General features: G+C 43.9%; 40 protein-coding genes (2 of these 40 only partly in view). 15 read left to right on the forward strand and 25 right to left on the reverse strand.

Annotated features, from left to right (window positions below; genetic code table 11):
- The 4 genes from Q1A18_RS04070 to Q1A18_RS04085 all read right to left on the reverse strand — a co-directional run.
- Positions 1-366, reverse strand: the beginning of a protein-coding gene (locus Q1A18_RS04070; RefSeq protein WP_299577645.1) for a phosphoglycerate dehydrogenase. It extends 804 nt beyond the left edge of the window; 366 of the gene's 1,170 nt are visible here — the first part of the coding sequence; the start codon lies at positions 364-366; its stop codon lies off the left edge, out of view.
- A gap of 176 nt (positions 367-542) precedes the next feature.
- Positions 543-1,124: a DUF2179 domain-containing protein gene (locus Q1A18_RS04075; protein WP_299577646.1), complete on the reverse strand. Its 582-nt coding sequence runs from the start codon at positions 1,122-1,124 to the stop codon at positions 543-545.
- Between the two features lie 77 nt (positions 1,125-1,201).
- Complete coding sequence (locus tag Q1A18_RS04080) at positions 1,202-2,776, reverse strand: peptide chain release factor 3 (RefSeq protein ID WP_299577647.1); 1,575 nt, start codon at positions 2,774-2,776, stop codon at positions 1,202-1,204.
- Positions 2,777-2,831: 55 nt separating this feature from the next.
- Positions 2,832-3,935, reverse strand: coding sequence for a gamma-glutamyl-gamma-aminobutyrate hydrolase family protein (locus tag Q1A18_RS04085; protein WP_299577648.1), 1,104 nt, complete (start codon positions 3,933-3,935; stop codon positions 2,832-2,834).
- 123 nt (positions 3,936-4,058) lie between these two features.
- On the opposite strand from Q1A18_RS04085, the gene Q1A18_RS04090 reads away from it, so the two are divergent.
- Positions 4,059-5,471, forward strand: a complete 1,413-nt coding sequence (locus tag Q1A18_RS04090) for a glycoside hydrolase family 16 protein (RefSeq protein ID WP_299577649.1) — start codon at positions 4,059-4,061, stop codon at positions 5,469-5,471.
- Positions 5,472-5,536: 65 nt separating this feature from the next.
- Here the strand turns inward: Q1A18_RS04090 and Q1A18_RS04095 are convergent, their stop codons facing one another.
- The 9 genes from Q1A18_RS04095 to Q1A18_RS04135 form a co-directional block, all read right to left on the reverse strand.
- Positions 5,537-7,825 (reverse strand): patatin-like phospholipase family protein, encoded by a 2,289-nt coding sequence (locus Q1A18_RS04095; RefSeq protein WP_299577650.1) that lies wholly within the window; start codon positions 7,823-7,825, stop codon positions 5,537-5,539.
- An 87-nt stretch (positions 7,826-7,912) separates the two neighbouring features.
- Complete coding sequence (locus Q1A18_RS04100; protein ID WP_299577651.1) at positions 7,913-8,836, reverse strand: YitT family protein; 924 nt, start codon at positions 8,834-8,836, stop codon at positions 7,913-7,915.
- Positions 8,837-9,067: 231 nt separating this feature from the next.
- Entirely contained in the window at positions 9,068-10,390 is a 1,323-nt protein-coding gene (locus tag Q1A18_RS04105) for a citrate (Si)-synthase (RefSeq protein ID WP_299577652.1), read from the reverse strand.
- 35 nt (positions 10,391-10,425) lie between these two features.
- Positions 10,426-11,694: an NADP-dependent isocitrate dehydrogenase gene (gene icd, locus Q1A18_RS04110; RefSeq protein WP_299577653.1), complete on the reverse strand. Its 1,269-nt coding sequence runs from the start codon at positions 11,692-11,694 to the stop codon at positions 10,426-10,428.
- Entirely contained in the window at positions 11,678-12,928 is a 1,251-nt protein-coding gene (locus Q1A18_RS04115; RefSeq protein ID WP_299577654.1) for an isocitrate dehydrogenase (NADP(+)), read from the reverse strand. The genes icd and Q1A18_RS04115 overlap by 17 nt, the downstream gene beginning before the upstream one ends.
- Before the next feature lie 19 nt (positions 12,929-12,947).
- The gene (locus Q1A18_RS04120; RefSeq protein WP_299577655.1) at positions 12,948-15,209 is read right to left on the reverse strand and encodes an aconitate hydratase; all 2,262 of its coding nucleotides are present in this window, start codon (positions 15,207-15,209) and stop codon (positions 12,948-12,950) included.
- Between the two features lie 337 nt (positions 15,210-15,546).
- Positions 15,547-16,305, reverse strand: coding sequence for a phosphosulfolactate synthase (locus Q1A18_RS04125; protein WP_299577656.1), 759 nt, complete (start codon positions 16,303-16,305; stop codon positions 15,547-15,549).
- Between the two features lie 2 nt (positions 16,306-16,307).
- On the reverse strand, positions 16,308-17,726 hold the full coding sequence (locus tag Q1A18_RS04130) for a tetratricopeptide repeat protein (protein WP_299577657.1): 1,419 nt from the start codon (positions 17,724-17,726) through the stop codon (positions 16,308-16,310).
- Positions 17,727-17,777: 51 nt separating this feature from the next.
- Entirely contained in the window at positions 17,778-19,310 is a 1,533-nt protein-coding gene (locus Q1A18_RS04135; protein WP_299577658.1) for a DUF4301 family protein, read from the reverse strand.
- A 237-nt stretch (positions 19,311-19,547) separates the two neighbouring features.
- On the opposite strand from Q1A18_RS04135, the gene Q1A18_RS04140 reads away from it, so the two are divergent.
- Positions 19,548-20,492: a TIGR01212 family radical SAM protein gene (locus Q1A18_RS04140; RefSeq protein ID WP_299577659.1), complete on the forward strand. Its 945-nt coding sequence runs from the start codon at positions 19,548-19,550 to the stop codon at positions 20,490-20,492.
- A 140-nt stretch (positions 20,493-20,632) separates the two neighbouring features.
- Here Q1A18_RS04140 and Q1A18_RS04145 read toward each other — a convergent pair whose 3' ends face one another.
- Both Q1A18_RS04145 and Q1A18_RS04150 read right to left on the reverse strand, forming a co-directional pair.
- On the reverse strand, positions 20,633-21,382 hold the full coding sequence (locus Q1A18_RS04145; protein WP_299577660.1) for a DUF4197 domain-containing protein: 750 nt from the start codon (positions 21,380-21,382) through the stop codon (positions 20,633-20,635).
- 100 nt (positions 21,383-21,482) lie between these two features.
- Entirely contained in the window at positions 21,483-23,324 is a 1,842-nt protein-coding gene (locus Q1A18_RS04150) for a YgiQ family radical SAM protein (RefSeq protein ID WP_299577661.1), read from the reverse strand.
- 165 nt (positions 23,325-23,489) lie between these two features.
- Between Q1A18_RS04150 and Q1A18_RS04155 the strand changes: the two genes are divergently transcribed.
- From Q1A18_RS04155 to Q1A18_RS04170, 4 genes are all read left to right on the forward strand, one after another.
- The gene (locus Q1A18_RS04155) at positions 23,490-25,280 is read left to right on the forward strand and encodes a GNAT family N-acyltransferase (RefSeq protein WP_299577662.1); all 1,791 of its coding nucleotides are present in this window, start codon (positions 23,490-23,492) and stop codon (positions 25,278-25,280) included.
- A 189-nt stretch (positions 25,281-25,469) separates the two neighbouring features.
- Positions 25,470-26,177 carry a GW dipeptide domain-containing protein gene (locus Q1A18_RS04160; protein ID WP_299577663.1) on the forward strand — a complete coding sequence of 236 codons (708 nt, stop codon included), beginning with the start codon at positions 25,470-25,472 and terminating at the stop codon, positions 26,175-26,177.
- Between the two features lie 304 nt (positions 26,178-26,481).
- Positions 26,482-27,840, forward strand: a complete 1,359-nt coding sequence (locus Q1A18_RS04165) for an MATE family efflux transporter (RefSeq protein ID WP_299577664.1) — start codon at positions 26,482-26,484, stop codon at positions 27,838-27,840.
- Between the two features lie 138 nt (positions 27,841-27,978).
- On the forward strand, positions 27,979-28,524 hold the full coding sequence (locus Q1A18_RS04170; RefSeq protein WP_299577665.1) for a hypothetical protein: 546 nt from the start codon (positions 27,979-27,981) through the stop codon (positions 28,522-28,524).
- Between the two features lie 63 nt (positions 28,525-28,587).
- On the opposite strand, the gene Q1A18_RS04175 is transcribed toward Q1A18_RS04170, so the two are convergent.
- Positions 28,588-29,757 (reverse strand): serine hydrolase domain-containing protein, encoded by a 1,170-nt coding sequence (locus tag Q1A18_RS04175; protein ID WP_299577666.1) that lies wholly within the window; start codon positions 29,755-29,757, stop codon positions 28,588-28,590.
- Positions 29,758-29,967: 210 nt separating this feature from the next.
- Positions 29,968-31,218, reverse strand: coding sequence for a C1 family peptidase (locus tag Q1A18_RS04180; protein ID WP_299577667.1), 1,251 nt, complete (start codon positions 31,216-31,218; stop codon positions 29,968-29,970).
- A 313-nt stretch (positions 31,219-31,531) separates the two neighbouring features.
- Here Q1A18_RS04180 and hemN point away from each other — a divergent pair, with 313 nt between their 5' ends.
- The 4 genes from hemN to hemH all read left to right on the forward strand — a co-directional run bounded on the left by hemN (position 31,532) and on the right by hemH (position 36,321).
- Positions 31,532-32,908, forward strand: coding sequence for an oxygen-independent coproporphyrinogen III oxidase (gene hemN / locus Q1A18_RS04185; RefSeq protein WP_299577668.1), 1,377 nt, complete (start codon positions 31,532-31,534; stop codon positions 32,906-32,908).
- A gap of 90 nt (positions 32,909-32,998) precedes the next feature.
- A complete protein-coding gene (gene hemG / locus Q1A18_RS04190) occupies positions 32,999-34,348 on the forward strand; it encodes a protoporphyrinogen oxidase (protein ID WP_299577669.1) in 1,350 nt (449 codons plus the stop codon).
- 18 nt (positions 34,349-34,366) lie between these two features.
- Positions 34,367-35,266 carry an oxygen-dependent coproporphyrinogen oxidase gene (hemF, locus tag Q1A18_RS04195; RefSeq protein ID WP_299577670.1) on the forward strand — a complete coding sequence of 300 codons (900 nt, stop codon included), beginning with the start codon at positions 34,367-34,369 and terminating at the stop codon, positions 35,264-35,266.
- 38 nt (positions 35,267-35,304) lie between these two features.
- Complete coding sequence (gene hemH / locus Q1A18_RS04200; RefSeq protein WP_299577671.1) at positions 35,305-36,321, forward strand: ferrochelatase; 1,017 nt, start codon at positions 35,305-35,307, stop codon at positions 36,319-36,321.
- A gap of 314 nt (positions 36,322-36,635) precedes the next feature.
- On the opposite strand, the gene Q1A18_RS04205 is transcribed toward hemH, so the two are convergent.
- The 4 genes from Q1A18_RS04205 to accC all read right to left on the reverse strand — a co-directional run bounded on the left by Q1A18_RS04205 (position 36,636) and on the right by accC (position 42,914).
- The gene (locus Q1A18_RS04205) at positions 36,636-39,053 is read right to left on the reverse strand and encodes an alpha-ketoacid dehydrogenase subunit alpha/beta (RefSeq protein WP_299577672.1); all 2,418 of its coding nucleotides are present in this window, start codon (positions 39,051-39,053) and stop codon (positions 36,636-36,638) included.
- Positions 39,054-39,331: 278 nt separating this feature from the next.
- Positions 39,332-40,867, reverse strand: coding sequence for an acyl-CoA carboxylase subunit beta (locus tag Q1A18_RS04210; RefSeq protein ID WP_299577673.1), 1,536 nt, complete (start codon positions 40,865-40,867; stop codon positions 39,332-39,334).
- A gap of 11 nt (positions 40,868-40,878) precedes the next feature.
- Positions 40,879-41,388, reverse strand: coding sequence for an acetyl-CoA carboxylase biotin carboxyl carrier protein subunit (locus Q1A18_RS04215; protein ID WP_299577674.1), 510 nt, complete (start codon positions 41,386-41,388; stop codon positions 40,879-40,881).
- 11 nt (positions 41,389-41,399) lie between these two features.
- A complete protein-coding gene (accC, locus tag Q1A18_RS04220; protein WP_299577675.1) occupies positions 41,400-42,914 on the reverse strand; it encodes an acetyl-CoA carboxylase biotin carboxylase subunit in 1,515 nt (504 codons plus the stop codon).
- Positions 42,915-43,648: 734 nt separating this feature from the next.
- Here accC and Q1A18_RS04225 point away from each other — a divergent pair.
- Positions 43,649-44,983 carry an MATE family efflux transporter gene (locus Q1A18_RS04225; protein WP_299577676.1) on the forward strand — a complete coding sequence of 445 codons (1,335 nt, stop codon included), beginning with the start codon at positions 43,649-43,651 and terminating at the stop codon, positions 44,981-44,983.
- A gap of 97 nt (positions 44,984-45,080) precedes the next feature.
- Here Q1A18_RS04225 and Q1A18_RS04230 read toward each other — a convergent pair whose 3' ends face one another.
- Positions 45,081-46,649 carry a glycosyltransferase family 39 protein gene (locus Q1A18_RS04230; RefSeq protein WP_299577677.1) on the reverse strand — a complete coding sequence of 523 codons (1,569 nt, stop codon included), beginning with the start codon at positions 46,647-46,649 and terminating at the stop codon, positions 45,081-45,083.
- A 123-nt stretch (positions 46,650-46,772) separates the two neighbouring features.
- On the opposite strand from Q1A18_RS04230, the gene Q1A18_RS04235 reads away from it, so the two are divergent.
- The gene (locus tag Q1A18_RS04235) at positions 46,773-47,717 is read left to right on the forward strand and encodes a glycosyltransferase family 2 protein (protein ID WP_299577678.1); all 945 of its coding nucleotides are present in this window, start codon (positions 46,773-46,775) and stop codon (positions 47,715-47,717) included.
- Between the two features lie 145 nt (positions 47,718-47,862).
- On the opposite strand, the gene Q1A18_RS04240 is transcribed toward Q1A18_RS04235, so the two are convergent.
- Positions 47,863-52,110 (reverse strand): hypothetical protein, encoded by a 4,248-nt coding sequence (locus Q1A18_RS04240; protein WP_299577679.1) that lies wholly within the window; start codon positions 52,108-52,110, stop codon positions 47,863-47,865.
- 504 nt (positions 52,111-52,614) lie between these two features.
- On the opposite strand from Q1A18_RS04240, the gene Q1A18_RS04245 reads away from it, so the two are divergent.
- Positions 52,615-53,883 carry a PQQ-dependent sugar dehydrogenase gene (locus tag Q1A18_RS04245; protein WP_299577680.1) on the forward strand — a complete coding sequence of 423 codons (1,269 nt, stop codon included), beginning with the start codon at positions 52,615-52,617 and terminating at the stop codon, positions 53,881-53,883.
- A gap of 116 nt (positions 53,884-53,999) precedes the next feature.
- Positions 54,000-54,455 carry a cytochrome c gene (locus tag Q1A18_RS04250; RefSeq protein WP_299577681.1) on the forward strand — a complete coding sequence of 152 codons (456 nt, stop codon included), beginning with the start codon at positions 54,000-54,002 and terminating at the stop codon, positions 54,453-54,455.
- 4 nt (positions 54,456-54,459) lie between these two features.
- Here the strand turns inward: Q1A18_RS04250 and Q1A18_RS04255 are convergent, their stop codons facing one another.
- The gene (locus tag Q1A18_RS04255) at positions 54,460-56,184 is read right to left on the reverse strand and encodes a cellulase family glycosylhydrolase (RefSeq protein ID WP_299577682.1); all 1,725 of its coding nucleotides are present in this window, start codon (positions 56,182-56,184) and stop codon (positions 54,460-54,462) included.
- Positions 56,185-56,323: 139 nt separating this feature from the next.
- Positions 56,324-57,031 (reverse strand): SIMPL domain-containing protein, encoded by a 708-nt coding sequence (locus Q1A18_RS04260; RefSeq protein WP_299577683.1) that lies wholly within the window; start codon positions 57,029-57,031, stop codon positions 56,324-56,326.
- 114 nt (positions 57,032-57,145) lie between these two features.
- Between Q1A18_RS04260 and Q1A18_RS04265 the strand changes: the two genes are divergently transcribed.
- Positions 57,146-57,671, forward strand: partial view of a PD-(D/E)XK nuclease family protein gene (locus tag Q1A18_RS04265; RefSeq protein WP_299577684.1) — the start only. The gene runs 2,312 nt beyond the window's last position; the window shows 526 of its 2,838 coding nt (coding positions 1-526); it begins with the start codon at positions 57,146-57,148; the stop codon falls past the right edge of the window.

Below are 57,671 nucleotides of genomic sequence, written 5' to 3' on the forward strand. Positions count from 1 at the left end.
TAAGGCAGGAACCTCATCGCCCTTGCCAATCAATGTTTTGGCCCATTCAATAGAACCTGCAATATCGCGCGAAGCCAGCAGGAGGCCGGCAATGGTTAATTCTTTTACAGCGTGGGCATTGGCGCCGGGAGTATTAAAAACAACAACACCCTGGTTGGTGCATTTTTCAATTGGAATATTATTGACACCTGCTCCCGCACGGGCAATGGCTTTCAGGTTTGATGGCAATTCCATGTCGTGCATTTTCATGCTGCGCACAATAATTCCATCGGGATTTGAAAACTCACTGGCAATTTCGTATTGATCTAAAGGGAAGTTTTTTAAACCAACAGGATCAATCTTATTTAAGGTTTGAATCTTAAACATATTATTAAATTTTTTGATGTTATGATTTTAGCTTTGTTTGAGAAGTTTAAAAAAGTCTGACAAATATCAGAATTTTATTTAAGAATTGATCTTTTTTGTTTTTGTTTTTTAAGAATCTGAAGCTTTTGATAACGTTCCGTACACAATGCTAAAAGGAGGAACAGGAAGGAAGAAACTTATTTCCCTTTGCGCCACCGAAAACTGCCTTTTACCTGTTGGGGCATGCTCTTGCCGATCGATTTGACGTCTTCAATGGAATAAAATGCGTTGGGGTTGTAAGTGCGCATGATTTCAAGCACTTTGTTTAATTCATTACGTTTGATGATGGTATAGATGACAGCGACTTTTTCGACAGCTCCCTGGGCTTCATGGTGAGTAATGCCATAGCCACTGGCTTTTAGCTTGGCAATTAAATTCTGGGCACTCTTTCGGGTTATAATCTGAAGTTGAACAATGCCAACAGCCAACTTTTCTTCAATAATTAATCCAACATAATTTCCGGTTGCAAACCCGGCACCATAGGCAACATAAGCGACCCAATTGTCAATGTTTTGGATGATTTTACTCATGGTAATCAACCAGATAATGACCTCGAAAAATCCAAGCAGGGGAGCGATTAGTTTTTGTCCTTTGGAGACCATCACAATACGAAGGGTTCCAACGGTTACATCACTAATGCGGGCAAAGAAAATTAATAGTGGCAGAAGAATATAGGAAAACAGATCGCCATCGGTAAAATTAAGGGTTAGAATTTCCATAGTCAGTCTGTCATGTTTTTTCTAAAAGTAGAAAAATATACCTTGAAAGGCAAGCGGACTAAAAGTCCGCCTGTTACCTAAAATTCGCTGGTAAAATGGAACTTGATGTCTTTAAACTCATCCTGGGCCATTTGCAGAATGAAGCTGGAATCGGCCATGAATACGTCACGTCCGCGTTTGTCAGTTGCCATTTTCTGATGTTTCCGTTGTTTAAATTCGCGGAGACGCTTAGGATCGCTGCACTCAATCCAGCAGGCTTTGTGCATGGGCAGGTTTTCAAAGCGACATTTTGCGCCATATTCGTGCAGCAAACGATACTCAATTACTTCAAACTGAAGCTGACCTACGGTTCCAATAATTTTTCGACCGTTAAATTGGTTGGTGAACAGCTGTGCAACACCTTCGTCCATCAGCTGGTCAATTCCCTTGGCTAATTGCTTCGATTTCATTGGATCCGCATTTTCAATGTAGCGGAACAGTTCGGGCGAGAAGCTGGGCAGACCTTTAAAATGAATTTCTTCACCCCCGGTAATGGAATCGCCAATAACCAGGTTTCCGGAGTCGGGTACACCAATGATATCGCCCGGATAGGCCTCTTCAATGATTTCTTTTTGAGAAGCCATAAAAGCAGTGGGACTTGATATGCGGAGTGATTTTCCGCTGCGGATGTGTTTGTAGGGTTTGTTTCGTTCAAACTTTCCAGAGCAGATCTTTACGAAGGCAATTCGGCTGCGGTGGTTGGGGTCAATATTCGCGTGAATTTTGAAAATGAACCCACTAAACTGATCCTCTTCTGGTTTTACTTCCCGTTCTTCCGTAAAGCTAGGCCGAGGAGTAGGGGCTATTTCTACAAAAGCATCCAACAACTCCTGAACTCCGAAATTGTAAAGGGCACTACCAAAAAATACCGGAGCGAGGTTACCTTGTAAGTAGTCTTCGTGATTAAATTCGGGATAAACGCCTTCCACCAGTTCCAGTTCTTCGCGTAACTCATCGGCATCATCGCCAATGTATTTTTCAAGCTCCGGACTGTTGATGTCTTTAAAGGCGATTCCTTCTTCAATTTCCTGCACATTGGCATCGAACAGGCGAAGGCTTTGGTTGTATATGTTATATACGCCTTTAAAGTCGGGGCCACTGTTGATGGGCCAGCTTAAAGGGCGGGTTTTAATCTGAAGTTGATTTTCAATTTCATCCAACAGGTCAAATGTATCCTGAGTTGGGCGGTCGAGCTTATTGATAAAAACAATGACGGGTGTTTTCCGCATTCGGCAAACATTCATCAACTTTTCAGTTTGTGGCTCTACACCTTTGGCTGCATCAATGACAATAATAACACTGTCAACTGCAGTAAGTGTCCGGAACGTGTCTTCCTGGAAATCCTGGTGACCCGGAGTATCCAGGATATTGATTTTATAATCCCGGTATTCGAAGCCCATAACCGAAGTGGCTACCGAGATTCCCCGTTGCCGCTCAATTTCCATGAAGTCGGAAGTGGCTCCTTTTTTGATTTTATTACTTTTTACAGCTCCGGCTACGCGAATGGCGCCACCAAAGAGCAGAAGCTTTTCCGTCAGGGTTGTTTTTCCGGCATCCGGATGACTTACAATTCCAAAAGTTCTTCTGCGTTTAATCTCGTCTTTTAAGCCCATACATTTTATTTGAGCTGCAAAAATAGAATTTTTTGTAGAATAATCAGGTGTCGGTTTATTGAATGGATTTGGATATCAATCGCCATATCTTTTTATGAAATTTCACCCCTTCCGCTCCAATCCGTTCGTTGTATGTTCGGGGTTGATCAGAAGGAGAGAACAGCAAGGAGTCAGCCGGAGCAAACAAGGTTGTATCTTCAGGATGAAATTGGAATGCAAAAACATTGGGGTACTTTTTATGGCGAATGCCTTCAATGACTTTTTTGTCTTTTGACCAAGCTGTTACTTCCCAGCAGTCATTTAAGTTTTCAACGGCCTGGTGGTGAGAACTGAGTACAGGCGGAGAGGTGGTTCCACGCCACTTCACGTCATTTCTAAAAAAACCATCTTCCGGCAAATGCAGGTGATGAAAGCTGACAGACATCAACTGGTCATTTTCAAAAATTTCCTGCCAGTAGTTCCGGTGTATTTTATCCTGTTCCAATTGAACAATTTCGGCCGGCTCATCAATCCCGTATACTTCAGCCGGAATATCCTGAACCAAAGTTCCACCGGTGGCCACATTCATACTTTGCATACCCAGGCAAAATCCACCAATAAAATATTTGGGGTTCTGCTCCAGCAGCGGCACAAAGTCGGGGTTTTGAGGTCCTCCCAGAAGATGAAACAGAAAGCTAAGCTCGAACAAGTGCCTGTAAGGATCGGTAACGACTGCATAGTTATTTTCTTCCTGGTATAAAGCTGGCTGAATATCGGGACCACCAAAGAAAAAGATGCCCAGGGTTTGCTGAAAGATAATCTCAAAATTGGCCGAGAAGTCATTTTCCGTATAAATGTTTTCCGGCGTTAACATGCCTGTTAAGTGTTGAAGGTGGAAATTCTCCAGTTCATTTTCATGAATGTAATCCACCGACTGGCTGTAGTTGTAGTTTTCGAAACTATAGTAAACGCCAACAATCTCTGTTTCGCCTACAAACAGAATATTATTGTCGATCAGGTATTTCATGGTTTTTATGTTCTCTACTGTAGGATGCGCCATGAGCAGGTAAGTCTTTCCCGCTTCTCCACCATCCTTGAAATAATCCTGAGCAAAGATTGGAAAGTGGAAGATAAAGCTTAAAACAAACAGAAAGAGGAGCGTACGTTTATTCATTTTCATAGGTGCAGGATTGTTTTTCAGGTGTTGAAATTAATATTTTTCTGAGAGATGCTAAAAAATGTTACTAACTAACTTTTTTATTATTATTTTTAAATCTCATAAACCTGAAGAAAAAGGATCAACATGTCTCTAAAACTGTTTCTGCTAAATACCTTTGGCGGTATTAAAGCCACTTCAAAGATCGAATCGCAAAAAGACTCTCTTTGGAAAGATTATCATGTATTTGTACAAGTTGAACAATCGGATGAACTGAAAGAGTTTTTGCTGTTGGAAGAAAAAGTAAAGTCTGGTTCTTTCAAGAAAGCGAAGGCACAACTGAAAAAATTGAAATTTAAAGGCAGCTCTGAAGAGCGGCAATTGAAACAGTTTAACAAACTAAAACGAAACAAACGCTTGCAGCAATACTTGCAGGTGGCAGATTCGGCCGATTTGAAACGCTACGAAAATCTGAAAGAGGGAAATGACTTGGATCGTTATTTCGAACTGGAAAGAATTATCCAACAAGGAGCAGGTGCTTCCGAAGAAGAAAGCAAAGCCCTTAGGGAAGAGTTTAAGCAGCTAAAAGCATCAGCCGATGTACAGTTCTTCCTGAAATACCCCAATTCAGCAGCTTATAAGAACTATCTGCACATGCAGAAATCAGAGGAACGACGTACCTTTAATGAGCTGAAAGCTGTGATTGAGTCGGACGAATTTAAAGAGCGCAAAAACTACCTGGAAGACCCTAAGAAATGGGAGAAAAGTCAGGAGCACAAAGAAGAACAGCGTTACCTGGAATTGAAAAATAAGCCGGAAATACAGCTCTATCAAAAATACAAGAATACCAATGCTCTGGATTTTCCTAAAAACTGGGAACTGGTTTTTGAGGACCAGTTTGAGAACACGGAGTTGGATCGGTCCAAATGGAAAACCATTAATTATTGGGCCGAGAAGACCGTCGGAAAGAATTTTTCGCAACATGGCGATTTACAGGCTTTCGCCGATGGGAAAAATGTACAAATAGCCGGGGAACGCCTTCGAATTCAAGTCAAAAAGGAAAAGCGGAAAGGCTTGGTTTGGAACCCGGTTTTGGGTTTTGTTGAAAAGGAAATGGATTATTCGTCGGACAGCCTGACCACCGGTGGAATTTTTGAAGCTCAATATGGTATTTTAGAAGCCAAAATTAAGTATAACCCGGATAAGAACTTTCAGGATGTTTTTTACTTGGGAGGCGAACAAAATGGGGCACGGCTTAATTTATTCGAGTGTGGGGCCAAGAGTCAGTTTGGCTTGAGCGCTTCACCAGCAGGGCAGGCAGAAGCGAACTTTTCCTTGTCGGGCTTATCAGCCGGCAAGCTGTACATTTTCTCCATGGTTTGGGAAAAAGGCAAGCTTAGCTGGAAAATCAATGACAAGGAGTTGTTTGCAGTAAATTCCAATGTTCCGGACTATCCGATGTTTTTGAACTTAACATCGCTGGTCATTCAGGATAGCCAGTCAGTTTCCCATCAGTTTGATGTGGACTGGGTTCGGTTTTATCAAAAGAGAAAATCTTAAAAACAGAAAAAAATAATTGGTTGGGCTGTTTGGTTATTACTATAACTGAACAGCCTTTTTTTATATTAATACCCCCGTTTATTGAAAAGGACATAGCCAAAGCTGAACACCACATAAAATTTCGTATTCTCTTTGTCGAAATAATTCAGCGTTAAACTTAATGGCCCAAGTCCGGAATGATAAACAAGACCTCCCATTGCCATTAGGTTTAAGGTTGAAAAATAATCAGAGGCATAGGCTGCCTGAAAATTCTCACCAAGGATGATTTCCTGGGCCGGAGTAAATGCATAGCCTTCAAGGCGGAAGTGCATTTGGTTGCTGAGGTTAAAAATTGTTTTTAAGCCGGAAGCCAGGTATTTATTGGCCCGGTATTTCTTCATAAACAGGGTTTGACTAAAAGGAGTTGGTGAAAAAGTATTGGCTGCGAGCATGGTTGCCGTATAGTTATTCAGAAACTTTTTGTTGCTAAACACGCCATCAACTTCAAAACCCAAGCTGAAATTCCGGCTGATGGGGTAGTAGCGTTCATATTTGGCCTTTAGCGTGTAATAATCTTGCGAGCCGTTATACTCCCGGTTAAGAGGAGAATTGGTGCCTGGTTTGTGTTTCTCACTGCCAACGGTGTAAGTAAAATTCAATTCCGAAGACAAGCCTTCGGTGGCATATTGCTTGTAGTTTTGAGAATTACGCTCAAAGCTGATTTTGGTCGAAAAAGCATCGAACTTTGTTTCTTCAGAGCTATCATCTTTTTTAATCGATTCATTAAAATAATAAGCGTCTGCTGCCGATGAGAAGCTGGTGCCAAGGGTTAGCTTTCCATGGGTTTTCACCGGAAAACCAAGTTCGAAGCGAACGTTGTTTTCATCCTGAATAATATAGGGAGAACTTACATCTTCAAAGAAAAATTCGTTGCTGCTGGTGAAAAAATCCCAGCGGTTAAGGGTGAGGTAGCCCGAAAGGTAAAACGGAAGACTGGTGGGAAAATCAATGCGTCCACCGGCTTTTATTGAACTGTAAAAACGTCCAAAATAAATGTTAGTACTCAAGGTATAGGCCCGGTTATCAAAAAACAGGTAGTCCAGACTCAGGAAGCCTTGGTTGATGGGCTTGGTTGAAACATTGCCACCAAACTTGATTTCCAGCGACTTTTCTTTCGTTACTTTCAGGTGTAGGTCAAAATAGCCGGTTTCTTTGTTATAAAAGGAGACCGGGCGGATCGACCGGAGCTGAGGATCGGCCACAAGTTTAAAATATTCATGTCGAAGTTCATCCAGGTTGATCACATTGTTTTTGTGCTTCACACTCTGTATGATGTATTTGCGCTGCATGGGGTCGGTAACGCCTTCAACCTGTATGTTTTGAAACAGCAGTTCCGGTTTCCGAAGATTGAAGTTTCGTCGTTTTTGTGTCAGGGTTTCTTGAGAAACTCTTCTTTTTATGAGCATTTTGATGCTATCCATTTGAGCCAGCGTGGTTTTGTAGCCGGCCTCTTCAATGGTCAAAATTTTGTTGAAATCAAGTAAGTTGACATTGGAAAAGGAGGTTTCCAGCAAAAGCCCTTTATTTTCCGGAACTTCATAATCGGTTTTCTGCATGATCATGTTTTCCAGCTGCGCCATTACGTCATCCTGACTTGGTTGTTTTGAGTTGTTGGCAACTTTGTGTCCAATAATGATGTCGGGTTGAAAGGCTTCAATGGTATTTTTAACCGGAAAGTTATTGACAATTCCGCCGTCAAACACCAAAACACCATCAATTGTAATGGGTTTAAAATAAAGAGGAAAGGTCATGGATGCCCGGATGGCTTCTCCTAAATCGCCATTCCTCAGCTCTACCTCTGTATTCTCATAAATATCGGTAGCAATGCACAAAAAGGGAACCATCAGGTTGTTAAAATCATAGTTGCACACGGCGTTGGTGGATGAAAACATCTCCATAAAGGCAAAGTCAATTTGCTCTTCAGGGATAATATTGGTCGGCAGTAAAATCTTAAGTCTATCTTCTGTTTTCTGAAGATCAAGATTCAGCCACGCCGGGGTTTGTTCCAGTTTTCTGAAGTAATAGCGGTATTCTTCCTGTATTTTTCCGGTGGCCCAAAACATAAACTGTTCCGACTGAAAAAGCTCTTCCATTTCATCGGGGGTGTAACCGGCAGCATAAAGTCCGCCTACAATAGCCCCCATGGAAGTTCCGGAAATGTAGTCAATAGGGATGTTGTTTTCTTCCATTGCCCGAATAACACCAATGTGTGCCAGACCTTTTGCTCCGCCACCGCTAAGAACAAGTCCAACAGATTGGGCATTGGCAAAAAGGATTGAAACAGACAACAGGAGTGTAAGAAGAAAAGCTTTCATGGGAATAATAACTAGTAACAGGTTTTTGACCTACTAAATTAAGCATTTGTGCCCTAACTTTCCTTTTGCTGAAGAAATAAAATATACTTATGGATCAATTTTCACTTTTAGGTTCTGAAATCCTTCCCCCAGAATTTCGCTGGTGTCCATTACGGTAATAAAGGCATTCGGGTCAATTTGACTAATGTATTGTTCCAAAATAATCACTTCGCGACGGCTGACAACGGTATAAATAATTTCTTTCTCTTCGCCGCTAAACATTCCTTGCCCTTTCAAGTAAGTTCCTCCACGTTCCAGATCGACCAGAATTTTATTTTTGATTTCATCATGTTTGTCGGAAATGATAAACAAAGCCTTGTTGTAATTAGATCCTTCGATGGTAATGTCAATAGCACGGCCCGTGATGTAGATTACTAGCCAGGAGTAGAGGGGAATTTGCCATTCGCCAAAAGCTGCAAGCCCAATCAGAACAATGGCTGAATCAACATAAATCAGGAGTTGGCCAAGTTGGATGCCGGTGTACTTGGCAATGATCATGGCAATAATATCCGATCCGCCTGAGGTGGCACGTGACTTAAAAATGAGGCCTAAACCAAAGCCAATAAGCACGCCTCCAAACACACAGGATAGTAATACGTCTTCAACTAAAGGAGCATTGCCATCAGCACGCATGTAAGTTATCAGATCCATAAATACGGATGAAAGTACAAAGCCAATCACTGTTTTTACGCCAAAGCGGGGGCCCAGGATTTTAATTCCGGCAATGGTTAACGGAATGTTTAAGATCAAGCCAAACAGTCCGATGGGAATTCCTTCGGGCCAAAAAGAAAAAACACCTTCAGTAAGGTAGTGCACAACGATAGCAATACCGTATACGCCACCAGGAACAATCTTATGTGGTGAAATGAAATAGACAAAACCAACTGCAAGAATAAAAGCACCAATGGTGATGAAGCTATACTCCTTGAACCATTGTACTGTAAATAATTTTTCTTTTTGAAGGAAGGCCATAAGTTTCGGTTTTTATTGCAAATTAAGGTGAGCCAAGCATGACATGCTGTGATTTTTATCAGTAAATGTAACAATTGCAAGTGTTTTGCAAAAGAGAAACCGGATAGTAGTAGATGGATTTCGGTTTTTATGGATGAGCCTGTGCTTGGTTTATCGTGAAGCTAGGTTGTTGGGCAAAAAAAATGCTCTCCGGTAAAAGAGAGCATTTCAGAGCTATATAATTTTATTGAATTAGCATCCAGGAGGAGTTTGTTCTCCTGCTTTTTCATGGTACCACTTGAGCGGGAAAGATGATGGCCGTTCAATTGGAAGACCGTACAGCCGATCCATTACCAAGCTGGCCAAAACTCCGAGTGCTCTGGACACGCCAAACAGGACGGTGTAGAAGGAATGTTCTTTCACGCCATAGTAATACAACAAGGAGCCCGAGTAAGCATCAACATTAGGCCAAGGGTTTTTAACTTTGCCAGTGGCTTCCAGAATTGGAGGAACGACACGGTGAAGCGTATTCACAATGTTGATGAGCTTATCATCTTTTACATATTTCTTGGCAAATTCTTGTTGTGCCGTAAAACGGGGATCGGTTTGGCGAAGTACGGCGTGCCCATAACCTGGAATGACGCGTCCTTCATCCAATGTACGTTTGGTGTAGGCTACAATTTGCTCTTCGCTTGGGCTATCCGTGTCCAATTCCTGCATCATGCTAAAAATCCAGTTGATGACCTCCTGGTTGGCATAACCATGAAGCGGGCCTGCTAAGCCAAGCATACCAGCGGCATAAGCATAGTAGGGGTTACTAAGTGCTGATCCAACCAAATGGGTGGTATGTGCTGAAACATTTCCTCCTTCATGATCGGCATGAATAACCATGTACAAACGAAGCAAACGCTTTACTTCTTCGCTGTCGTGTCCCATCATATGTGCCAGGTTACCGGCCCAGTCCAAGCGTGGATCCGGCTCAATGTGTTCATCGTTGAAAAACTGACGACGGTAAATGTATGCGGCAATTCGTGGCAAACGGGCAATCAGGTTCATCACATCTTCATAGGTCGTGTCCCAATAGTATTTTTTATGAACGCCTGCGCGATAAGCTTTTTGAAAAATAGAATCCGTAGCCATACTGAGGATGGCCGAACTGAACTGAGTCATGGGACGTGAGTTCTTCGGAATGGCGTCAATCACGTCAAAAACATGCTGAGGTACATGTGCACGAGTGGCCCAGTCCTTGCTAATATTTAAAACATCATCGCGTTCTGGTATTTCGCCAATGAGCATCAGGTAAAACAAGCCTTCGGGAAGTGGTTCTCCGTCTGGGTTTAAGCGGGGTAGCTTTTCGCGTAGTTCCGGGATGGTATATCCGCGAAAGCGAATTCCGGTGGTTGGGTCTAACTTGGAAGTGTCAGTAATTAAGCTGGGAACGCCTTTCATCCCTGTCATTACTTGACCAATAGTAACATTGGCAATCACTTTATCACCATGCTCATTTTTGATCCGTTGGTACTCGCTAACGCATTTGCTCGCCTTTTGATAAAACCTATTCTTAATGTATTCCATTTTAAAAAGTATTTTAGTTTGATTTCTTTTTTAAGTTAGTGAATATTTCGGATTATTTCATCAGCAAACTCTGTGGTAGACAGCAAGGTTGCGCTTTCCATCATGGTGTGCAAATCTGAAGTGACCCGACGTTTGGAAAAGGTGTGCTCCATGGCATCAAACACGTGTTCAGCAGCCTCATGCCATCCGAGGTATTCCAACATCATCACTCCGGACAAAAGCAAGGAGCTGGGGTTGGCTTTACCGGTTCCGGCAATATCAGGAGCAGTTCCATGGGTAGCTTCAAAAATGGCAAACCCACTTTGGTAGTTGATGTTGGCGCCTGGTGAGATGCCTATGCCGCCGACCATGGCTGCAAGCTGATCTGAAATATAATCGCCATTTAAGTTCATGGTGGCAATCACCGAATGGTCATAGGGATGTAACAAGCTATCCTGTAAAAAGGCATCGGTTATCGTATCTTTAATGATGACTTTTCCGGATTTTTTGGCTTCTTCCAGTGCTTTGGAAGCATCAAGCTGTCCTTTTTCCGCTTGAATTTGCTGATACTGGCGCCAGGTGAAAACCTGTTTGCCAAATTCCGATTCAGCCAGGTCATATCCCCAGTTTTTAAAAGCACCTTCGGTAAACTTCATAATGTTTCCTTTATGGACCAAGGTTACAGATGGGAGATGACGAGTAATGGCATACTGAATGGCTGAGCGAACCAATCGCTCGGAGCCATCTTTGGAAATTGGCTTAACGCCATAAGCGCTGCTTTCCGGAAAACGTATTTGGGTGCTTATGCCCATTTCATTGATCAGAAAATCCTGAAACTTTTTCGTTTTCTCATCGCCAATTTCAAATTCAATACCAGCATAAATATCTTCGGTGTTTTCCCTAAAGATATGCATATCAACCATGGAGGGGTAGCGAACGGGAGAGGGGACCCCTTTAAACCAACGTACCGGGCGTAGGCAAACGTATAAGTCAAGTGTTTGCCGCAGGGCTACGTTAAGCGAGCGAATGCCGCCGCCAACAGGGGTTTCGAGCGGCCCTTTTATACCAACCAAGTGCTCTTTAAAGGAATCCAGCGTTTCTTGAGGCAGGTAATTGCCAGTTGCTTTGAATGCCTTTTGTCCGGCCAAAACTTCTTTCCAAATGAGTTTTCGGGAAGAACCATAAGCTTTCTCAACAGCGGCATCCAATACGCTTTGGGCCGGCTTGGTAATGTCCTTGCCAATCCCATCACCCTGAATAAAGGGAATGATGGGATGGTCAGGAACTATCAAACGACCATTTTCAAGTTTAATCTTTTCTCCCATGGGTTATAGCTGTTATTTTGCTTTTCAGGTTTTGATCGATGGCATTTAAGAATTCCTCGGTTGTCAGGTAATGTTCCTGCTTAAGGTCTTTCTCGTGAATAATCAGTGCCAGGTCTTTGGTCATTTTGCCACTTTCAACCGTTTCAACACATACCTGCTCCAAGGTGTTGGCAAAGTCAATCAACGCTTGGTTCTCATCCAATTTTCCACGGAAGGCCAGGCCTCTCGTCCATGCAAAAATTGACGCAATGGGGTTGGTTGACGTGGGATTTCCTTGTTGATGCTGGCGATAGTGGCGGGTTACCGTGCCGTGGGCTGCTTCAGCTTCCATGGTTTTTCCATCGGGCGTTATAAGCGTAGAGGTCATCAGTCCTAAAGAACCAAACCCTTGTGCTACGGTATCGGACTGTACATCCCCATCGTAGTTTTTACAAGCCCACACAAAGCCTCCTTCCCACTTCATAGCGGCGGCAACCATGTCATCAATCAAGCGGTGTTCATAGGTGATGCCGGCTGCCTCAAATTTTTCTTTGAATTCTTCATTGAAGACTTTTTCAAACAGATCCTTAAAGCGGCCATCGTACTTTTTCAGAATGGTATTTTTGGTGGACATGTACAGGGGCCATTTTTTGCTTAGTGCCTGATTCATACAAGCCCGGGCGAATCCAATTATTGATTCATCAGTGTTGTACATAGCCATGGCTATTCCATCGCCTTCAAAGTCATACACATCATACGATTGCACTTCGCCACCATCTTCAGGGGTGAACGTGATGGTAAGTTTGCCTTTTCCTTTAGTCAGGAAGTCGGTTGCCCGGTACTGGTCACCAAAGGCATGACGACCAATGCAAATGGGTTTTTTCCACCCGGGAACCAGGCGCGGGATGTTATTAATAATAATGGGTTCGCGGAAAACAGTTCCTCCCAAAATATTTCGGATGGTGCCATTGGGCGAGCGCCACATGTTTTTCAAATTGAACTCGGTTACACGCAATTCATCAGGAGTAATGGTGGCACACTTAATTCCCACACCATACTTTTTGATGGCGTGAGCCGCGTCCACAGTAATTTGATCATCTGTCTCATCGCGCTTTTCCATTCCCAGATCGTAGTATTTTATATCCAGATCGAGGTAAGGGAAAATGAGTTTTTCTTTAATAAATGACCAAATAACCCGGGTCATTTCATCTCCGTCCAGTTCAACAACTGGATTTGCTACTTTAATTTTATCCATTACGGGTGTCTTATTTTGATTAGTTATTTTGTTGTTTGATCAGATTTAATGCTGAGCCCGCCTTGTACCATTCAATTTGCTGGGCGTTGTAAGTATGATTTAATTCGATTGTTTCTTGTGAACCATCGGCATGAACCAACTGTAACTGCACAGGTTTGCCAGGAGCAAAGTCAGCCAGGTTGATGAAATTAAAGATGTCATCTTCCTGAATTTTATCGTAATCGGCTTCCTGGGCAAAAGTAAGTGCCAGCATTCCTTGTTTTTTCAGGTTGGTTTCATGAATCCGGGCAAAGGATTTTACAATTACCGCTTTAACTCCCAGGTGGCGAGGCTCCATGGCCGCATGTTCGCGTGAAGATCCTTCGCCATAATTGTGGTCACCAACAACAACGGTTGGAATACCTGCAGCTTTGTAGGCGCGTTGCACTTTAGGTACTTCATCATAGCCTCCTGTCAGTTGATTTTTCACCTTGTTGGTTTCGCCGTTAAAGGCATTTACAGCACCAATCAGCATGTTGTTGGAGATGTTGTTCAGGTGCCCACGGAAGCGTAACCAGGGACCAGCCATCGAGATGTGGTCGGTGGTGCATTTTCCTTCGGCTTTGATCAGCAGTTTGGCTCCATTCAGGTTTTGACCATCCCACGGTTCGAAGGCTTTGAGCAGTTGTAAACGCTCTGAATCGGGGGAAACAATGACTTCAACTGAAGAGCCATCCTCGGCAGGTGCCTGATAACCGGCATCTTCAACAGCAAAGCCTTTGCTGGGCAATTCTTCTCCTGTTGGCGGATCCAGTTTAACTTCTTTTCCATCCTCATTAAGCAACTTATCGGTGAGCGGGTTAAAGGTTAAGTCACCAGCAATAGCCAGGGCGGTAACCAGTTCCGGAGAAGCTACAAAGGCATGGGTGTTGGGGTTTCCGTCAGCCCGTTTGGAGAAGTTACGGTTGAACGAGTGCACAATTGTGTTTTTTTCTCCTTTTTCGGCTCCGGGGCGGTTCCATTGTCCGATACATGGGCCGCAAGCATTAGCAAAAACACTTGCTCCAATCTTATTGAAAATATCGATAAATCCATCACGCTCGATGGTGTAGCGCACTTGCTCAGAGCCCGGAGTAATGGTAAATTCCGATTTGGTCTTCAGCTTTTTGTCGACCGCTTGCTGTGCCAGTGATGCCGCACGCGAAATATCTTCGTAGGATGAATTGGTACAAGAACCGATCAGTCCAACTTCAATTTTGGTTGGCCATCCTTTTTCCTTCGCAACTTTGGCCACTTGTGAAATTGGGGTTGCCAAATCGGGTGTAAACGGCCCGTTTAAGTGAGGTTCCAGCTCGTCCAGATTGATTTCGATCAGTTGATCGAAGTACTTTTCAGGTTGAGCGTAAACTTCGGGGTCGGCAGTTAAATGTTCTTTAATGCCATTGGCTAAATCGGCGACTTCTGCGCGGTCGGTTGCCCGTAAGTAACGTTCCATGCTTTGGTCGTAGCCAAAGGTTGATGTGGTTGCCCCAACTTCGGCTCCCATGTTACAAATGGTTCCTTTGCCGGTTGCAGAAAGAGATTCCGCACCTTCTCCGAAATATTCAATAATAGCACCTGTTCCGCCTTTTACGGTCAGTATGCCAGCTACTTTTAGTATAATGTCTTTTGGGGCTGTCCAGCCGTTTAATTTTCCAGTGAGTTTTACACCGATTAATTTGGGAAATTTAAGTTCCCAAGCCATACCGGCCATTACGTCTACCGCATCGGCACCACCGACACCAATAGCCACCATGCCCAACCCGCCGGCATTTACTGTATGCGAATCGGTTCCGATCATCATTCCACCGGGGAATGCATAATTCTCAAGCACCACTTGGTGAATAATTCCGGCACCCGGTTTCCAAAATCCGATGCCGTATTTATTGGAGACAGACTCCAAAAAATTGAACACCTCCTTATTGCTTTCGAGGGCAAATTTCAGGTCTGTTCGTCCGCCCACACTGGCTTGGATTAAGTGATCGCAATGCACCGTAGATGGCACTGCGGTCCGGTTTTTGCCTGAGTTCATGAACTGAAGCAGAGCCATTTGAGCCGTTGCATCCTGCATGGCTACCCGGTCGGGCGCAAAATCAACGTAGTCAACGCCACGTTTGAAATCGGCTACTTCTTCAGGACTGAAAAGGTGTGTGTATAAAATCTTTTCAGAAAGTGTGAGTGGTTTTTTTAAAATGTCTCTGGCTTTGGTTATACGAGGGCCAAAATTCTCGTAGGTTTTCTTTATCAGATCTAAATCAAACATATTGTGGTTTTTAATCGGTTGTAATTTCCGGTTTAATATTTACATCTTCCTTAACAAAAACAAGGGCTAAAGGTTTCCTGTGATAGGCTTAAGATATCAATTTTTTAGTGATGAAATATGTAACTACTTAGATGTTTTAAAGCTGTTTTTCTTTATTTAGAATAAATAAAAGGAAGGTCAGGTTTGCATTCGGGAAGTGAAAATATGTTCTTTTTTGAAGAACGGAAAGGGGAGTGTTCGCTGAGCGCTGTTGTGTAAGGCGCTGGTAGCTAGTTGCAAAAAAAAACCACCAAGAAGATCTTGATGGTTTATACGGTGTGAAATATAAACTGCTTGTTTAAGGAATGAAGCTCAGCAGCGTGTCGCCGCGAAGACCTCTGCGGAGTGTTTCCAACGGAATGACTTCCGATTGGGAAATATTGCCCAGGTTGACATTGGAGCCCAACAATTTGATAAACCACACTTGCTGGCTTTTGAGTGGGGCTTCCCATAAAATATGTTCGGTGTCAATTTCTTTTTTAATGTCCATGATGAGCTGGCTGTTGGCTGAGCCATCTTCTTTGTAAATGCCCATGTTTCCGCTTTCGCGTGCTTCAGCAATGACTTTCCAGGCGCCGGCTTCCAGTTCTGTTTTCATCCAGGAGACCCACTCTTCGTTGCTAATCTCCTTGCCTTTTAACTTGGTCCCGACTTCTGAAAAAATCTGAAAATCTTTTGCCAGCAGGTTGATGTATTCACATTTTTTGTCATGCTCAATGGGAAGAACACCGTCAGAAACTTCGGCTGTTTCAACACCACTTTCAGTAATAAATTTGCGGTAGTCGTCAAACATATTGCGGGCAATAAATGCTTCAAACAGTGTACCTCCAAAGTAGGGTTTAATGCCTGCTTGCTGATACAGTTTGATTTTCTCTTTTACACCCGGAGTTAGCAGGCCGGTACCAAATCCTAGCTTGACAAAATCAGTGTATTCTGATGCGACTTCGCATAAGTCTTCGGCTTCGCGGAGGCTAAGTCCTTTGTCCATCACCATCGTAATGCCTGATGATCTTGGCTTTTCAGGACGTCCAGGAATAAAGGGTAAGTTGAAATTCATTTTTAATAATTGGTTGATTGGTATTCTTTTATGAGTTGTTTGATCGACTCGTTTTGCTGTGCTTTGGGATAATAGTCAAATAAATCGCGGTAACTATTGAAATCGGCTCTTAGGGCTATTTCAAAATAATCCGTTGCGGAGCGTTCTTCATTATTTTCAAGCAGGTAAGCTGTTAACCGGTAATTGATATTTGAATCGTCGGCAATTACTTCCAGTGCTTTTTTCAAGATATTAATGGATTGCTGCAACATACCACGCTGGTACTGCATCTCAGCATAGGCAATCCAGCTTTCGCGGTTGTCCGGATCCAGCGACGTTGCCATCTCAAAGGCTGATTCTCCTTGCTCGTAAGCCGCCAGTTCGTGATTTATTTTCCCGTACATAAGCCAGAAGTCCGGATTGGTGTCATCCAGCTTGAGGGCTTTTTTGACCAGCGTTTGACTTTCGGGCAGGTCGTTTTCAATCCATCGGATCAAGCTTGAACCATACCAGGCATTGGCATTATTTTTATTGATGCGTAATGCTTTTTTGTAATTGGCCAATGCATCGTTGTACCGATCCATGTTCAGGTAGCATTCACCTAAATAGCAGTAGGCATCATCATTGTTTTTATCGCTTTTCAAATACTCCAGGTAGCATTCAATGGCTTCTTCGTATTGGTTGTTGTTCGACAATGCATTGGCTTTGTTGAACAGGGCCTGTTCAAACTGATCGTTTAGGGCAATCGAGAAATCGTAGGCTTCAATGGCTTTGTCATGCTCACCAATTCGGTTAAAAGTGATGCCAAGGTTGTACCAAACCGAGGGATTGAATGGATCAATGTCAAGGTATTTGTTGTAATAAAGGATGCTTTTTTCATCCTGATCATCTTTGTCGCAATAATAAGCCAGCTCGTAAAGAACCTGCTCGTTTTTGGGGTTGGCAGTGTGTGCCCGCTCTAAAAACGTAACGGCTTTTTTGACTTCTCCGGCCTGTCCTAAGGTGATTCCGATATTGTAAAGCAGTTCATCTTCCTCATCGTAGTTGTACATGATGGCTTGCTCAAAAGCGGTAATGGCTTCTTCAACCAAGCCCTCCATGATTAAGGCCGAGCCTTTGATCAGGAAAATGTCGGGGTTGCTGTCTTCGATTAACTCAACAACATTAACGATGGCCAGTGATTCATCCACTTTGCCATCCACCAAAAGGAGCTGTGCTTTTTTAATTTGGAGTGAAGTGGAAGACGGATGAATTTTCAATCCATTGTCAATTGCCAGGTTGGCCATTGACATTTGGCCTTCATCCATAAAATAATCCACAATGCCTTCTACTTCAAAAACATCAAAATAGTCAACTTGGTTGGCCTTCATCATCCTTTCAAAGCGTTTAACGGCTTCTCCTATTTCCTCACTGTCGTAAAAGTCTCTTGAATCTTCTTCCATAGAATCCCAAAAAAATGCAGCTGCAAATTTAATAATACTTTTTAGAATTACTTAATCGGGCTGATGCTCTTTTCGTAATAAGTCGTTCACGGTTTTTACCGGGTTGAAAGTCAGTATCGGAACTTCAACAAACAGGGTGTTCCAATCCGCCATGGCTCCATTCCAAAGCCCCGGAAGTTCCTGCGCTTTGAGTTCTTTGCCATCTTTAGACTTGTAGGATATAAATCCGGTTCTGGGGTCTCTTAGCAATAACAAATCATAAGGTTCTTCGAGGTAGTTTTTTGTTCCACAAATTAAATCCACCGGGTTGAAGTGGGTGGCATGCTTTACAATGTCAGCCTGTTTTTTGTCCTCAAGATTGATTTGGGAGCTTTCAACTACCTGAAGCGAAATTGACTCATCGGCATTTTTTGCCCAAAAGGGGCCGCCGCCGGGTTCGCCTTCATTCTTTACCATGCCGCATACACGAATGGGGCGGTTGAACTTCGATTTCAGGTAATGATACAATTCTTCTTTTTCCGCATAATATTGATTCGTGGGTGGTTTTACGTTTAAAACATTTTCGAGGAAAGCAGATGCTTCCGCGTAAAACTTGCTATCAAGTGCTGTGTAGTGTCTTTCGTCCAGCACGCGCTGATAATTGAAAATTCGTTTCTGGTAGTTCAGCAGCAAACCTGCCAGAGCCTTTTTGTACTTGATGGTTTCGGCCTTGAGGTAATCGGGTACCACATTGTCGATGTTTTTAATAAAAATGAGGTCTGCATCCAGGTCATTCAGGTTGTCAATTAATGCACCGTGGCCTCCCGGTCGAAAAAGCAGGCTGTTGTCTCCGTTTCGGAAGGGCTTGTTGTTCAGGTCTACCGCAATCGTGTCGGTCGCCGGTTTTTGCTGGCTAAAAGATACTTCATAGTGCACACCAAACAGCTTTTCGTACTTGCTTTTGATGGCTTTCAGGTGCGCCTCAAATACCGGTTTATGCTCGGGCGAAACCGTAAAATGCATTTGTACTTTGCCCTGTTGGTCTTTGGCGTACAGCGCTCCCTCGGCGCAATGTTCTTCAAAGGAGGTTCGGGAGTGATCCTGATACTGATGAAATTTCAGTAAGCCCTTGGGAAGATTGCCGTAGTTCAGTCCTTGCTCAGTGAGCACCAAATTGAGTACTTCAAGGGCTGAAAGCTGTTCTACTGGTTTGCCGGTTAATCGTTCAAGGTCAGCATAAAAGGCAAATTTTTTAAGTCCGTTAAAGAAGCACTGCACCTCCTTGTCTTGTAGCACCTCTTTTTCAGGGGTTCCGTTTTCGAGACGGGCTTTGGCTGTAAACAGGCTTTTAAACATGCGGCTGGCTGCCCCGGAGGCCGGCACAAACTTTAGCAGGCTGATACCTTTTTCGAGTTTGTGCTCAAAAAAATCAATAAACTGTTGTGCATGATCCTCGTTTAGTTGGATGATGCCTTTGCCAATTGTGGCTGCTTGTATTATTTCAAGGTAGGGAAAACCTTGCTCGAAATTTCTTACTTGTTCTTTGACGGTTGTTAAATCACTTCCGCGCTCTTCAATGAAAACCAAATCTTCTGCATTAAACATAGGTTGCTGTTTTACGGATTACGTTAAAGGTAAAAAATAGCTTGTAGAAATAGAACCAATAAGCGATGCCAAGGTTTTAAAGTTTTCAACATTTGTTGATAAGGCCGGATTGACTTTTCATTTCCAGAGCGATAGATTATCTGGGGTATTTGGTTGACTTCTTGCGAATTGATCTTTGACGCATATATTGTCTTTTTTCTTTCAGATTTGCCTTACTTTTGTCGGACAAATTTATTTATGACGGATCAGAATTTCCCCTGGGGACATGACAAACGATTTAATGATTTTCCGACTTATTTTAAGAATAAGTTTAACGGAAGAGTGCAAAAAGTAGCTGTAGATGCTGGCTTTACCTGCCCGAACAGGGATGGGGTCAAGGCGCGAAACGGATGTTCATATTGCAACAACAAGTCTTTCCAACCCGACTATTGCGGACCGGAAAAAAGCATTGCCGTGCAGGTTCAGCAGGGCATTGATTTTTACTCCCGTAAGTATCCAACCATGCGGTTCTTAGCCTATTTCCAAGCGTATTCGAATACTTATGCTGACTTGGAGGTGTTGAAACAAAGGTATCAGGAAGCCTTGGCGCATCCTCAGGTTATTGGCTTGGTGCTTGGAACTCGTCCGGACTGTGTGACTCCGGAAATCCTGGATTATCTGGCTGAGCTTTCCAAGGACTATTATGTGATGGTGGAATATGGCGTGGAGTCGGTTCAGGACAAAACGCTGGATCGCATTAATCGCGGACATCATTTTGCGCAGGCGAAGTGGGCCATTGAGCAAACTTCCAGCCGCAACATTCATACTTGTGCGCATTTGATTTTGGGACTTCCTGGAGAAACGCGGAATGACTTGCTGAATCAGGCGCGGGAAATTTCGCAATTGCCGGTTGAGAATCTAAAACTGCATCAGTTGCAAATTCATAAAGGAACCCAAATGGCCGTTGAGTTTGCCCGACAGCCGGAGGATTTTCACTTGTTTACAGCAGAGGAGTATGTGGAGCTGATTGTGGATTACCTGGAATTGTTGAACCCTGAAATTGTGGTTGAGCGATTTGTTAGCCAAACTTCCAAAAACCTACTAATTGCTCCCAAATGGGGTTTGAAGAATTTTGAATTTGTGGTTAAGGTTGAAAAGCGGTTGGCGGAACGAAACACCTGGCAGGGTAGGCTGTTTGAATAATTTTGATAGGGAGTTTGACTGCTGATGGATGAACTCCGTACACCAGTTTGTTAAGTGCTGAAATTCATCCATCAGTAGTTTGTAAGCTTATCCAGTTGATCGTTAGTAGCTCCAGGCTAAGGACTTCTTTTCTGGTCAATTTATTGACGGGCGAATACCCTTTTCAGAAGGTCGGTTACCCGGGCAGCCGGATCTTGCCGGATGTTTTTCTCGGTTTCTCCAATTTTCAGAAACAAGCCATCCAAGGCTCGTTGGGTGAGGTAGGCACTCAGATTGGTCTCTACCGTTTCAAGTTCAGCAAGCTGCCCAACGAAGGTGCCGGCCACTTGGTTCCATTTTCCCGTCATTTCGTCCCACGACTGTTGAGCCGAATAGTTGCCAATGATTTTCTTGTTCAGCGATCCCTCAATCTTGGGTTGATAGAGTGCTACCAGTGCATCATAATTGGTGCGTTTCAAGTATTCCGTTGCAGCATAATCGCCACCGGTAAGCAGACCGGCTGCATCCTGAATGCTCATCGACTTGATGCTGTTAACCAGAATTGGCGCCGCTTCTTTGGCCGCATCTGAAGCTGCGGAGTTGATGCTGGTAATTACTTTATCAACCAGCTGTTGTCCACCGGGAAGTTTGCTCAGGTTGTTGGTGATCATATCCGCCTCAGGGGGGAGCAAAATCTTTACTGCTTCATCTTTTAAGTAACCATCAATGGCAGACAGTTCGGCAACTGAGCTGTCGGTTCCAACCACCAGCGCTTGTTTTAGTCCGGCGATAATTTCTGTTGTCGACAATGGTTTCTGCTCATCATAAATGGTTCTGGCCATTTGCTGCATCTCGGCACAACCAGACAGGGTCAGCATAAATAATCCTAAGAGTATCAGTCTTGTATTCATTGTATGTGGGTGATAAAAGGTTAGCGTTCCCAATCACAGGGCTTTTGGTCAATTCAGAAACCCTGTGATTGAAAACTCAGCAATAAGTGATTTTGTTTAGTTAATCCAATATTTTCTTTAATAAATCTTTACGGTTCAACTTAATCAATTCTTGCCGTATTTGCTGTTTGTACTCCTTTTTGTACCAAAAGAAAAATTTGCGTTGCGATAGTTTTTCCTTCTTGGACTTGGGCGTAAAAACCTTTTCCATCGTGTATGGATGGTAGCCCGTGTAATAAATGACGGTCGCCAGGGTCATTGGTGTAGGTGTAAAGTCCTGCACTTGCTCAAGTTTAAAATCGAGTTGCTTGGTTTCTGCAGCCAGGTTGGCCATGTCGGAGTTGTGGCAACCCGGGTGGCTCGAAATAAAATAGGGGATCAATTGCTGGTTCAGGCCTTCCTGTTTATTTATTTCGTTAAATGTCTTATTCAGTTTGTAAAACAGCTTAAATGAAGGCTTACGCATGATTTTTAGCACGTCGTCGGAAGTATGTTCCGGAGCCACTTTCAATCGCCCTGAAACGTGGTGCTTAACAACTTCGCGCAAGTAAGTCATGTTTGTTTTATTGACCTGCTTGTCTTTGGTTTCGTGCAGAATCATGTCGTAACGAATGCCGCTGCCCACAAAGGCTTTCTTGATTTTAGGATGCTGACGAACTTTGCGGTACAGGTCGAGCATGGGTTTGTGATTAATGTCCAGATTCTTGCATATGTCGGGGAAGATGCACGAGGGACGCTTGCACTTGCGGCAAATTTCTTCATGAATCCCTTTCATTTTGTACATGTTGGCTGACGGGCCACCCAAGTCGGAAATATATCCTTTAAAGTCGGGCATCTGGGTAACCTGGTCCAGCTCCTTCAGAATGCTCTTTTCGGAACGGCTGGCGATGAATTTTCCTTGGTGTGCGGAAATGGTACAAAAAGTACAACCTCCGAAACAGCCACGGTGAATGTTGATGGAGTGGCGAATCATTTCGTAAGCCGGAATGGTGCCTTTGTTTTTGTATTTGGGGTGTGGTAAGCGGGTGTACGGCAAATCGTAATACCGGTCAATTTCCTTTTCAACCAAGGGAGGCCAGGGCGGATTGACAACCACCTGTTGATTGCCGATGTGCTGCGTGATTTTGTTCGCTTCCGTTTTATTCGACTCTTCCTCGATATGCATGAAGTTTTTGGCAAACTTCTTTTTATCGCTTAAGCATTCCTCGTGCGAATACAAATCAATGTTATTCCATTTCTTGTTGGTTGCGTATGGCGCATCTTTTTCAATCAAAAAGGCCGTTTGGGGCAGATTGGTAATGGTGCGCGCGTCAACGCCCCGTTGAATCAGACGCGTAAAGTCAATGATTGATTTTTCGCCCATGCCATAGAACAGCAAATCTGCTTTTGCCTCTTTCAAAATAGAGGGCTTCAGCTTATTTTGCCAATAATCGTAATGGGTAACCCGGCGCAGCGATGCTTCAATTCCACCCAGCATGATTGGGGTGTCGGGGTACAATTCCTTCAGGATATTGCAGTAAACTGTTGCTGCATAATCCGGACGTTTGTCGTGCTGACCGCCGGGCGTATAGGCGTCTTTTGAGCGCTTGCGTTTGTTGGCGGTATAGTGGTTTACCATGGAGTCCATGTTTCCTGAAGTAACTGCAAAATAAAGTCGGGGAGCTCCCAATTTTTTGAAGTCACGCAAATCATCCTGCCAGTTGGGTTGCGGAACAATGGCCACGCGCAGGCCTTCGGCTTCCAAAACCCGTCCAATTACGGCAGCTCCAAACGAAGGGTGGTCAACGTATGCGTCGCCTGTAAATAAAATCACATCGACCTCGTCCCAGCCGCGTTCTTCAATTTCCTTTTTGGTTGTAGGCAACCAATCGGTTGTCTGATATTTATCGTATAACTGATTCACGTATTATCCTTTCTTAATATTCAATGTGCAAAGTTAACCTGCTTTTATTGATTTAAAAGACTTTGTCCTCTTTTTTTAGAGGCGGATATGTTTAAGAACCCATCCGCTTTTGCAAAAGTAAGCCGTATCCTTCTTAAATTTAATGCGTGCTTAATCTGGTTAACTATGGAAATCGTAAAACCCAAAGACATTCTTAAAGCAAGTCCGTACCTGGCTTACCTTGGAGGAGAAAACCTCGCTAAATTTATCATGTATGTGTTACGGTTCAACAAGCTTAACCGCATTTATGGTCAAATTGCCGATAAGCAGGGGATAGCGTTTATCGATGAATTGATTAAAATCCTGGAAATTAAATATGAATTTGATGAGTCAGAGTTGCGTAAGATTCCTAAAACCGGGCCGTTTATAGTGGTTGCCAACCATCCGTTTGGTGGGCTTGACGGTATTTTGCTGATAAAAATACTTAGCCTGGTTCGGCCGGACATTAAAGTGATGGCTGATTTTTTGCTGAAAAAAGTTGAGCCCATCAGCGAATTTTTCCTGCCGGTTAATCCATTTGACGCACGAAAGAGCGAACAATCAGATGTTGGAGGAATTAAAAATGCCCTTCAGCACCTGAAAGCTAGTGGAGGCTTATGTATTTTTCCTGCTGGAGAGGTTTCGGGTTACCAGGCGAACAACAAGATTACTGACCGCCAGTGGCAATATGTCTCTCTTCGGTTTATAAAACACGCCCAGGTGCCTGTTGTTCCTGTTTATTTTGGAGGGCACAACAGCCGGTTGTTTCATCTGATTGGGCGGATTAATCCGAACCTGCAGCAAGTAAAACTTCCTTCGGAATTGCTGAACAAAAGACGCCGGCCAGTTAAAGTTCGCATCGGGTCGGCCATATCGGTGAATGAGCAAGCTGGTTTTCCCGAGGTATACCAGTTTGGGCGCTTCCTGCGGGCGAAGACTTACAGTTTGAAGTCGCAGATTGAAATTCGACGTTTTTTCAATTATTCGTTGAAAAGACAACGGCGCATAGAAGAAATCGTCAAGGCTTCATCAACCGAGTTGGTGGTCAGCGAGATTGCCGGATTGAAAAGCGAACGTTTGTTGTTTCAGGTTAAGAATTTCCAGGTGTTCTGTGCGCCATCCAGCGAAATACCAACCGTGCTTTATGAAATTGGCCGCTTGCGCGAAATTACCTTTCGCGAAGTGGGAGAGGGCACCAACCGGGGCATTGATCTGGACGAGTTTGATTTGTATTACCATCAACTTTTTATTTGGGACGATGAGGCGGAGAAACTGGTTGGAGCCTACCGAATAGGTAAAGGAACCGATATTTTGCATGAGTTTGGTGTGCGCGGGTTTTATATTCAAAGCCTGTTTAAATTGAAGGAGGCCTTTGAGCCGATTCTTCGGGAGTCGCTTGAGTTGGGCCGTTCGTTTGTGGTGAAGGAATACCAGCGTCAGCCTTTGCCCTTGTTCTTGCTGTGGAAAGGCATTTTGTACTTTCTGCTGAAAAACCCGGAATACCGCTATCTGATTGGACCGGTAAGTATTAGTGCCAACTATTCGAAAAGCTCAAAAGAGCTGATCATCAAATTTATCATGTCGCATCATTTCGATTGGCAAAATGCCCGTTTGGTAACTCCCCGAAAAGCTTTCAAATTTAAGAGCCAGGATCCGGATATGAACGTGATTATGGAAAACCTGGATGACATTAATAAGCTCGATCGATTCATAGGCGATGTTGACCTCCAAAATCCGGGACTTCCGGTTTTGTTGAAAAAATACATTCGTTTAAACGCCAAAATCATTGGATTTAATGTTGACCCCAAATTTAATAACTGCCTGGATGGATTGATTTTGCTGGATGTTTACGATGTGCCCAAAAACACCATTGAATCACTTTCAAAAGAAACAAATGATGGGGCTATTCTGAATCGCTTTTATAACAGCAGGGAGTGAGCTTAAAATCAGAAATGTTTTTAAACCAAAACTCTAATGGTCTTTGACTCAGGTAAGGGGAATCAGTATGAAACAGCCACTGGCCAAAATCGGATAAATGTCAATCGTGTATTTAACTTTCTTTTGAAGTGTTTGTTTACATTTACTGTCCTGTTAAGTTTTTATCTGTGAAATAAAATGTAGTAACTTATGAGATTATTTATTGTATTGTTAATGAGTAGCCTGCTGATGGGCTCTTGCGTTCAGAAAAAGAAAGAATCTGTTCAACCGCTCGATACCAGTTCGCTCATGCATCAGGTGGAAGTCAAAGAAGTGATTCAAACCGATAGTTATACTTACTTAAAAGTTTCAGAAAATCGTGAGGAATTTTGGATTGCGGTGAGTCGTCAGGAAGCAAAAGTGGGCGAAAAATATTATTATGCTTCAGCTTTGGAAATGAAGGATTTTGAGAGCAAAGCCTTGGGGCGGGTGTTCGATTCGATCTTTTTTGTTCAGAAGCTGAGTAAAGACCCCATTCAGAAGAGTGCTCCGGTGGCTTCCAAAAAAGAACCATTAGGGAAAGCCATCGAATCGTTTGATTCCAATATTGAAGTGGAGCCTGCTGAAGGTGGAGTGACAATCGGTGAATTGTATGCTTCCAAAGGAAATTACGAAGGAAAACGCGTACGCGTAAAAGGAAAGGTTGTCAAAGTGAATAAAAACATCATGTCGCGCAACTGGATTCACATTCAGGATGGAACTAAGCACGGCGAGGATTATGACCTGACCATTACTTCGGACCAGATGGCAGAAGTTGGGCAGGAGCATACTTTTGAAGGCGTAGTAACCCTTAATAAAGATTTTGGTGCCGGCTATTTTTATGAGCTGATCATGGAAGAAGGCCAGTTGGTCAACTAACAAAGCACCACTTAGTTTTTTAAATTTTTTTGTTTAAGGTTTGAAATGGGAGTGAAACATGAAACTCCGGATTTCAAACCTTAATTTTTTCTTTCCTTTCTTCATTCTGGTTCGCTATTATTTTTTTGTCAGCGTGAGAACAATTACTTTCGCCGCCGTTTTTAGCGACCTTAATTACATGAAACTTCCAACAGGGGAGCGCTTCTCACCTTGAAGCTTGAAAACGATGCTTAACTCCTGCCTGTCGTGTATGTATTAAGGGGCAAGGTCTCGCTCAATCACAACCATTTATTTATTGTTAGTTATGAAACGAATTTGGCGTTTGTATCGTCCTCACTATGCCGAAACCCGTAGGCTTGCCCTGCCGGTAATTGTGGCGCAAATTGGACAGATTACGGTTGGTTTGGCCGATAATATGATGATTGGCCGTTTGGGCAAAACAGAACTGGCAGCAGCAGCGTTTGCCAATACCCTGTTTTCGCTTCCCCTGATTTTTGGGATGGGATTTGCGATGGCCATTACTCCCTTAACCGGGAAGGCTAACGGTTCGAATGATTATGCGGAACTGTTGTCGTTGAAAAAAGCGGCTTTTGCTGCCAACAGCATCATGGCGATCTTGCTGGCTATGGCTTGCCTGCTGTTGTATTCGGCGATGCCATTTATGCATCAGCCCGAAAGTATTCTTGACTATTCACGGCACTACTTTAGTGTTATCGGACTTTCCATTGTGCCTTTGATGCTGTTTTTGAGCGGAAAACAGTTTGCTGATGGTTTGTCGAACACCAAACTGGCCATGATGATTACCCTGGGGGCCAATGTTGTGAATATTCTGGGGAACTACATGCTGATTTTTGGGAAATGGGGAGCGCCTGAATTGGGACTTGTTGGTGCCGGTTGGTCAACCTTGATTGCCCGGGTGTTAATGGCTGTGGGGATGCTCATATTTGTCCGTAAGCTTTATCGCGAGCAACTGCAGTCGGTTGTTGCTAATGTGAAGTCGGTAACCGCCTCCACGCTTAAGATAATCAAGCTCGGCATTCCTATGGGATTGCATATGTTTTCGGAGTCTTCGGCGTTTATTGTGGCCGGTATTATGATGGGCTGGATCAGCGAAACCGGACTGGCTGCACATCAGATTGTGATTAGCCTTTCCACTTTTGGGTTTATGCTTTACCAGGGAATTGGTGTGAGCACAACCATTCGTATCAGTCAACTTGCCGGACGTCAGGTACCCTCGCTGTTGAAAAGAGCCTCCAACGCTTCAATTCAGATTGTGTTGGGAATGGTGGTTATTATTTCCATGTCCTTTGTGAGCTTGAGCCATTGGCTGCCAACTTTGTTTACGACCGATGCGGAAGTGATCCGGCTTGCCTCGCAAATGATTATCGTGTTGGCTATCTTTCAGCTTTTTGATGCCATTCAAATCATTTACTCGGGTATTTTACGGGGAATGGCTGATGCCACGATTCCGGGAATTCTTACTTTTATTTGCTATTTCATCATCACTATTCCGTTTAGTTATTGGGCAGCTTTTCATGGCGGATTCAATGAAATTGGCATTTGGATGGGCTTCCCGGTGGGCTTAAGTATTTGTGCGTTAATGTTTCACTTCAGGCTTAGTTACCTGCATCGAAAGTTGAATTTAGAGATGCAGGCCTCCTAAGCACTTTTGCCGAAAACGAAGGCTCCAGTATCCCGTACTTTTTTCAGCAAAGCTGATTCAAAAGAAACTGCAGCTTTGGAAGTAAGGGGAACTTTTGCGTAACTTGAAGGGAGTTTCTACCCTCCAAATGATTGCGTTATGAATTCGTTGAAGTTTTTATTGAGCACGGTGTTTTTAGGAGCTTGCCTGCTGACCTATGGACAGCCAAGTGGCAATCCGGAAAAAGAAGTTCGCTTTCGCGATAAGCTTTTTACAGGGGGCAGTGTCGGGCTTTCGCTAGGGAGTTATACCAACATTAACATTAGTCCGATCATTGGTGCCCGCTTAACCGATCAGTTTTATGCCGGTGCAGGAATTGAATATCAATATACCCGCTACAAGTATCCTGATGGGAATCTCACGGCCAGCCAGTATGGCGGGCGATTGTTTGGGCAATACAACATCATTCCCCAATTTTATCTTCATAGTGAGTTTTCGATGATCAACATGGAGTATTATTCCTTTAACCGGGAAGAGCGAAGTTTCATTCCTTTTTTTCATGTGGGAGGAGGCTACCGGCAGGTGCTTTCTGACCGCTCTTTTATAAGCTTTCAGGTTTTGTTTGATGTAATTCAGGATAAAAATTCGCCCTACAAATCATGGGAACCCATTTACAGTGTCGGATTTGGCGTGGACATTTGGTAGATGAGGCTTCAGGCACTGAAAATAAAAAACCGGGTTAATCATGGATTGACCCGGTTTCCTTTTTTATTCTTGTTTAGCGTCTTCTTTGGGATCTATAATTTTCAGGAAGTGATTGGCAATTTGCATCACCGGCAAATCTTCAAAATCGCTTCCCAGGTTAGCACAGAGAGTAACCACCAATTTCTGCTCGGGGTAAACGGCAATGGCCGAAGCTCCCCCGGTAGTGCTGCCAGCCTGACCAATTACTTTGCGGCCTTCGCGGTCGGTAATAACCAGCCAGCCAAAGCTTGAATTTAACCGTTGTCCGGTACTTAATTGGTAAGGCTCGTAAAATAACCGGAGTGTTTCTTCATTGAAAAATCCTGGCTCCAGAAGCTGTTGGGCGGCCAGATTCAGGTCATCAGCTGTTGATAGCATTCCTAAGGCCGGAGCCAGCGGGTTAAGGTTGATTTGAGGCGCATTGGTTAACCGGGCAATGTAATCACGGTCGTAAGTATTGCTGCGGTTTTCAATGATTGCCATAGTGTTATCCAATTGGGTGTTGTTCAATTGGAGGGTGTCAATAATCGTTTCCTGTATCAAGTCTGCAAACCTTTTTTGACTGATGTCTTCTGCTAAAATTCCAAGCAACCCCAGGCTTAAATTCGATTGCAGAAAGTAGCTGTCGGGTTGGTAAACCAACGAATCGTTTTCGTGAAGCTTGATGTAGTCTTTCAAGGTTCTGATTTTCTTGTCGAGCTGTTGAGCTTCGCGGTTTGAGCTTTCCGGGAACCCGGCTACCTGGTTCATCAGCATGCGCAAGGTAAAATCTGCACGCTTTTTAGGGAAGTCCGGAATGTAGGTATAAAAGCTGCTGTCAATATGGAGCTGGTTTTCTTCCTGCATTTTGGCAATGAGGTAGGCTGTAAAAAGCTGAGAGCTGTTGCCAATGCGGAATTTGGTGTTGCGCTGCGTCGGAGCTTTCAGTTCTTTGTTGGCATAGCCAAGTCCTTCCGACCACACCAATTCGCCATCAACCGAAACCGAAACCGAGCCTCCGGGGGTAAAGCTGGTCATGAGATGTGCACCTAATTCCTTTCGGCTTTCTAAAATTGCTTCCTTGTAATCCCTTTTGTAGATGGGGCCATTCGCTGTTTTTTCCTGTTGGCAGGAGGTAAAACTTAGAATAACTACAAGAATTGGGATAAATGTTTTAAGCATTGAAGTGGGTGGAGTAAATTTCTTTTCCATCATTCTAAATTTATTAAGTCTGGTTTGTTGTGAAAATTGTATTGAACAGGGAGGGGGTGAGCCTTCCCTTTGATTTTTGCAGCCCTGAAAATAATAATTTCAATCAAAACAGGTGGTTGATCCGATCATTTTTTTAGATAAATGATGAACTTTCATTTTTTCAGAAATAAAAAAAGCCCCTTTAACAGGAGCTCTTTTAGAAGTATTGTTTGCTTAAAACTTTTGCAGAATTGCTTTTACGGCATCTTTATGAATCGTAAACCCCATCATTTTTAGCTTGATGTAATCTTCGTGAAAAAAGTAGTAGCCAAATTTCGGATCGTCTTCACCTACATTGCGCGAGCCCGAGCTGGAGTCTTTTATCAAATACCAGTCTTTGCCGCTGTTTTTGTAGTTTTCCAGTACGCCCACCAGGTGCATGCCATGATCGTCGGTCGTTGTTTCGTTGGAAAAACGAAATTGCCGGGCATCTTCATTGATGTATTCCGAAGGGATATCATAATCAGGAATCATGGCGCAGTTGGTTTCACGGCTAAAGCCAGTTTCTGAAACATCGCCGCCAATACTCATCGAGTAGCCATCTTTGATTGCCTGTTTGATAATTTTCATATACACATCCAGCGGAACATTGTAGTATTCGTCGCTGTGCCACCAGTTGTCCGGTACTTTGTATTCAACCTGCTCCCAGTAAGGCTCTTGCTTATAGGATAAAATTTCGACAAAATCATCCGGGTTCATTTTCAAATAGTCAGTCATGTAGCTCATGGGCGTGTAAGTTTTGCCTTCCACTGTAAACTCAACAGGCGGTTCGCCAATGTAGTGATTCATAATTGCCTTAATGGTTTCCAGCCCATAGTTTACGTTCCAGGCATTCGACTTTTTCATGGACTCCAGAAAACCACGCATTTCTTCCATCATCTTGGCGTGGGTGTGAAACTTGCGGTTGTGGAGCAAACCTGTGTAAGCTGATTCGGGCACTACCCCATAGCGGTTCATAATGCGGGCAACAGCATTGCCCTCCGAACCTTCATCAAACAAGGATTCGCCTCGCTTTTCAATGTAGCGCCGGGCTTTTTCAACATACTCCCAGTAAACGGTGTAAATTTCTGATAACGCTACTTTTTTTCCGGTTTCCCTAAAAATCTCCGATTCGTAAAACGAAGTGGTTGAAAACGACCAGCAAGAGCCGGCATTGCCTTGCGACTCGGTTGGCTGACACCATACGGTTCGGTAGAGCGACGGATCATTGGGAAGGTCTAAATCCGACTGATCCATGTTGAAACGGATAAACGGCGTGGTTTCTTCCAGCTGTTCATCTACCGCTGTTACATCTTTCAGAATAGATTCGTAATAGTACCCTTTGCCTTTGTCGTAAACTTCTACTTTCCCCTTACTTTTGTTTTCTTGCGCCAAGCCATTCAGCACCAGGAAAATGGCAAGCAGATTTAAAATGTGTTTGTTCATCAATTAATTTTTTAGATAAAGCCAAATTACTTTTTATCCGTGAATTAGTTGCTAGAGTAAGGCTAAAAATTTAGGTTCTGTTTTTTTATGCTTATTTTCGTTCGTCCGGATGATTCTTCATCTGAATAGGATTAACAGATTTAAAGCCCGGAAAAACTGACTTTTGGAAGCTTGTTTTACACGGAGTTCTGTTATTTTCGCATAGAATAAAATTTGTCGCCGTGCTTTTGCTGAAGAGAGCGTTGCCGGTAAATGTCTGGCCTGCTGTGCATGCAGGCACCAATGAAGCTAAAAAACAAACAATTCAAGACACATGAGAATCCCTTTAGCATTGATCGATAAGTATAATGTTCCGGTTCCTCGTTATACCAGTTATCCACCCGCCAATTTTTTTACCGATGATTTTACAACAGCGGATTATTTGCAGGCGGTAAAGGAATCAAATCACACACAACCCGAGAATATTTCCATTTACCTGCATATTCCGTTTTGTACGCAGTTGTGTTTGTATTGCGGATGTAATACGCATATCACCAAAGATCAGGATATGATGAAAACGTATGTGGAAGCCCTGAAAAAGGAAATTCACATGCTTGGAAAGTTGATTGATAAGAACCGGAAGATATCACAGATTCACTGGGGGGGAGGAACGCCCAATGTTTTGCCATCAAGCTATATTGGTGAAATCATGGAGCTTTTTACGTCCAATTACCAGTTTATTGATAAACCTGAAATCGCCATTGAATGTAATCCGGCACATTTGGATGAAGCCTACATTAACGATTTGGCATCTTTTGGCTTTACCCGTATTAGCTTGGGAGTTCAGGATTTTCAGGAGAAAGTGCTGAATGCCGTGCACCGGGAAGTGCCGGAAATACCGATTGCTGATTTGGTTGCCATGATCCGAAAGCATCCGGGCGTGTCGGTTAATCTGGATTTTATTTACGGCTTGCCTTATCAAACGACAGCATCATTTGCTGAAACTATGGAAACGGCAGCAGCCATCAATCCCGATCGCTTGGTTACTTTTTCCTATGCCCATGTTCCTTGGGTGAAAAAAGCGCAGCAAAAGCTTGAATCGTATGGGCTGCCTGAGCCCGAAGAAAAAGTGAAAATGTTTGAGGTGGCCTGGGCAAAGATGACCGGAGCGGGCTATGTGCCCATTGGCTTGGATCATTACGCCAAACCCGACGACGATATGGCCATTGCTCTGCAAAATCGTTCCTTGCATCGGAATTTTCAGGGCTATTGCACGCGCGAAACCACTGGTCAGGTATATGCTTTTGGTGTTACCGGAATCAGCCAGTTGGAGAATGTGTATGCGCAAAATGCACGAACGGTGAAAGAGTATGTTGATTCGATAAATGCTGGCGAAATACAGGTGGTGAAAGGCTATGTGCTTTCGGAAACCGATAAGATAATTCGGCAGATTATCAACGAAGTGATGTGCAATCAGTACTTGTCGTGGAAGCAGGTTGCCAGTCAGTTTAACCTTGAGGTGGATGCACTGAAAGCGCTGTTGAATTTTGAAGAAAGCAAGCTGGATGAGTTTGTGAAAGATGATCTGCTGTCATACACAACTGAAGAGATTGTGATTACTGACCTAGGCCGTTTTGTGCTGCGAAATATTGCGGCGGTATTCGACATCCGACTGGAAGGGAGTATCCAGAAATTCTCCAAATCAGTGTAACGAAATTATATTTGGCTTGTGCTGAAACGAGCCGCTTAAGACGGATGCTTGTGACATCCGGACTTAGGTGCGAATTGAAAATAGAATACAATGAATAAAAAAGTAGCAGTAATTGGGGCCGGCTTGACAGGCTTAACAACCGCCTATTATCTTCAGAAAAAAGGAATTGATGTTCAGATTTTTGAACGGGCCGATCATGTGGGCGGTGTCATTCAAACCCGGTCTGAAAATGGTTTTCTTTATGAGAATGGTCCCAGTACCGGGGTGCTCGGACAACCTGAAGCTGCTGCTTTGATTGAAGACCTGGGTGGCGCTTGCGAATTGGAAATTGCTGATGAGGATGCCAAATTCCGTTGGATTTGGAAAGGTGACTGTTGGCATGCTATTCCTTCGGGGTTGCTGGGCGGAATAAAAACGCCTTTGTTCACCTGGTACGATAAGTTTCGTATACTGGGAGAGCCATTCCGGAAACCCGGAACCAATCCGAATGAAACCTTGGCAGAGTTGGTGCGTCGTCGCATGGGCGAGAGCTTTCTGAAATATGCCATTGACCCGTTTATTCTTGGTGTTTACTCCGGAGATCCGGCTAAGCTGGTGGTAAAATATGCTTTGCCAAAACTGTATAATCTGGAGCAGACTTATGGCAGTTTCATTGGCGGGTCGATTAAAAAGGCCAAAGAACCCAAGACCGACTGGGACAAAAAAGCCACCAAAGAAGTTTTTTCCATGAAAGGGGGATTGTCCTCGCTGATTAATGCCCTGAACAATGCGATAGGAGAAGAACACATTCATTTAAGCTTAACGGACTTGAAAGTGGCGCAGACAGCAGAGAAATACCAGCTTATGAATGGAAACGAATCGCTTGGAGAATTCGATTATGTGATATCAACTGTAGGGGGATTTGCTTTACGTTCCTTATTCCCATTTCTGCCTTCCGGAAAACTTGAAAAAATTGAAGCAATGCCTTATGCACGGGTGGTGCAGGTTTCCGTGGGCTTTAACCAATGGGAGGGTATTCCTATCAAAGCATTTGGCGGTTTAATTCCATTTCATGAGAATCGTGATATCCTGGGGGTTTTGTTCTTGTCTTCTTTCCTGAAAGGCCGTGCCCCCAAAGGAGGAGCCTTGTTGTCTACATTTTTAGGTGGTGTCCGAAAGCCGGAAATGGTTGATTTGTCGGATGATGAGCTTAAAGCATTGGTTGAAAAAGAGCTAAAAAGCATGATGGGCTTAACAAAATGGCAACCAGATTTGTTGGTTATTAATCGTTATCAGCATGCTATTCCGCAATACGGTTTTGAGTCAGCTGAACGTCTGGCGGCTATCGATTCCATCGAGGCCTCTTATCCCGGATTACTTCTGGGAGGAAACATTCGTGATGGCATTGGAATGGCCGACCGAATGAAACAAGGACGAAAGCTGGCGGAATCGGTTGGATAGCTTTAATAAAAGACCAACATGAAAAATGACCTCGTGGCTTCCACTTACCGGAAGCTTCAACAACAAATTTGTACCGAACTGGAAACGGCTGATGGACAGGCTGTTTTTAAAACGGACTATTGGGAGAAAGAAATCGGACATGGCTATACCATGGTCATGGACCAGGGAGATGCCATTGAAAAGGCAGCGGTAAACTTTTCGGCCGTAAGCGGAAAAGTGAGTGAACGCATGCGCCAAGCCTTGCGAATTGACGAAGGTGAAGCCTATTTTGCAACCGGAATCTCCTCCATCATTCATCCTAAAAACCCACATGCCCCGATTACGCATATGAATGTGCGCTATTTCCAGCTGAGTTCAGGCAAAGCCTGGTTTGGCGGTGGAATAGACCTGACACCGCACTATGTGAATAAAGCGGAAGCCAGTTGGTTTCACCAGGAGTTGAAAAAGGTGTGCGATGCGTATGATGAAAACTTTTACCCCGACTATAAGCAATGGGCTGATACTTATTTCTACTTGCCCCATCGCCAGGAAACCCGAGGTGTGGGGGGGATTTTCTTCGACCACCAGGATGGAGCCGATGAGGCTAGCTTTACCAAGTTCTTTGCTTTTACCCAAGCCTTGGCTGAAGCCTATCCGCGCATCTATATTCAGCTGCTAAATTCCAATCGTGATCGACAGTTTTCAGAAGTCGAAAAGCAATGGCAAGACTTGCGAAGAGGTCGGTACGTGGAGTTTAACCTGCTGTATGACCGCGGAACCAAGTTTGGTTTGGAATCGAATGGTCGCACGGAATCAATCCTTTTAAGCATGCCCCCAATGGCCGCCTGGACGTACGATTTTCAGTCAGAAAAAGGGTCGGACGAAGAAGAGACTTTAAGCTTGTTAAAAAAAGATATTGACTGGATTCATCTGGTCTGATTTAATTTGGAATCATTAATCTAACAGGAATGCAAACGATGGATAACTCAAAAAGAACCGCTGTTTTACTGGTAAACGTGGGTACGCCCGATGAACCTAAAGTACCGGCTGTGCGTCGGTATTTATTCGAGTTTTTGAACGACCGGAGAGTGATTGACCTGCCACTGATTCCGCAAAAGTTGCTGGTTAATTTGATCATTGTCCCTTTTCGGGCACCCAAGTCTACCAAGCTTTACGAAATGCTTTGGACACCGGAAGGATCGCCGTTGCTGGTAAATGCCGAAAAGAACCGGGAAAAACTTCAGGCAGCGTTAGGAGACGAATTTCAGGTGTTTACAGCGATGCGTTACCAGAACCCGCATTTGCGAAAGGTATTGCGTGAGGTGCGTGACCAACGCTTTGGCCGAATGATTGTTATTCCGGTGTTTCCACAGTACGCCTCTTCAACAACGGGAACTATTGCCCAGTTTGTTTCGCAGGAAGTAGCCCGGTGGAATGTAATTCCTGAGATCAGAATGGTTAGCCAGTTTTACGATCATCCAACGTTTATCAAGGCCTTCTCCGAGCGCATCAAATCTTATCATCCGGAAGATTACGATCATATTGTGTTCTCCTACCATGGATTGCCCAACCGGCAGGTTGATAAGGTGCACCCGGAGATTGCTTCGACCAAATGTACTTGCGAGCAAGCAATGCCTGCACACGGAAAATACTGTTACAAAGCTACCTGCTACGAAACAACTCGTTTGCTGGCCAATGCGCTGAACTTGAAGCAGGAAGATTACTCGGTTTCGTTCCAGTCGCGCTTAACCAAAAACTGGCTCAAGCCTTTTTCAGATGAGCTGGTCATTCAGAAAGCCAAAGAAGGGGTGAAGCGGATGTTGTTTGTAGCGCCGGCTTTTGTGGCTGACTGTCTGGAAACCACTATTGAACTAGGAGTTGAATACCAGGAATTGTTTGAAGAACACGGAGGCGAAAAAATTCAGTTGGTGGAAAGTTTGAACGACCATCCTTTGTGGATTGAAACGCTCAAGGAGCTGATTCTGCAACCCTAAGGTTTATCGCTTTAGCGATTAGCACATGAAGTGGTTACTTTTAGTAAGTATTTTACCCTTGGTCTTGCTATAACAAGTTTTCAACGCCAAGGCCATTTTTTGAATCTTAGACTGCTAACTCCGCAGGTTTGTTAGATCATATCTACTAATTATGGAATTGTCTATTTATTCTAGTATAAATAGACAATTCCTGCATGGAGCATTTTGATCAAAGCAGCTGTCCTTAAAAAGGAAATGGTCAAGTAGGCCACCTCAAATTTTCGGAAATTATAAGAGACTGTTCCTAAAGTAAAATTTGACAGTCTCTTCTTCATTTAATGCAAACTGGGATATTTTTTTACATCCACTTCGCGCATCATTTCGTAGATGCTTTCAAAAATTTGCTCCACATTGGGTTTGGAGAAAAATTCACCATCAATACCATAGGCCGAACGGTGTTCTTTAGCCGACAGTGTTCTTGGAGCGGTATCGAGGTAATCGAAGGCTTTTTGCTCTTCCATCACTTTTTGTAGCATGTAAGCGGTTCCGCCTCCCGGAACATCTTCATCGACAAAAACTACTTTCCCGGTTTTTTTGATAGACTCCAGAATGCGGTGATCTATATCAAAAGGCATCAGGGTTTGCACGTCAATCACTTCCACTGAAATTCCCTTGGTTTGCAGAAGTTCGGCCGCTTTAACCGCATGGTTGACATTCCAGGCATAGGTAACCAAGGTAACGTCGGTTCCTTCAACCATCACTTCAGGAACTCCTAAAGGTACGGTGAATTCGCCCAGGTTGTCGGGCAGGTCTTCTTTCATGTTATAGCCTTTCAGGGGCTCAATGACCAGCGCGGGATCGTTGGCTGCCAGCAAAGTGTTGTAAAAGCCTGCTGCCTGTGTCATGTTGCGTGGTACGCACAAATAGAGTCCGCGCAGTGAGCCGAGCAACATTTGCATAGGCGAGCCGGCATGCCACATGCCCTGCAGCTGATGCCCACGGGTGCGAATGATAAGCGGTGCTGCTTGTTTGCCTTTGGTCCGGTATTGCATGCTGGCTAAATCGTCACTCAAGGTAGAATGGGCGTAAATCAGGTAATCGAGGTACTGAATTTCAGCAATGGGGCGAAATCCGCGCATGGCCAGACCAATACCTTGGCCGATGATGGTGGTTTCGCGAATACCGGCATCAGCTACCCGGTGGGCACCGTATTTCTCCTGCATCCCTTTCATCCCTTGGTTTACTCCGCCCAGCTTACCAGTGTCTTGTCCAAAAGTGACAAGGTTCGGGTATTTTTGAAACAGCACATCAAAATTCCGGTTCAGGATACCGGAGCCATTGACGACTTCCGGCTGCTCCGTATAGGTGGCAGGCACTGCTTTTACCTTTATAGCAGAGTCAGCCCCTTCGCGGTATAATTGCTGGTTGTAGAACCCGGCACTTTGTGCTTTGAACTGCTCAATCCACTGATGCAGCAACTGACGTTCGTGTTTCAGATTGTCCTGAAGGTGAATATCATAATAAAGTCGTTGGGCAAAACTAAGGTACTTGCGGCGGGTAGGGAAGGTGAGTTGCTTAATTTCCACCAGCTCGTCCAGCAGATCAACGGTTCCGCTAGATTGTTTTTTGAGTTGAAGCAAAATTTCTTCCAGGCTTTGCACTTCTTGCTTATAACCATTGGTGTAGTTGGCCCAGGCTTTTTTGCGCGCTTCACGGGCAACCTTTTCAGCCTTTTTTTCCAGTTGAGTGATGGTGTCCATATCGGCCTGGCCAGTTTCAATCAACCAGAGTTTGAACTGGTAAATACCATCGTATTCTTTTTCCCATTCCAGCCGCTCCTTTGTTTTGTAGCGTTCGTGCGATCCGGAAGTGGAATGCCCTAGCAGCTGGGTAACTTCCTGCACGTGGAAAAGTACAGGCGTATGAGTTTTCCGGCATTGCTTAATGCCTTCTGAAAAGGTTTTTACCAGCTCCGGATAATCCCATCCTTTGCAGGTGTAAATCAGGATGCCGTTGGTGTCCTTTTGTTTTTGAAAACCTTTGAGTGCTTCCGAAATACTGGATTTGGTGGTTTGAAGTTCAATCGGAACGCTGATTCCAAAGCCATCGTCATAAACCGCAACGGCCATCGGAACTTGCAATACCCCGGCTGCGTTAATGGTTTCAAAAAACATTCCTTCGGAGGTGCTGGCATCACCAATACTTCCAAAAGCCACTTCGTTTCCGGTGACATTGTTGTTCAGGTGTTTCTTCAGCGACTTGTCGTTCCGCACCATTTTTGAAGCCTGAGCAAGTCCGAGCAATCGGGGCATTTGGCCTCCGGTAGAGCTGATATCGGAACTGGAATTATAGCGGTTGGCTAAGTCTTTTATTTCTCCTTCTTCGTTAATGTTTGCGGTGCAGAAGTGGTTATTGAAGTTTCGCCCGCCGGTTGAAGGGTTGATTTGATCATCCGTATCACCATAGATCATTGCGAAAAACTCCTCTGGTTGCATTAAACCTAAGGCCAGCATAAAAGTCTGGTCGCGGTAATACCCCGATCGCCAATCTCCCTTTTGAAAGGTTTTGGCATAGGCAATCTGAGCCACTTCTTTTCCATCTCCAAAAATCCCAAAATGGGCACGGCCATTATGCACTTCGCGTTTACCCAAGATGCTTAATTGACGGCTTAAGTAAGCGACATAATAGTCGTTCAGAACTTCGGTATTCTTTTGATCGCTTGCTGTAAGCATTCCGGCTTTTTCTAAGAGCATTGATTGTATTTTAGTGTTTATGACTATTCTGTCTGAAATATTCTAAACAACGCTCGTCACGGATATTTGTTTAGCCTGTGGTTTGAATGAGCAGGAAGATTTTTGGTCTTTGCGAAGCGCTTGTTTAGAGCCTGTAAAATGGCGAAGTCAGAGCCTGTTTTGTCGTCGCGTGGAGAGGACGAACTTGTTGTTGATGACTATTTGAGGGAAAGAGTTAACCTTCAAAAAAGTGTGCCCGAAAATGCATTGAATCTTCGGGCAACACTGTATTTGTTGTTCTATAATGGAATATTTCCGTGTTTTCGTGGTAAATTGGATTTGCGTTTGTTGCGCGTCATATCCAAGGCGTTGATGATTTTGATCCGCGTGTCTTCCGGATAAATAATTTCATCAATATAGCCCAGCGAGGCAGCCCGGTAAGGATTGGCAAAGGCATCGCGATATTCTTCAACAGCCTTGGCTTTTTCTTCCTCGTTGGTCAGGTTCCGGTTCAGGATGTTAATGGCTCCTTCAGGTCCCATAACAGCAATCTCGGCAGTTGGGTAGGCGTAGTTGATATCGCCACCAATGTGCTTGCTCGACATCACATCATATGCACCACCATAGGCTTTACGCGTGATGAGCGTAATTTTAGGAACTGTTGCTTCTGCAAAGGCATACAGTAATTTGGCGCCGTGTTTGATAATTCCACCAAACTCCTGTTGCGTTCCGGGCAGGAATCCGGGTACATCCACCAAGGTAACTAAGGGAATGTTGAAGGCATCACAGAAGCGCACAAAACGTGCTGCCTTAGCCGATGAGTTGATGTCGAGCACTCCGGCCAGAACCGATGGCTGGTTGGCGACAATTCCCACAGACCTTCCGTCAAAACGGGCAAAGCCAATAATGATATTGGAGGCATAATTGGGCTGAACTTCTAAAAAGTGCTCATCATCCACAATTTTATAAATGATGTCCTTCATGTCGTAAGGTTTGTTCGGATCAGCCGGAACAACATCATGCAAGGCTTCTATTTTTCGGTCGATGGGGTCAGTTGTGGTTTGAACCGGCGGATCTTCCATATTGTTGGAAGGGATGAAACTTACCAGTTCACGCACCATCATGATGGTTTGCTCTTCGTTTTCTCCGGTAAAGTGGGCTACGCCACTTTTGGAACTGTGGGTAACGGCTCCTCCCAAATCTTCTTTGGTAACATTTTCATGCGTCACGGTTTTGATGACATCCGGGCCGGTAACAAACATGTGGCTCGTTTCATTAACCATGAAAATAAAGTCGGTAAGGGCAGGAGAGTAAACGGCTCCTCCGGCACAGGGCCCCAGAATGGTGCTGATTTGTGGAATGACCCCGGATGAGAGTACATTGTTGTAAAAAATGTCGGCATAGCCGGCCAAACTTTGCACACCTTCCTGGATACGGGCACCTCCGGAATCATTAAGTCCGATAAGCGGCGCTCCGTTTTCGATGGCCATTTTCTGAATTTTGACAATCTTATCGGCGTTGGAACGGCTCATGGTTCCACCAAAAACGGTGAAATCCTGGGCAAAAACATACACCAAACGATCATGAATTTTTCCATAACCAGTGACAACGCCATCGCCGCGAAATTTCTTTTTATCAATGCCAAAATCGGTGGCGCGGTGTAGCACAAACTTGTCAATTTCATTGAATGTGCCGGGATCCAGCAATTCTTCTACACGTTCGCGGGCCGTTTTTTTTCCAGCTGCGTGTTGCTTCTCAACACGTTCCTGGCCACCGCCACTTTCAGCTTCTTTATTAAGTTGTTCAAAATGCTCAAACTTGCTTTTTAAATCCATAGTTTCTTCCATTAATCAATTTCAATTAATACCTGGTTGGACTCAACCGTGTCGCCATCGGCAACATTAACGGCTTTAACCATCCCATCAACCGCTACTTTGTATTCACTTTCCATTTTCATGGCCGAAATGATTACGGCTGTTTGTCCCTGGCTTACTGCTTCGCCTTCTTTTACAAGCACTTTTACAATTTTCCCCGGCATAGGAGCCGAAATTTGCTTTTCGCTTTGGCTGAGTGTGCCCGCTCCGCGATTTCGGATGTAACGAGCCTCAGCATCAATAATTTCTAAGTCGTAAGTGTTGTAAAGGGTGTGGGCGGTGTAAGACTTAGGCTTTTGTGACGGAACCAGGGAAATATTATGTGAACGGTTATTTTCAATAATTGAAAAAGTTCCTTCGTCATTGTGCATCAAATCAACGTTATAAACCTTATCGTCGACCATGATCTCGATTAGGTTCTCGTTTTGATTCAGGATTTTAACAGATGCAATGCGATCACCTAATTTAATTTCAATAGGCATAATAGTCTGTTTTATAAACGATCAAAATTCTTTTGGTAAGTATATTTTTTCCATCGGTTTTTGGCCGGATTGAGTTCCTTGCTTGGAATCACTTTGTTTTTCCGGTTGATGAAGTCGAAGTAGGCTGCAATGATAACCATGTCCTGTGATTCATCTTCGTTGGAATCGTCGGCCAGTAATGTACTTCGGTTCTTCTCGATGAAGTTGGTGTCATAGTTTCCGGAGATAAAATCTTCGGATTCCATGATTCTTTCAAGGAATTTCAGCGATGTTCGGATTCCTGTGATTTTGTACTCATAAAGGGCTCTTCGCATACGTTGAATGGCTTCTCCACGGGTTTCAGCCCAAACAATCAGCTTGGAAATCATCGGGTCATAATGAATCGGGATTTCATAGCCCTCATAGACGTAGCCATCGGTTCGTACCCCCAGTCCCAAAGGTTGGGTAATGGAATGCACGCGGCCGGGACTTGGCATGAAATTATTGTCTGAATCTTCGGCATAAATCCGACATTCAATGGCATGTCCCTTTTGTTTTAATTCGTCTTGCGCAAGGTTTAACGGTTGTCCTTCGGCTACCTGTATTTGTTTTTTGACCAAGTCGACTCCGGTAACACGTTCGGTAATGGGATGCTCCACCTGCAGGCGGGTATTCATCTCCAGAAAGTAATAGTTGAGCTTGTTGTCCACCAGAAACTCGATGGTTCCGGCTCCAATGTAGTTGACTGCCTTGGCAGCATCAACGGCATGTTTACCCATTTGCTCGCGCAATTCTTCGGTCATTAAAACAGAAGGGGTTTCTTCCACCATTTTCTGGTGTCTGCGCTGAATGGAGCACTCCCGTTCAAATAAATGAATGGCATTGCCGTGCTGGTCGCCCAGAATTTGAAACTCAATGTGGTGTGGAGAGGTAACGTATTTTTCAATGTATACGGCATCGTCGCCAAAGGAAGCCAAAGCTTCGGAGCGGGCTGAGCGAACACCGGAAAGGATGTCGGCTTCTTTTTCAACCAGTCGCATGCCTTTACCACCTCCTCCGGCAGAAGCTTTAATCATTACAGGCAAGCCAATGGTTTTGATGGTTTCAATGGCTTCCTCTTCCGACTGAATAGCTTCAGTTGTTCCCGGAACAACGGGAACCCCGGCGGCAATCATGGCTTTTCGGGCTTCAATTTTATCACCCATTTTTTCGATAACTTCCGGAGTTGGCCCAATGAAAATGATGTCATTTTCTTTACAGAGCTGGGCAAACTTGGCGTTTTCAGATAAAAAGCCGTAACCAGGGTGAATGGCATCGGCTTTTGATTGTAAAGCAACCTCTATTATTTTATCAGATTTTAAATAACTGTCTTTTGATGGGGCCGGACCGATGTGGTAGGCTTCGTCAGCATAACGCACATGTATCGAAGTCCGGTCGGCATCAGAAAAAACAGCAACAGTTGCTATGCCCATTTCACGACAGGTGCGCATGATTCGGACAGCAATTTCACCCCGGTTGGCAACCAGGATCTTGTTGATTTTCCTCATAATTAACTTTTAATACTTCAAATAATTTGTATTATTAAATAGTCTCTTTCCAGTTTCTAAGTCTAACTTAAAAACCATATTCGCCTTAAAAAGTTTCTTCATTCGGTCATTAATTCGCCTATTTCTGCAAAAAAGTTCGTGTCTGAAAATCAACTTTTCGACTGTTTTTAGTGCGATTTATTCGTCGTCTGAGCAATAGTTATGTTATGAAATGAGTTGGTTGTTATGTGCTTATTGTTTTAATAATTAAAAGACATAAACGCATGAAAGAGTCGTGCTACCAGTGCCTTTACTTGGTGACAGCCTTGTTTTGCAGTCTGATTTATCAGTCAGTGCTCTTTCAAAGGCTAACACCATTCGTTTTTTCATCGTATTGATTAAAGTCCTTTTAAAATAAACAGTTATGATAATTAATAAAAACAGATCTGGTTATGCAAAATTGCTTTCAGGGAAGGAACCAAAACAGGGGAGAATTTTTATTGGAGGCACTCGTCAAACAAGCCATTCAATGTGAAGAACAGTGGTAAATTTGCCCGTGCCTGAGCTCAAAAACGTTTAATACTTTGGAGATCTGAAGGTGCGAAACAGAAGAGTCTATTGATGATGAAATTTAATTGCTGGATTTCTTTATAAAACCAAAGCATCGGCTTATTTTTGCGCGCTTTGGCATGTTTTAAGGCTTGAACCTTTGGCTTGTCAAACGGTTTAAGTCTGTTTAAATTGAATTGTATTCCGTGAAATTTTCTGATTACATCCCCTTGTACCGAAGAAGCCTGCATTTGGCTTTTCCGGTTATTTTGTCTCAGGTTGGCCAGGTAACCGTGAGTTTAGTTGATAATATGATGGTTGGCCATGTGGGCACCGTTGAATTGGCTGCTGCGGCATTTTCCATCAATATTTTTCATATTGGTATGCTGCTGGGAATCGGAATTACCTTGGGCTTGACACCTCTGGTAGGCCATGTGTATAGCCAGAAAAAAGAGCAAGAGGTGGGCGAATACTTGAAAAATGGCTTGGTGGTTCATGGGGTAACAACGCTGGTGATAACTTTAGTGATGGCAATTTTAAGCTTATTCCTTGACCGCATGGGACAACCCGCCGAGGTGGTGGCACAGGCACGGCCTTATTACCTGTTGTTGGTGGTATCCTTGTTCCCGATGCTAATTTTCTACACATTCAAGCAGTTTTTGGAGGGCGTGGGAAACACCAAGATCGCGATGTACATTACCCTCACATCAAATTTGGTCAACATCGTTTTAAATTATTTGCTGATCTATGGGAAATTCGGATTTCCGGAGTGGGGGTTGAATGGTGCCGGTATTGCAACGCTCATTTCGCGCATTTTGATGCCTTTGATGTTGATTCCTTTTATTCTGAAAAACAAGCAATACAAACAGGAATTTCGGATTGCCTACCATGCCCGGATAAAACTGAAGATGTTGAAACAGGTGTTTGCCGTTGGTTTCCCAATTGGATTGCAAATCATTGTAGAAGTCAGTACTTTCAGTTTTGGAGCCATTATGATGGGCTGGATTAGTAAGGAAGCGTTGGCGGCTCACCAGGTTGCTATCGGGCTGGCCTCGTTCTCCTACATGATTAGCTTGGGGCTTGGGGCCGGAACAACCATCTTGGTTAGTCATAACAGGGGAGCGAATAACCGTTTGCGCCTGCGTCAGAGTATTTATGCTTCTTTTCACCTGGTCATCCTGTTTATGGCATCCATGGGGGTTGTCTTTGTGTTGTTACGCTATCAGCTTCCATTTTTATTTACCGAAGATGCTGCCGTGCTTATCATTGCTGCAAACCTCTTGATTGTAGCAGCTCTTTTTCAAGTGTTTGATGGGATTCAGGTAATTTTATTGGCATCCTTGCGGGGATTGTCTGATGTAAAGCACCCCATGTTTATGGCCTTTATCAGTTACATGGGCTTTGGTTTACCCATTAGTTATCTCTTTGGAATAGTGCTTGAATTTGGCGCAATGGGAGTGTGGATTGGCTTCTTAAGTGGTTTGGCTTTTGCGTCTTTGCTTTTCTCATTGCGACTAAAAAAGCACCTTCATCTCGACTAGCATTAACTTATTCTTCCCGCTAACCAAAAGTGGTTCACAGTGCAGAAGAAAGCTCTGCTGATAGCCGTTAATAAAGGTGCTTTGGGGACTGACTCGCTTATTGTTTACGAGTCAGCAATACGGTAGTGGGGCGTTCCATAATGTCGCGCGATGAGAAGGCAACTTCTACATCATCGGGCAAGGCAACACCCTCTAATTTACGTTTAGTCGAAATAATCACCCCATCAGGGTACTCCTTAAAGAAACTGGCAAATTGTTCCGGTTCAAGATATTCAATTTCCTTCTGCAGATAAAACGAAAAAGACGGGTTGAACTTCTCATAATAACGTACTTCTTTGCCTTCCAGCAAATGAATGCTCTTAGCCACCGGATTTTCCTGGTCAATTCGAGGAAACACAATGGCAATGAAGCTTAGGGCGCCCAGCATGGTACTTAGTCCAACCACTTGCAATGACCGCTTGATTTGCTGTCTGGAGAATAAGAAATAGGCGAACAACATTCCTACGGGAATAGGAAAGAAATACAACGCCAGGTAATTCAAATGAGCCAGCGCCGGATCAAACTTAATTCCGATGTACAAGGCTGGAACCAGCAGCAGACTAAAAATGAGAAGTCCGAGCATGCTTCCCTTCAGGCGTACTTCATTCATTTTGAGCTGCGAGAGCCACAGACCAATCAGAATGGCGAAAAAGGGATAGGCCGGAACTGTATAGTTGGGCAATTTGGTACGCGAAATGGAAAAGAACACCACAATGGTGATGCCTGTCACCAAGCTCAATAATGTAAAATCGTCTTTTCGGTTGGCAAAAGCTTTTTTCAGGGTTTGAATGATAAATGCAGAAAAGGGAAACAAACCGATCAGTACAAAGAAAAGGGTGAGAATAAATAATCCGCCATGGCCTTCCATTTCGCTGGAAAAACGCCCCAGGTTGTGTTTCAGGAAAAACCCTTCAGACCAGAGTCCATTGGTTTTTAGGTGTACCAGAATGTACCAGGGCAAAGCAATCAGCAAAACAATGACAGCTCCCAAGAACGGACGCAGTTGGCTGATTTCGCTCCACTTAAACCGTTTGCTGAAAATCAGGAATAGGAGGAAAACCAATCCGGGCAAACCGATGGCTACCGGGCCTTTTGATAAGGTTCCGAGTCCTATTGAAATATACAACAACAGCAGGTAGGAAAGGCGTTTTTCCTTTACCGCGGCATAGAACGCATAAATACTGGCTGTGAAAAAGAAAATCAGGTAGGGATCGGGCACAGCCAGGTGAAACTGGATGGTGAGATGAATGGACGACAGTAAAACAAAACTGCTCCATAAGGCTGCTTTTTCAGAATGAAACCGACGGACAAACAGAAAGGTGATCAGGATGGTAAGTGCTCCGAAAACGGCTGAGAAAAACCGCGCGGCAAAAGCATTTACCCCAAAGATGGAATAACTCAACATCATGAAGAAATAGTGCAATGGCGGCTTGTCGGTGCGCAGTTCCTGGTTAAATGTGGGAACAATCACATCAGATCGCTCAAACATTTCAGCCGCACAGGTGGCATTTTTGGCTTCATCCAAAATGTAAATGCTGCTCCCGCCAAGGTTTGAAAGGTAAAGTGCAAGAGCGATAAGGAAAACAAACCATGGATAATATCGGGAGTTACTTATTTGTTTGATCATGAGTGGATTTCTATTTTAATGAACATTCTATTAGATAACTTTCAGGCTTTTTCTTAATTTCGTGGCGCTAAATAATAAAAATTTCGGCAAAGATATCCTATTATCGCCATAAACAGAAAATCTATGAAGCAATTAAGTTTGGTTATTTGTGTGTACAACGAAGAGTTGAACATTAAACCACTTAGCGAACAAATAAAATCAGCCCTTAAAGATTTCGACTACGAAGCTATTTTTGTGGATGACGGATCAACCGACCGGACGCGCGAAGAAGTTCGGGCCATTAACGATGAGCATTTCTTGTTGTTGGAGTTGAAGAAAAATTATGGGCAAAGCTCAGCGCTTCAGGCGGGTATCGATGCGGCAACCGGCGAATACATTGCTTTGATTGATGGCGATTTGCAGAATGATCCGAATGATATTCCCATGATGCTGAAAATGGCGGCTGAAGGGGAGTGGGACATGGTTGCCGGTGTACGTGCCAACAGGAAAGATGGCGCTTTTTTGCGCAAACTTCCCAGTAAAGTGGCCAATTACCTTATTCGCGAAGCCACCGGAATCCGGATGAAAGATTTGGGATGTACTTTGAAGGTATTTACCCACGAAGCCATTAAAAGCATTCATATTTATGGTGAATTGCACCGGTTTATTCCGGCACTTTTGGCATTGGAAGGATCGACCCGCTTAACGCAGGTTGACGTAAACCACCGGGCCCGTGAGTTCGGAAAATCAAAATATAATTTAAGCCGGACCACACGTGTATTCAGTGACTTGGTTTTGATGGTATTCTTTAAAAAATACATGCAACGGCCCATGCACTTCTTTGGTGGAATTGGGATTGTTACCCTTGCCCTGGGATTCTTAATCAATTTTTATCTTCTGATACTAAAGCTTTTTGGCTACGACATTTGGGGAAAACCAATCCTTATTTTAGGAATGATTTTATTAATGGGAGGAATTCAGTTGATGACCATTGGTATTGTGGCTGAAATGTTGATGCGGACTTACTATGAAGGGCAGGGGAAAAAGCCTTATCGCGTGCGTCGTCTGGAAACCACCAAGAAGAATTAAGCCCCCAGTTTCATCATAGAATTAATAAGGCTTTTCTTAAGAAAGAAGTAGCTTGAAAACGTATGCTTTTAGTTCCCATGGAAAGTAGGGCCAGGCATTGGTTTGCCTGAATTCTAATGGGCTGTCAGTAGAAGAGAGTTTGAATCTATTCTTCTTTTTCTTCCTTGATGCCAAAGGTGTTTTTTGCTCCGCTAAAAATGGATTTCCACCAGTAGTTGACAACTGACTTTTGAGGATTGCGTTTGAAGTAAATATCATCGGGCAGAAGAATGCGCGTGCGCGGATGCTTGGATTTTAACACCAAACTATTAGTGAGGAAACTTAGGAATTTAGCCTCTTTGGTGTCGCCATCCTTTTGCTCCAATATGGCTATTCGAAGGTTGTCATAAGCAAACTTTAGTTTTCCTTGCGCCAATTCCTGATCGGCAATAAAATCGAACTCAAAGCGGTCCAATTGGCCGGAGCGGACTGCGATGCCTGCGGCATTTCGGGTTACCGGATTCAAGTAAGTCAAATCGAAAGGAGAAAGATGCCCTGAAACCTGAAACTGATTGACCGGAGAGCGTAAATCATACTTCATGCTGACTTCCATCAACGATTCGCCCATAAGCCAGGCACTGGCCTTGACGTTTAACGCTGTTTTTGCATTTGCTAGGTAAGGCAGATTGGTTACTGGAAATGCCCGAATGGTCATGTCGCGGAAGTAAACGAGACCCGGGAAAGGACGCTCGGGTGCCTGCTCTTCATAATACAAGTCGTAATTGGTTAATTTCAGGGTGTCAAAATAAATGGGCAATGCCATGTCCTTAAGAATTTCCTGTGGCATTTTTGATTGTTTGTTCGGGTCATCTGCTGTGCGTTTATCCCGGTAAATGTTGAGTGTGCCGCCATCGGCAATGAGCTGCGAAGCTGTGAGTTCTCCCTGCTGGTACCATCTTTTTAAGTCGAGGTTGATCAAATCCAGCCGGTTGATGGAGCCCTGATAATGATCGGTTTCGAAAGGAATAACCGTTTGAAATTGTTGCTTGCTGTAGCGGGGGGTAATTTGGATGTCCTCAATGGACAGCTGGTTATTCTGGTTGTTGAACTGAATGTCTCCCAGGTTAAAATTGTACAGGTTAGCTTTATCAGAGAAAGCATAATTTTTAAGGTTCAGCTTCACCGATTGCGCTCCCAGCAAATGCTCAGCAGGAATAGTATCCAGCTTAAATTCTTGCAATTCAACCTGTAGATTCGGAAAGTGCTTGGTTGTATTGCCCACGCGGCTAATCAATTCGCCATCAGTTAAATGAATTTGATGAGCTGCAATTTCAGAAAATAAGGGCGAAATGTCTGACGGAATTTTCAGTTGAAACAGGTTAACCCGGGAATTGCTGTTGTCACTTTTCTGAATGGTCAGCTGCGGCCTCTCTGCCTGAATCGATTCAAAATGAAGGTTTTTCTTATTCAGTACCTGCTGAATGTCAACTTCTTTGAACGTTAGTCCCGGCACCTTGAGTTCAACAAAGCCCTTTCCGGCTGTTGCTGCATTGTTTGTCAGCAGCAGGTTGCGTAGGGTCAGGTCACGTTTGCGCGTTGAAAAGTGCACCGAGTCGGCGGTGTAATCCACATTTCCTTTTTCGGGTTTGAAAATAACCTGACTTAAGGAGGTTGAAATATTGTCTGATTTAAATGCCGCAGGCGTATTGGCGGTATGACTGATAAGACTGTTGTTATCGCCAATCATTTGTAAGTTGGATGTCAAAATTTTACTTTCCTGAAGTTCATTGGTTTTGAAGATATTGATTTTTCCTCCGGTCAGCTTGAATTGGGTAATTGTCAAGCGCTGCATTTCTTTGGGCAAGGGAACAACAGCATCTTTAAAATCTACCTGTTTTTGAGGGACTTCTGACCGGTATAGATTTATCTCCGGCTGATTGATTAAAAATCGGTCAACATCCAGTTGTTGCTCAAAATAAGCTTCCTCCAAGTCGACACCCTGTAGTTTGATTTCAGGGATGTTGATGTGAAAATGCATTGGCAAGTCGCCATAAATCTTGCTGGTTATGTCGGGATACAAAATGGCATTTCGTATGTATATTTGCGATTTTTTGGAAGAGATGCCAATCTCACTGGCCTGCAGGTTGTGCACATTGTCTGACAGCTGGAACAACTGATCTTCAATTTTAAGCTCAAAATCATCCGCAAAAAACAAACGGCTCTTTTCAATTTCGGCGGCATTGAGCAGAAAGTTTTCCAGTTCAACACTAAACTTGTTGTTAAATGAGCTGGTTTTTCCTTTTCGGCTGTGTGTTACCAGTTGGATGTTGCCATTGGGAACTTCAATCTTTCCGATAGAAATGTTTTCGATGTAGTTGTTTAGCAGTTCGTAAAGCTCTTGCGGGCTGTTCCTCTTGGCTTCTTTATTTGGGCGTGAAAACACCTCAAGGGAGATGCTTGGCTCTATGATTGAAAAATTATTGATTTGCAGCTTTTTTCGAAAAAATGCCTGGTGGATATTTGTATTGCTCAAAATCAAATGCGGAATGGTGATCTCATAAATTTGTGAGCGGTTGAATTTTTTCAGCAGCCGGGCATTCTTCTTCGGATCGTCTGGAGACAGCCTGAAATTGGTTAAGCTAGCCCGGTTGTTGTACGATGAAACATCAATCTGGTCAATTTGCAGGCGGTGAATCTGATCCACCAGCTTCATGTTGTAGTCGGAGAAGGTCAGTTCAATGTTGGTTGCAAAAAACAGCTTATCGGTGCGCTCGGCACTGATGGAATCCAGCGAGAAGTCGGTGAGCTTGAAATCAAAGTTTGACGAGATCTCCCCGGATTGCTGCGATCCTTCGTCAGATAAAACGACCACACGCCCCTCGTCAAAGTCAACAACACTGGCATAAACTCCTTTGATGTAGTTGCGAATGAAATAGTACAGCAAACTGTTTGTTTCGCGCGAAGCTTTTTGTTTTTTCTGCCCTTGGTTAATAAGAACCTTGGGCGAATAGGCGAGAATGGACTGTAAGGGCATTTCGCGTTTGTGAAACAACCTTTTCAGGTCAATATCCCGGAAGCGGATGCTGTCGCATTCCATGTCTACCCGGGTTAAGGTAGTGGATGGATTTTGGTTAGGTTTTAGCTGTAACTGATCGGCCTGTATGGAATTCGTTTGAGTAGAAGCGATGATGTTGGTGGCATCAAAGCGGTGAACCTGATCATTCATCAGCAAGTAATAGTTGTCCAGCTGAAGGTAAAAATCCTTCGCATAAAGAATTCGATCGGGATCGTTAAACGACTGGTCATTGAGTACAAACTTGTCCAGCTGAACGTTTAAGTCATAAAACTCTTGCATGCTTGCCTTGTCTTCGCTTTTTCGGTCAATTTGGAGTTTGCGTGCATTCATCGACAAATGGTTAATGCTAAGTTGTGTGAATTCGCCTTCTGCCAGCTGGTACAAATCGAATTCCTTCATTTGTCTGAAGTTCATCTCCGGTGCATTTTCCACAGGAATTACCTTAATGTCGGCCTGATGCAAAAACAAGGAATCAATGTGAATGCTATCCTGCTGAAACAGCTTGTTGAACTGATTCGATTTGATGGAAATTTCCGGAATTGTTACTAAGTATTGGGTTCGGCTGGTTGGTTGCTGTCTGGTTGGCGATAGTTCAATGGATCGGCCAATAATGTCATTGCTTTTTAGTGAATACTGAATGTTTTGAATGCTAAGTTCGTGAATGCTATCGCTTAATGCCTTTCTGTAGTTATCTAGGCTGAGAAAAACGTCATCGGCCCGGAAGAAGTCATCTTTTTGACGGATCAAAGAGGAATCGGTGTAAAAATTCGAAATACCAATGTTTAGATTCAGGGCTCCCAGGCTTTTGGGCTGCAGTTGGTTGGATAGCTGATTGTCAATGAATCCGGCGTTTGTCAGGCTAATCTTGTCGATGGCCAGGGACTGCAGGTCTTGACCAAAAACGGAACGAAGTTCCTTAACGAATGCATAAGAGCTTTTGGATTTTGTACTATCTGTTTTTAAGGTCCAGACCGGTGAATTAATCTCGAGTTCCCGGATGTGAAGCTCATTCTTCGTGAGTAACTTGTACAGGTTGATCCTTTTCACTGAAATGGCTTCTGCTTGCAGAAAATCAGCTGTTTGGCTTGCGGATTTCTTTTTGATTTCGATCTCTTGAATCCGGATGCTTCGGGTGAACAGGTTGACCGATAAATCTTCAAAGTGAAGTACGTATTGGTTTGCCGTTTTAGCTTTCAACCAGGCGTTCAGTTCCTTTTGTATTAGTTTGTCAGCCCACAAAAATAGCAGTGTCCCACCTATGATGACCAGCCCAATGAAAAACGCCAGTATCCATCTGGTCAGTCTTTTGGGAGTGTTATTTGGGGCTTGGTTCATCATTTTTAGCTATCAAACAGAATGCATTATATACTAGAGACTAATTTTATAAAAAAAGTTGCGTATTCAAAGGAAAAACGTGCTTTGATTCATTTCTTTTGTGCAAAGAACAGAAAGGTGTTTTATAACGCATTCGCTGAAAGAGTACTTACGAGCTATTTCCCCGGTTCTAACTCGAGAATGTTTATACCGGATAGATATTGGCTAGGTTGCAATATTTGCTGAGTTAGCCTTTGAAACATGCGAGCTAAGCTGGTGCCGGAACGGCTTTTCTGATTCTGGGAGTAACAATCAGAAAACTTGTTTGGGTTTGATTGCTCAGAATTTCTCAGGCTTGCAACAGAAGCCGAGTTAAACAAATTATTTCTTGCCTTGTTTTTTGTTTAAGTTAATTAAATGATTGTCCGGTAATCAGTGAACAGTTTCTTTGATGGCTCTTGCTGTTTAAAGCATTGGTTTATCATGGTGGATTCGCCTTTGAGCCGGCGTCATTTTAAAGAATCGATTATGAGGTTTTCCGCGTTTTGGTTTTTTCTTGTAGGCTTGATGGCCTGTAACCAAGGAGTGCACAAACTTGATGTGATTCAACCCGATGCAGACAATGGTGGCTTGATTTTGCCTGATGGTTTTTCGGCTCTGGTTGTTGCAGACACGCTTGGGCATGCCCGGCATATCCAGGTGAATCGCCAGGGAGATATTTACATTTCGTTGAACCGCCCTAAAAATGGGGGAGGTATCGTTTGTCTTCGGGATACCACCAATGATGGACGAGCAGATTTGATCAAGTATTTTGGCGAACATCATGGAACGGGAATTGCCTTGAAAGATGACTATCTGTACCTCGGGGCAGACACCCTGGTGGTACGATATCCTATGATTTATAGCCAACTTCTGCCACACGATGCGGAAGAAATCATTGTTCAGGGCTTGCCCCACAACAGTCAGCATGCGGCCAAACCACTGACTTTTGATCAGGACGGAAATTTGTATGTGACAGTTGGTGCCCCTTCAAATGCTTGTATGGAACAAAGCCGAACGAAAGGTTCGCCGGGCATGGACCCTTGTCCGCTGCTGGAGCGACATGGTGGTATCTGGCAATTTAAAGCCGATCAGCTTAACCAGAATCAGGTTTTGGATGGTGAGCGATTTGCAACGGGAATCCGACATGCCGTTGCAATAGACTGGAATACGACCGAAAGTACCTTATTTGCGGTGCAGCATGGGCGGGACCAGCTGAGCCAGCTTTTCCCGGATTTATACGATGCCAAGCAAAATGCGGAGCTTCCTGCCGAAGAGTTTTTATTGGTTGAAGAAGGTTCCGATTTTGGCTGGCCCTACTGCTACTATGATCCGATGCAGCAGGCAAAAGTATTGGCTCCGGAGTATGGTGGCGATGGACATACGTTGGGGCGCTGTGAGGATAAAGATGATCCAATCATGGCATTTCCGGCACATTTGGCACCTAACGATTTATTGTTTTACACCGGAGACATGTTTCCTGAGCGATACAAAAACGGAGCTTTTATCGCGTTTCATGGTTCGTGGAACCGCGCCCCGGAAGTGCAGGAAGGCTACTTTGTGGCCTTTGTGTCTTTTAAAGGAAAGCTACCATCTGGAGATTGGGAAGTTTTTGCCGACGGATTTGCTGGTGTTGACGTAGTAAACAGCCCGCGTGATGCGGCCTATCGTCCCTGTGGACTGGCGCAAGGTCCCGATGGGTCGTTGTTTGTTACCGATGATGTGCAAGGAAGGGTTTGGCGAATCATGTATGAATAGTGATGAGAAAAATTCGGTTTTTATTGAATTTATCAGTCCCTAACTTCACCACAAACAACTTCAAAAGCATGTTTCAAGATAGAAAGTCAGAAGTATCAATTTTTAATAAAGAATTTGTGAGAGTATTTATTATTTCCCTTTCATTTATCGTTGCACTTGTTGGGAGTTCGTGCACGCAAAGTAGTTCGTCAACCAGTGATCAACAAACCGAAAAGTTTCAACAATCTATGGAAAGTGCTGACTCCGGCCCCGTGGAGCAAGTTCATCCCGGAAAGTCCGTTTATGAAAAATATTGCCTGACCTGTCACCAGGCAGATGGTTCAGGAGTTCCAGGCATGTATCCTCCGGTTGGGCCAAATGAGTGGACTAAGGATCAGGCTAAAATAATTCAGGTTGTCCTTAATGGTCAAAGTGGAGAGATTGAAGTCAATGGCGAAGTGTATAATAATTTGATGCCCCCGCACAATTTTCTGTCTGATAAGGAAGTGGCAGATGTGGTTTCTTATGTTCGTGCCAATTTTGGGAATGAGCTTCCTCCGGTTACTGAGGAAGATGTTGCCGCAGCTCGCTAGCTTGTTAATTCGATTTGATCAGCTTTCCCGATAGCATGGTTCCTTTGTATGGCCATCGGATCAGGTAGCGGCCATGGGGGAGTTCATTTAAATCAATCTGCAAGTCGGTGGAAATGACCTTCTGCATCATCAGTTGCCCGGAGAAGTTGTAAATAGAGGTTCTCCCGGCACTATCGGCTTTGGTGAAGTTAAGAATGCCATTGGTCGGGTTGGGGTAGAAATAGGACTTTTTCTCTTTCAAAGCTGAGCTATCCGTTCCAAGGCTTATTTCATAAAGTCCGATTTCATCCAAAACAAAATTGGTGCTTGAATCCCCTAAATCGAAGACAAGGCGGGCTTTGGAGTCCGTGTCGTTTTGCATCTGAAAACTGAACGAATAAGTCTGCAACTCCGCAGTCATGTTGAATGTGGAGTTGCCACTGTATGAGGTCCATGGTTCCTGATTCATTCCGGTGTAAATACTGATTGGTCTGCCATCGCTGGCCTTTGCTTTAAACTGTACTTCATAGGTTTTGCCTTTTTCTAAAACCAGCTCATTGAGGACAAGTTGAATGTGCCAGTTTTCAGTCCCGCCATTGGTGATTTCGAGCGACAGCTCTCCCTGGCTGACTAAGCCTGTGGAAGAAGCGCCTGAGTTGTTGTACAGTTTCCAGCCTTCCAGGTCGCCATTCTGGTTAAACTCTGTCTTAAACAGTTCTTTCCGGTTAACCGGCGTTGGCTCGGGCAACTCATTTTTCAGTAAGGCGTCAACCAGTTCGTGCCTGAAGGTCAGAGTTGCAGGTCTGAAGATGCCAAAACCGGCACTAAATTCCCAGTAGGCCCAGCTAAAGTTTTGAGACTCAAAATACCGGGCAAGGTAGGTGGTCCAACGCACACGCGAGGCCATGTCGGCCCGGTTGTAAGCTCCAAATTCACCAACATGAACCGGGATGTTGTTGGTGGCGCTAAACTGGATCGCTGCTTCAAAGTCAGCTTGTACTTTTTGCCGTTCCGTTTCAGTGTCATGCCATTCTGTCCCCAGCCATTGGTCAGCTTCAGGACCAACCCATTCGGCACCTTGATGGGTAAACGAAAAGGGATTGTAGTAGTGAAGGGTCAGAATGAGCCGGTCGTCGTTCGGAACTTGCAATTTTGACAACCCGCCAAGTCCTCCATATTCTGCAGTTCCGACTAAAATAAAGCGATTGGGGGTGGTGCGGCGGATAGTCTGAAGAGCCTCGGCTAAAAATACATTCCATTTTTCAGCGGTTAGGTTGTTATGTGGCTCATTCAACAGTTCAAAAATCAGGCTGTCTGGATAATCTGCAAAATGAGTGGAAAGCTGCTCCCACATGGCCAGAAACCGGGGCTTTTCTTCCTCCGGATTTTCAAATAAGGCTTCATGGTGATGCATGTTGATAATTGCGTGCATCTTGTTTTTAAGGGCTAAATCGACTACGTGCTGAATGCGTTGTAAGAAAGCATCGTCAATGGTGTAGGGGGAGTGTGCTAAACTCCGCTCTTCGGTTTCCCAGCGAATGGGAATACGGACATGATCAAAGCCCATACTGGCTATGGTCAACATGTATTCATCCTTGAACGGGTTGCCCCAGGCTTCTTCGCTGGGGGCTTCAAGCATATTGCCCAGGTTGATTCCCCGGCCAAGTTCCGCGTTTTTATCAAAAGCCGGAGTTTGTGCCAAAACCGAAAAAGAAAGGACGGTTAACAGCAGGCTGATTCGTGTTTTCATAAGTCGGAATTTTTTCTGACAGGTTTAGTTTTGCTTACTATTGGTCCGGGTGAAGTTAGTTTTATTCGAGGTGAAAAACAAGAAAATCCAGGCATTCCTGAACCCTTGCTGCGAAGGGGTGAATGCCTGAATTGACGGGCTATTCGCCAATGGCGAAGCGCGTAAATACTTTGTAGCTGAGTTTCATTTTTTCGAATGAAATTTCGGGCTCCGACTCGATGCTGCTTTCATTCATCATTGACGCAGTTCCCCGGATGAGGATGTTTTTTGCGTAAGGCTGGATGAAGTTTGCCCGTTCCTGGATGAAGAGTACTTTCCCCAGTTTTTGGTCAACAGCTTCGAGCAAATAACTGGCTTTTTCCCGGGCATCTTTAATGGCCTTGATTTTGACTTCTTTTTTGAAATCGTCCATCTGACTGTGGTCTACGCGTTGAATGTGGGCATTCTGGGCATCAATTTCATCCAGAATCTCCCAAACGTTTGCCAGTTCGCTGGTGCTGCCAACTTCCAGCAGGTAGTTTTTTGAGGCCAGCATATCCTTGTTTTTTCGTTTGATGGTTACAAAATCAGCGTCAGCATTGGCCAGACTGAGTTTGCTTAGGTCAAACTTATTGACCTTCAGGTGTTGTTTCAATTTCTTCTCGAGGTCTTCAATGTTTATCTTGGTTTTTCCCTCATAGCGCTCTTTTAAGGTAAATTGAAGAAAAATCTCATCCGGAACTACTTCCATTTCACCTTCTCCGGTTACTTCAATATAGGGCGTTGAAACCAATGGATTAAGTTCAGTTTGCGCAAAGCCACTCAGGCTAAATACAAGAAGTATCAAAATTAATCTGCTCGTTTTCATAGTCATTATTTTAAATTTATAATTTATTCATTCTGATCGCTTTATTTCAAATGGTAAAAAATCTTTTCTGCTCGGCTGAATTTTAGTATTATCTTTAACAACAAATCTTTTAGCATGACCCCTTTTTTAACCCAGGTAGCCCGTTATTTATTTGCGACTTATGGTTCTGACATTAACCGCATTTCGTTGGTGTTTCCGAGTCGGCGAGCCAGTGTTTTCTTTAATGCTTATTTAAATGAACTGGTCGAATCGCCGATTATTGGGCCAGAAGCCATAACAATCGACGAATTGGTGTCACGAATGTCGGGAATGCAAATATCAGACCAGATTAGTCTGATTCTGCATTTGCACCGCATTTATGTGGCCGAAACAGGGCATGAGGAAAGTCTGGATGACTTTTTCTTTTGGGGGGAAATTCTGCTTAATGATTTTAATGATATCGATAAATACAGACTGGATTCCAGTGATTTGTTTCAGAATATTGAAGACATCAAAGAAGTGGAATCCCGCTTTGATTACCTGACTGAAGAACAAAAAAAAGCAATTGAATCTTTTTGGGGAAGTCTTGGGCGTTCGGAGAGTTCGGTGAATCGTGACAAGTTTGTGGCTTTCTGGAATAAGTTACCTGCCATTTATAAAC

This window comes from uncultured Sunxiuqinia sp. (assembly GCF_947495665.1).
Taxonomy (GTDB): domain Bacteria; phylum Bacteroidota; class Bacteroidia; order Bacteroidales; family Prolixibacteraceae; genus Sunxiuqinia; species Sunxiuqinia rutila.

What these genes read in the sequence shown, in the direction of transcription:
- Q1A18_RS04255 (WP_299577682.1), bottom strand. Translation starts at nt 56,184, where the DNA reads ATGAAAACACGAATCAGCCTGCTGTTAACCGTCCTTTCTTTTTCGGTT.
- Q1A18_RS04180 (WP_299577667.1), bottom strand. Translation starts at nt 31,218, where the DNA reads ATGAACAAACACATTTTAAATCTGCTTGCCATTTTCCTGGTGCTGAAT.
- Q1A18_RS04160 (WP_299577663.1), top strand. Translation starts at nt 25,470, where the DNA reads ATGAGATTATTTATTGTATTGTTAATGAGTAGCCTGCTGATGGGCTCT.
- Q1A18_RS04210 (WP_299577673.1), bottom strand. Translation starts at nt 40,867, where the DNA reads ATGGATTTAAAAAGCAAGTTTGAGCATTTTGAACAACTTAATAAAGAA.
- Q1A18_RS04095 (WP_299577650.1), bottom strand. Translation starts at nt 7,825, where the DNA reads ATGAAAGCTTTTCTTCTTACACTCCTGTTGTCTGTTTCAATCCTTTTT.
- icd (WP_299577653.1), bottom strand. Translation starts at nt 11,694, where the DNA reads ATGGGAGAAAAGATTAAACTTGAAAATGGTCGTTTGATAGTTCCTGAC.
- accC (WP_299577675.1), bottom strand. Translation starts at nt 42,914, where the DNA reads ATGAGGAAAATCAACAAGATCCTGGTTGCCAACCGGGGTGAAATTGCT.
- Q1A18_RS04115 (WP_299577654.1), bottom strand. Translation starts at nt 12,928, where the DNA reads ATGGATAAAATTAAAGTAGCAAATCCAGTTGTTGAACTGGACGGAGAT.
- Q1A18_RS04165 (WP_299577664.1), top strand. Translation starts at nt 26,482, where the DNA reads ATGAAACGAATTTGGCGTTTGTATCGTCCTCACTATGCCGAAACCCGT.
- Q1A18_RS04120 (WP_299577655.1), bottom strand. Translation starts at nt 15,209, where the DNA reads ATGTTTGATTTAGATCTGATAAAGAAAACCTACGAGAATTTTGGCCCT.
- Q1A18_RS04205 (WP_299577672.1), bottom strand. Translation starts at nt 39,053, where the DNA reads ATGCTCTTAGAAAAAGCCGGAATGCTTACAGCAAGCGATCAAAAGAAT.
- Q1A18_RS04175 (WP_299577666.1), bottom strand. Translation starts at nt 29,757, where the DNA reads ATGATGGAAAAGAAATTTACTCCACCCACTTCAATGCTTAAAACATTT.
- hemN (WP_299577668.1), top strand. Translation starts at nt 31,532, where the DNA reads ATGAGAATCCCTTTAGCATTGATCGATAAGTATAATGTTCCGGTTCCT.
- Q1A18_RS04230 (WP_299577677.1), bottom strand. Translation starts at nt 46,649, where the DNA reads ATGATCAAACAAATAAGTAACTCCCGATATTATCCATGGTTTGTTTTC.
- Q1A18_RS04135 (WP_299577658.1), bottom strand. Translation starts at nt 19,310, where the DNA reads ATGTTTAATGCAGAAGATTTGGTTTTCATTGAAGAGCGCGGAAGTGAT.
- Q1A18_RS04130 (WP_299577657.1), bottom strand. Translation starts at nt 17,726, where the DNA reads ATGGAAGAAGATTCAAGAGACTTTTACGACAGTGAGGAAATAGGAGAA.
- hemG (WP_299577669.1), top strand. Translation starts at nt 32,999, where the DNA reads ATGAATAAAAAAGTAGCAGTAATTGGGGCCGGCTTGACAGGCTTAACA.
- Q1A18_RS04105 (WP_299577652.1), bottom strand. Translation starts at nt 10,390, where the DNA reads ATGGAATACATTAAGAATAGGTTTTATCAAAAGGCGAGCAAATGCGTT.
- Q1A18_RS04085 (WP_299577648.1), bottom strand. Translation starts at nt 3,935, where the DNA reads ATGAAAATGAATAAACGTACGCTCCTCTTTCTGTTTGTTTTAAGCTTT.
- Q1A18_RS04075 (WP_299577646.1), bottom strand. Translation starts at nt 1,124, where the DNA reads ATGGAAATTCTAACCCTTAATTTTACCGATGGCGATCTGTTTTCCTAT.
- Q1A18_RS04245 (WP_299577680.1), top strand. Translation starts at nt 52,615, where the DNA reads ATGAGGTTTTCCGCGTTTTGGTTTTTTCTTGTAGGCTTGATGGCCTGT.
- Q1A18_RS04140 (WP_299577659.1), top strand. Translation starts at nt 19,548, where the DNA reads ATGACGGATCAGAATTTCCCCTGGGGACATGACAAACGATTTAATGAT.
- Q1A18_RS04240 (WP_299577679.1), bottom strand. Translation starts at nt 52,110, where the DNA reads ATGATGAACCAAGCCCCAAATAACACTCCCAAAAGACTGACCAGATGG.
- hemH (WP_299577671.1), top strand. Translation starts at nt 35,305, where the DNA reads ATGGATAACTCAAAAAGAACCGCTGTTTTACTGGTAAACGTGGGTACG.
- hemF (WP_299577670.1), top strand. Translation starts at nt 34,367, where the DNA reads ATGAAAAATGACCTCGTGGCTTCCACTTACCGGAAGCTTCAACAACAA.
- Q1A18_RS04125 (WP_299577656.1), bottom strand. Translation starts at nt 16,305, where the DNA reads ATGAATTTCAACTTACCCTTTATTCCTGGACGTCCTGAAAAGCCAAGA.
- Q1A18_RS04260 (WP_299577683.1), bottom strand. Translation starts at nt 57,031, where the DNA reads ATGAAAACGAGCAGATTAATTTTGATACTTCTTGTATTTAGCCTGAGT.
- Q1A18_RS04215 (WP_299577674.1), bottom strand. Translation starts at nt 41,388, where the DNA reads ATGCCTATTGAAATTAAATTAGGTGATCGCATTGCATCTGTTAAAATC.
- Q1A18_RS04170 (WP_299577665.1), top strand. Translation starts at nt 27,979, where the DNA reads ATGAATTCGTTGAAGTTTTTATTGAGCACGGTGTTTTTAGGAGCTTGC.
- Q1A18_RS04100 (WP_299577651.1), bottom strand. Translation starts at nt 8,836, where the DNA reads ATGGCCTTCCTTCAAAAAGAAAAATTATTTACAGTACAATGGTTCAAG.
- Q1A18_RS04145 (WP_299577660.1), bottom strand. Translation starts at nt 21,382, where the DNA reads ATGAATACAAGACTGATACTCTTAGGATTATTTATGCTGACCCTGTCT.
- Q1A18_RS04090 (WP_299577649.1), top strand. Translation starts at nt 4,059, where the DNA reads ATGTCTCTAAAACTGTTTCTGCTAAATACCTTTGGCGGTATTAAAGCC.
- Q1A18_RS04080 (WP_299577647.1), bottom strand. Translation starts at nt 2,776, where the DNA reads ATGGGCTTAAAAGACGAGATTAAACGCAGAAGAACTTTTGGAATTGTA.
- Q1A18_RS04235 (WP_299577678.1), top strand. Translation starts at nt 46,773, where the DNA reads ATGAAGCAATTAAGTTTGGTTATTTGTGTGTACAACGAAGAGTTGAAC.
- Q1A18_RS04155 (WP_299577662.1), top strand. Translation starts at nt 23,490, where the DNA reads ATGGAAATCGTAAAACCCAAAGACATTCTTAAAGCAAGTCCGTACCTG.